This is a genomic window from Type-E symbiont of Plautia stali (assembly GCF_059731115.1).
Genome location: NZ_AP035907.1, coordinates 630,421 through 685,940, shown reverse-complemented (window position 1 = coordinate 685,940; position 55,520 = coordinate 630,421). Strand labels below are relative to the sequence as shown.

The following is a 55,520-nucleotide window of genomic DNA, read 5'->3' as shown; positions in this document are numbered from 1 at the left end:
TAAAGCCGTGATCCAGCGCCACCTGAGTGATGTTGCGCGCTTTACCTTCGGCCAGCGCTTTGCGACACGCCAGCAGGCGCTCCTGCCAGACAAAATTCATCGGCGTAGTGCCGTGTGCAGCAAACACGCGGCTGATGGTGCGCGGTGAAACATGATGGGCATTGGCAATTTGCGCCATGGTCAGGTCCGCTTCCTGCAGATTTTGCCGTAAATAACTCACCACCCGCGAGTAAAGATCCGGTTTTAGTGCGTCATCGCCTTTCTGCAAATTGACACTCACCGAGATCATATTGATCAACGTATTGGCGAACTGTTCCGCGAGAAAGGTGTTCTCACTCTCCGCGTTAAAGACAAATGCCTCTTCCAGTAATTGCTTGAGTGAGGTCATTCCGGGACGACTAAGATCCAGCGTTTTCCCCGCAAGCCGGGCAATCGCTGGCGCCTCTTTTTCAATCATCTGACGGGGCAAATGCACAATATTGATGGCCACGTTATCCATGGCGAAATCAAAGGGCGTTGCGGCATCGTAAATCACCACATCCCCTGCGCTCACCCGTGACTGGTTATCGTTTTGCCGCAATGTCCCGATGCCGGAACGAACGTAGCCGAGATAAAAATCATGATTAGGATGGCGGCGAATGCACTCGGTGGTGCGTTGCCACACCAGCGCGGTTTGGGACACATGGTGTGCGATATCGACATGGCCCAGCATGGAATAACCAAAGCTGCCGGAAAAAGTACCGGCATTAACCTGACGCGCTTCGGCATTAATCAAGCGTGAACAGACGGCATCGCGCCAGGCATCAAAGCGGTGGCGATTATCTAAGTGATCCGTGGTGAACGTTTCTTTCATGGCAACATCCCCTAAACCTGGCGAAAAGGGTGAAATCACAACAAACCAAGCAAGTTTCAGGCCATATCGACATGAAAAGGCCGCACGCGAAATGCAGTGCGGCCAAAATAAGCAGCTTTAGATAGCAGGATGTTTTTTATGCCATTCAGTGACTTGCTGATAAGCCCAGGCGCCCTGAATCATTGCGGTTTCATCGAAATGGGCCGCCACTAACTGGAAACCAATGGGTGCACCGGCGGAAGTCATGCCACATGGCAGGGTGATGGTCGGATGCCCGCTCGCGTCAAATGCACTGGTATAGCGCAATACGCCGTTAAACAGTGCCTGATCGGTACCAAAACGGGTCATGGTGTCCCAGGTTAATCCGGCATAAGCGGTGGCGGGGGCCAGAATCAAATCCACTTTGCTGAACAGGGCAGAAATATCGCCACGCAGTGCCGCACGGCTCAGCAGCAGGCGCTGATACTCCAATGCGGTGACCTGATGGCCAAGATCCAGCAGACCAGATAATCCTGGACCATATTGATCTTTCTGCGCCGGATAGGTCTCTTCATGCGCCAGGGCGGTTTCCACTGCACAAAGCGCACTCCACTCGGCGGCGGCTTTTTCCGTGTCTGGTACGGTGATATCCACGAAGGTGGCACCCAGCGATGTCAGGGTAGCTATCGCTGATTCCAGCGCGGCACGGGTTTCCGCATCCACCTTTTCCAACGCCCAGCACGCATCCAGTCCGATGCGCATTTTACTGACACCGCGCGTCATCAACGCCAGGTAGTCCGGCACCGGCTCGCTGCTGGAGGTCGGATCTTTATCATCGCGCCCGGCAATGGCTTGCAACATCGCAGCGGCATCGCCTGCAGAGCGTGCCATCGGTCCAATGTGATCGAGCGACGCCGCCAGCTCACAGGCACCGTGGCGCGTGACGCGACCCCAGGTGGGTTTGATGCCGGTCAGTCCGTTGGCATTTGACGGGAAGCGAATGGAGCCGCCGGTATCGGTGCCAATCGCGCCATAACAGAGTCCAGCCGCAGTAGCGACGCCAGAACCGCTGGAGGAGACACCGGTCCAGAGTGCGCTGCCCCAGGGGTTATTAGGGCGGGTGATTTCCGGATGGTGATCGGCAAAGGCGCTTTCAGTTTGCGTCAGCTTGCCGAGGATCACCGCACCAGCAGCGCGGAAACGATCAACCACTGTGGAGTCTTCCGCCGGATAGTGATCCTTGTGGATGATCATGCCGTGGCTGGTGGGCGCATCCTTGGTCCAGATCAGATCTTTTAACGCGATCGGCACGCCGTGCAACGGACCACGCAGTTGGCCTGCCGCGATTTCCTGATCCGCTTCTGCCGCCAGTTTTAACGCACTGTCGCGCATCACGTAGAAATAACTGTGCAGATCGCTATCCAGTGTGTCGATGCGCGTTAACAGTGATTCAGTGACCGCTACCGAGGTGATGTCGCCAGACTGAATCAGGCGTCCAATTTCCAGCAAGCTTTTGTAATGCAGATTATTCATCGCGACTTTACCTCTGTTCAAGGGGGGCTACCTGTACGGTAGACAATGTGTTGATCAACAACGTAAATCAGACGCGCGGGTTCGGCTGTGTTTAGGCAGACAGATGCTGTGCCAGAAGTGCCAGCGGCCTATCAGGAGCTGGCGTTAACCGTAGGGGAACGTTAAAGCATGGCGATATGATGCCGATAACCTTCAGGAATAGTTCACAAGAAGGATTATTTTGATGCTAAATGGGATTGGCAACGGCGTTCTACGCAACCTGATTTCTGCGGGTTCAAGCGTAATTACCACCGCAAACAGCAAGGCAGCACAAAGCCACTTACAGGCTGAAGCGTCCACGAAAGTGACCTTCAGTGAAGCAAGCGAGGCCATTGCCGCCATCTATAAAATTGTGCCAGCACAGGTACAGAGTAGCGGCACGATCACCAGCAATTTACAGGCGCAACTCAACGCGGCGTCACAATCGGGCGGCGTTGGTATGAACGGTATCGGCAGCAGTTTACTTAAGGGCCTGGTGCAAAGTGGTGACAATGTCACGCTAAGCGTGCCCGCAACCTCAGCAGCCAACGGCACCAGCAACAGTCAGAGCGCGGTGGCACTCACCGTGACCACACAATCGGGGATTGAGGTGAGTCTGCAAATGACCCGCCAGCAGGGCGGACTGGTGGTGGAGCTGAATACCAGTGGGGGTAAACTCAACAGTGATGAGGCCACAGCCATCAGCCAACTCTCCGACGGTTTGCAAAAAGCGCTGGACGGTTTGGACGCTGGGACAACTCAGCTAGATATCAGCGACCTGATGAAGTTTGATACCTCGCAGTTGAAAAGTGTCGATTTGAAGACCGATCTGCGTAATGGCGACAATGTGTCGCAGTCCCTCAACCTTCACGCAGATGATAAAGAGCGCTGGCTCGGTTTTCACAACGGGGATGTCAGTATCAAACTCGATACTGATGTGTCAAAGCTGACTCAGGCAGGCAGCGCCGAACAGCAGGCCGCCGCAATCGATCAGTGGTCTGCCAAAATGGATCAGGCCGCAACGCGTGGGCACGGCGATCGCGACATGCTGAATCTCTTCAAAGCCAGCTTCCGGGCGCTGAATACCACGCAAGGACAGGCAAGCCACAGCGTGAATACCCAGCGAGTGATCTCCATTGATGCTAATGCCGCTAAAAACGGTGCCATTAGTGGATTGGCCGATTTTTCCGCCAGCTATCAGCAGACGCCGCGCTCTGATAATCCTTATAAACCGGATGAGCAGGACACTTTCTCTTTAGAGGTCGCGCAGCAAACCCACTCGCAACAGCACACTGATACCCAGGATTTGACACAGGATACGCTGTTCAAACTCAAAGCCAGTTTCCACACCGCACTGGATTCAGACGGGGCAGCGAAACTGACGGCACTTAAGTCATCTCAAAATTACCGCTATCATCTGATTGACGATGAAGAGCGTAGCCAGACCGTGGTTTCGCAGAACAAAAAAGGTGAGCTGACAGCACAGACTACGCAGCAACTCACTCAGCATGAAACGGTGAAAAGCTATCAGCAAGCCAAGCTTATCGATAGCGTGGAGATCCCGCACAGCGAGAAAAAGGTCTCATCTCAGAATTACGCCCGCGCACTGTTTGAGTCGGAAAATTAAACACGATGCCCAGTACCGTCATCTTGGTACTGGGCATTTTATTTTGTTAATGCGTTTTTTAACCAACATTAGTGTTAATTGCTATTAAGACTTTCCCCGGCATTTATTTGCAGCACGCTTGCCGTTCTCCGCGTATACCTTATTATCCCAGGGCTTGATGATGGTATATCTGATTAGTGGCAACGGATTGCCAGATATAGCATAACTCACGCTATTTACTTGTTTTATCCCCCCTGATTAATATCCCGTTCAATTCTTTATTTATTCCATGGCCCGCTGCGAACGACAGAGCGGGCTTGTTATTCACTGCGCGGTAAAAGTGAAATAAAAAATGACGCAAAACAGTGATTCCTTAACGCCACGCACTGCGGTGATAACCACAGATGCAGAGGCCATCGCCGCCGCACAACATCTGGCAGAGCTGGCGTTGAGCGGCGCGATAGAACGCGACCAGCAGCGTATTTATCCGCGGGAACTGCTCAATCAGTTCACCCAACTGGGGCTCGGTAGTATTAGTGTGCCGCGCGAATATGGCGGTGGCGGATTGTCATTTCAGACCGTGGCGGAAGTCTTTCGGGTGATCTCAGCCAGCGATCCTTCTCTGGGACAAATTCCGCAAAATCATTTTGGTTTAATTCAATTCATTCTTGGCGAAGGCAGCGCGGCACAGCAGCAGTTTTTGTTGAGCAAAGTGGTGCAGGGTCAACGTCTGGGTAATGGCGGGCCGGAAAAAAATACCCAACACACGCGAGATGTGCAGGCCCGATTGGTGACAACGTCACAAGGTTTGCGGCTGACGGGCGAAAAGTTCTACTCCACTGGCGCACTGTTTGCGGACGTGCTTGCCACTACCGCCATTCATGGTGAGCAGCCGGTGATGGCGTTTATTCCACTGCCTGCTGTCGGGGTGGAAATTATTGATGACTGGTCAGGCATCGGACAGCGCACCACCGCCAGCGGCACGGTGAAACTGCAGCAGGTTACGGTGGAGGCGGCGCTAACCATGCCATTACCTACAGCCGATAAACCCACGCTGCGCGGTGCGGTGTCTCAGCTGATTCAGGCTGCCATTGATGCCGGGATCGCGCAGGGTGCGCTGGATGAGGCGCTGGCGTTTGTGCGCAGCAGTTCCCGTCCATGGGTCGATGCGGGAGTCAGTCGTAATGCCGACGATCCCTATATCCTCGCCGACGTTGGGCGCATCAGCACCGAGCTGAGTGCAGCCAATGCGCTGTTGGCCCGCGCCGCCCGCGTGATTGATAGCGTTGATCAGCAGTCACTCACTGCTGAAAACTGCGCGCGCGCCTCGATTGCGGTGGCAGAAGCTAAAGTGCTCACCACTGATGTTGCGCTGCGCGCCAGCGAGAAACTGCTGGAATGGGGCGGCAGTCGCGCCACGCTGCTGCGTCACGGCCTCGATCGCCACTGGCGTAATGCGCGCACCCATACGCTGCACGATCCCGTTCGCTGGAAGCATCACGCCATCGGAAACTATTACCTCAACGACGTGCTGCCTGCGCGTCATGCCTGGATTTAAGGAGTCTTCATGACGCAGGTTTCCGCCAAACAGCGTGCGGAGCGTATCAGCAGCGCGGTACAGGCGCTGGATGTCGCATACGCTCTCGCTGAGCGTTTCCGCAGCGGTGCGGCTCAGCGTGATCACCAGCGTGAGCTACCGCATGCAGAACTGCAGCGCTATTTTCAGTCGGGTCTCGGTGCCATCACCGTGCCGCGAGAACATGGCGGCATCGCCATTTCCACCGCCGAACTGGCTGAGATTTTCGTGATTCTCAGTGCAGCAGATGGCTCAATCGGCCAGGTGCCTCAAAATCATTTTTATGCGCTGGAAGTGCTGCGGATTAACGGCAGCGAGGCGCAACAGCAGCGACTGTACGCTGAAGTATTAGCCGGAGTGCATTTGGGTAATGCCTTAGCGGAGTTTAGCTCGCCTTCCGCGCACCAGCGCACCACGGCGATCGCACAACAAGCTGAGGGACTGCGCCTCAATGGCGATAAGTTTTATGCCACGGGCGCGCTGTTCGCCGATCGTATCCCCACGCTAGCGCTGGCCGATGACGGCAAAGAGCAGTTGGTGTTTGTGCCGCGCCATCAAGCGGGGGTCACGGTGATTGATGACTGGAGCGGTTTTGGGCAGCGCACCACCGGCAGCGGCAGCGTGCAGTTCCGAGACGTGGCAATTGCCGCAGAAGATGTGGTGCCATTCCAGACCGCGTTTGAGCGACCGACCACCGTTGGCCCGTTCGCGCAGATTATGCATGCCGCAGTGGATCAGGGTATCGCGCGTGAAGCGTTTAACGACCTGCTGAGCTTTGTGCGTGAACGTGCGCGGCCGTGGCCGGACAGCGGCGTGACAAAGGCCAGCGAAGATCCGCTCACGCTGGATCGTATTGGCCGGCTGGCGTCACGACTGAGTGCCGGTGATGCATTGCTGGCGGTTGCTGGAGACGCGGTAGACGCCGCGCAGCATGAATCAACGGCGGAAAACGTTGCGCGTGCCTCGATAGAGGTGGCGAAAGCGCGCGCCTGGACCACCGAAGTGTCACTGGAAGCCAGCAATCTGCTGTTTGAGCTTGGCGGATCGCGCGCCAGCTTGCGAGAGCATCATTTCGATCGCCACTGGCGCAATGCGCGCACTCACACGCTGCACGATCCGGTGCGCTGGAAATATCCGGCGATTGGCAACTATCTGCTCAACGATGTGCTGCCGCCGCGCCGGGGGACAATATGAGCCAGAAACAGATTCTGCTCAACGCGTTCAATATGAACTGCGTCGGGCACATCCATCATGGGATGTGGACGCATCCAGACGATCGTTCGGTGGATTTCAATTCGCTGACGTACTGGCTGGATCTGGCGCGGCTGCTGGAGCGTGGCCTGTTCGACGGCCTGTTTATTGCTGACATTCTCGGTGTTTACGATGTGTATCAGCAGGGCATCGGCTTGACAGCCAGCGAGTCGATCCAGTTGCCGGTCAACGATCCTTTGATGCTGATCTCCGGCATGGCAAGCGTCACGCAGCATCTCGGTTTTGGTGTCACCGCTAACCTCAGCTATGAAGCGCCGTATCCGTTTGCCCGCCGTTTCTCGACGCTCGATCACCTCACTCAGGGACGCATTGGCTGGAATATTGTCACCGGCTATCTCGACAGCGCAGCACGTGCCATGGGCCAGAGGCAGTTACAGGATCATGACCGCCGCTATGATCAGGCCGATGAGTTTCTCGATGTGGCTTATCAACTGTGGGAAGGCAGCTGGCAGGATGATGCATTACAAGCTTACAAGGCCAAAAGGCTGTACGCCGATGCCAGTAAGATCCATGCAATCAACCATCAAGGCGAGTTCTATCAGGTGCAGGGTTATCACCTGAGCAGCCCCTCACCACAACGTACTCCACTGCTGTTTCAGGCGGGTTCATCGACGCGTGGCGTCCAATTCGCCGCACGCCACGCTGAGTGCTCGTTTGTCAATGCGGCCTCACCGGCGGCGATGCGTGAGCAGTCCACACGTTTGCGCCAGGCGGCGGTGGCAGCAGGGCGCCAGGCTGACGATCTGCGCATTTTTATGGGTGTCAGCGTGATTGTCGCGCCCACTGAGCGCGAAGCGCAGGAAAAGCATCGCAGCTACCTCGAATATGCCAGCCCGGAAGCGGGTATCGCACACTTCTCCAGTTCGATTGGCCTGGATCTGGCGGCGTTTGGTCTGGATGAACCTATCCAAAGCGGCGACACGCGTGCCATTGAATCGGTGAGTAAGGCGTTCAGCGGCTGGACACGCCGTCGCTTACTGGAGCAGCACGCCATGGGCAGCCGTTATCCGCTGATTGTCGGCAATCCTTCACAGGTGGCGGATGCGTTGATTCAGTGGATCGATGAAGGCGACATCGATGGCTTTAACCTGACGCGCATCCTTAATCCGCAAAGCTACCGCGATTTTATCGATCTGGTGGTGCCGGAGTTGCAACAGCGCGGCCGCTATAAAACCGCCTATCAGCCTGGCAGCTTGCGGCAAAAAATATTCCAGCAGCAGGACCGTTTGCCCGATCGCCATCCGGCGGCGCGCTGGCGGCCGGCTAAAAACATTCGTTAATTTAACCTCAGGGATTTGATATGAAGATTGCACAGGTACTGGCGCTCAGCGCCTCGATTTTGACCTTCGGCGCGTTTGCCGCCAATGATTATAGCGGACCGCTGAAAGTGGGTACGACAGCCGCCTTCGCGCCGCCGCTGGAAACCGCCGTGGCTGAAGCCAAAAAGCAAGGGCTTGACGTGCAGCTGGTGGAGTTCACCGACTGGACGGCACCGAATGTCAGCGTGGAGAACGGCGACATTGATGTGAACCTATTCCAGCATAAACCCTTCCTTGAAAACGCCAATCAGCAGGGCGGTTTCCACCTGGTGCCCTATGCCCCGGCCATCATCAACAACATCGGTCTTTACTCGAAAAAGCACACGGCTATTGATCAGATCCCGGACGGCGGTACGGTGGCGATTGCCAACGACCCGATTAATGGCGCACGCGGGCTGCTGCTGTTGCAGAAAGCGAAATTGATCACCCTCAAGCCGGGTGCAGGCCTCAAATCCACCGTGGATGATATCGCCAGCAATCCGAAGCATCTGAAGATCATCGAAGTCGAAGCCGTTCAGCTGTCGCGTTCGCTGGATGAAGTCGACCTTGCGCAGGGTTATCCGCACTATCTTCGTTTGTCGAAAACCATCGATCCGAACAATGCGCTGCTGTTTGATGGCCTCGAACATCCTGAGTATGTGATTCAGTTCGTGGTGCGCGAAGGCCATCAGGACGATCCGCGCCTGAAAAAGTTTGTCGATATCTACCAGCACTCCCCAGTAGTACGCGCCAAACTGGATGATTTCTACGGCAAGCTGTATCAGCCGGGCTGGAGCCAGTAAGGATGGTGAGCCTGACGATTCCCGGCGAGCGTGATGCGCTGCTGACGCCTACCGTGGATGCGGCTGGCAAGGTGCACGTGCAGATTCATGCGCTGAGCAAACGCTATGCCGGACAGGCGCAGGAGGCGCTGAAAGAGATCGATTTGCAGGTTAAGCGCGGTGAGATCTTTGGCATTATCGGCCGCAGTGGCGCGGGAAAATCCACGCTGATCCGCTGCCTAAATCGTCTGGAAAAGCCCACCCAGGGAACGGTGGTGATTGATGGTATCGACCTTAGCAGTTTAACTGACCGCGAACTGGTGGCGTGGCGTCGTCGTACCGGGATGATCTTCCAGCACTTTAATCTGCTGTCGGCGAAAACGGTAAGGGAAAACATTGAGTTGCCGTTGAAAGTGGCGGGCGTGCCCGCGCAACAACGGCGGCAGAAGGTGGATGAACTGCTGGCGCTGGTGGGGCTGGAGGAGCGCCAAAACGCATGGCCTGCACAACTTTCTGGCGGACAGAAACAGCGGGTCGGCATTGCGCGCGCGCTGGTGCACGACCCAGAGTTGTTGCTGTGTGACGAAGCAACCTCGGCACTCGATCCCGAAACCACGCGTTCAATTCTGGCGCTGTTGAAGAAAATCAATCAGCAGCGGCATATCACTATTGTGCTGATCACCCATGAAATGGATGTGGTGCACGATCTCTGTCACCAGGTGGCGGTGATCGATCAGGGTGAGATCATTGAGCGCGGCCCGGTGTGGCAGGTCTACAGCGATCCACAACAGGAGACCACACGGCAGTTGCTCAATCCGCAGTTTTCGGCGCTGCCCGAAACACTTCAGCCGCTGCTGACGCCGACGCGCCAGCAGCCCGATTCACGCTTATTGGTGCGATTGCGCTATAGCGGGCAAGGCGCACAGCCTGACTTAGCGGCGATCAGTGCACGCGTGCCGGGTGCGTTAACGCTGATTTATAGCGCGGTTGAGTGGGTTGAGCGTAAGCCCACCGGGCAACTGCTGTTGCTACTGGATGCCCATCACGATGCGGCTCAGGTGTATGACTTGCTGGCAGAATCAGCGGATCAACTGGAGGTTGCAGGTTATGTCACTGAGTCTTGAACGTTTATGGACCGGGCTGCTGGATACGCTGTTGATGGTCGGCGTGTCATCGCTTTTGGCGCTGGCGATTGGCCTGCCAATGGCCGTGATTCTAGTGGTGACGGGACGCGGCGACCTGTTTCCCAGCCCGCTGTTAAATCGTGTATTGGGATGGGTAGTGAATCTGTTTCGATCGATCCCGTTTTTGATCCTGATGGTGGCGCTGATCCCGTTTACCCGCTGGATTGTGGGTACCACCTATGGCGTGTGGGCGGCAGTGGTGCCCTTGACCTTAGCGGCGACGCCCTTTTTTGCGCGCATCGCCGAAGTGAGTTTGCGTGAGGTGGATAAAGGATTGACCGAAGCGGCACAGGCGATGGGATTTCATCGCTGGCATATTGTCTGGCATGTGCTGTTGCCGGAAGCGCGTCCCGGCATTGTGAGCGGCTTTACCATCACGCTGGTGACGATGATCAATGCTTCCGCCATGGCCGGTGCGATAGGCGCCGGCGGATTAGGCGATCTGGCCTATCGCTACGGCTATCAGCGCTTTGATATGCAGGTGATGTTGACGGTCATCGTGGTGCTGGTGGCGTTGGTGACGGTGCTGCAATTTTGTGGTGATCGGCTGTCGCGGCGGTTAAATCACCGCTGAGCTGTGGAAGAGGCGTAGTAAATTGCGTCGCGGCAAGTTATTTCCACAACTGTTGCGACGCTATAAATGCAGACCATCATCGCGCTGCTGCAAACGTGCATGTTGTTATGATTTGTAGACCTTCGTGGTGTGAGCGACCTTCAGGCCGCCCACCTCAGCGAATCTGTAATTCCTCCAGCGCGGTCAATAGCGCATCGACTTTCGGCAACAGCTGCTTGCGGCGCGGCCATATCAGCGTCAGAGCCAATCCATCGGGCTGTTGCTCCGGCAAGATGATCTCCAGTTCACCGCGCGCCAGTGGCTCGCGCACCAGCCAGGATGGCATCTGCGCCACGCCTAACCCGCCACACAACGCCTGCACTTGTGCATCCACGTCGCCCAGCGCCATCCGGTGTGGCACATTGCGCCAGTGCGGATGCCCATCGGCGGTGGTAAACAACCATGGCTTACTGCTGCCATCCACACGTTCATACATGATGGCCTGATGCTGCAATAGCTCGCTTTCATTGTGAGGACGTCCATGGCGCGCCAGATAATCGGGTGCAGCGCAAAAAACCATGCGCTCGCGACCCATCTGACGGCAGCCAAGCGAGGCCGGTACGTCCGGCGATCCGCCAATGCGTACTGCGACATCGATCCCCTCATCAAACAGATCGATAAAACGATCCGAGAAGGTGAGATTAAGTTCCAGCTCGGGATGTTGCTGACAAAACGGAATCAGCACCGGCATGACGCCAAGGCGGCCATAGGTATTCGGCACCGCCACGCGCAATCGCCCCGAGGGAATAGTGCGCTGCGCCGCCAGCACCGCTTCGGCTTCGGCCAGCTCCTCCATGATGCGCAGGCAGGTTTGGTAGTAGGCGTTGCCCGCATCGGTGAGCTTCAGACTGCGCGTGGTACGTTCCAGCAAACGTGAACCAAGACGAGTCTCCAGCCGTGTGACGCTTTTACTGACTGCGGAACCGGTCAGGTGCAAACGTTCCGCCGCCGCTGCGAAACTGCCGCTCTCGACGCTGGCTACAAAGGGAACAATGTCTTTCAGGCGCTGATCGTGCATCTATTCATGAATCCAGGTTGTGAATGATGTGAATTAAAGCCAGAGATAGGAATTCAATTCTCTATTAGGCTAATGATTACTGAAACCGAGGAGAATTGAAATGCAAAAGCAGGCGTTAATTGTCGGCATCAGCGGCGTCATTGGACGAGCGCTGGCGGAAAAACTGCAAAGTGAAGGATGGCAGGTGACGGGATTGTCACGCGGACGCGGCGCGATCCCCGAAGGTTGCCGCAGTTTGACCGCAGATCTGACCGATGCTAATGCGGTCAGCACTGCACTGTCACAAGAGAAGCCTGATGCGGTGTTCTTTAGCGTCTGGGCGCGTCAGGAGAACGAAAAAGAGAACATTCGCGTGAATGGCGGCATGGTGCGCAATGTGATTGAAGCGCTGGGTGAGCGCCTGAACGGTGCGCACGTGGCGCTGGTGACCGGGCTGAAACACTATTTGGGTCCATTTGAGGCGTATGGCAAAGGTGCTGTGCCGGTGACGCCGTTCCGTGAAGAACAGGGACGCCAGCCGGTCGATAACTTCTACTATGCGCAGGAAGATGAAATCTTTGCCGGTGCCGGAAAATATGGCTATCGCTGGAGCGTGCATCGTCCCCACACCATCATCGGTTATGCAGTGGGTAATGCCATGAATATGGGGCAGACGCTGGCGGTGTATGCCACGCTGTGTCGCGAGAAGGGCTGGCCGTTTATCTTTCCTGGCTCGCCGGAACAGTGGAACGGTATTGCGGATGTGACCGACGCCGGTTTGCTGGCGGAGCAGCTGCTGTGGGCAGCGACGGCGGATGAAGCAGCCAATCAGGACTTCAACGCGGTCAACGGCGACGTATTCCGTTGGAACTGGCTGTGGCCGCGACTGGCCGCTTACTTTAACGTTGAAGCCGCCGCGTATCCTGCACAGATGATGCCGTTAGAAGGGCGCATGCAACAGGCCGCAGACGCATGGCGGGAAATTGCCGCGCGCGAACAACTGCGTGAGGCGGACATCAATAAGCTGGCTTCGTGGTGGCACACCGATGCGGATCTTGGGCGTCCAATGGAAGCGTTCACTGACATGAGCAAAAGCCGCAAAGCGGGATTCACTGGCTATAGTTCCACGCTGGATTCGTTTATTGCGCTGTTTGATCGGCTGAAAGCGGAGAAGGTGATTCCTCAGTAGTTTTATTCATTGTGATCGGTGTTCCAGGTGCGCATTAATGCGCACCTTCATGAACAACAACTCATACTATTTTGGGGCTGTAATATCCGACATGAGGTATCCGAGCCCTTTAGTCCAACAAATCTTCCCTGTCTTCCCGTTCCCGTATTTTACGCATTACAGGCCGGACGTCGTTACTCAGGTATTCCATGGTGGTGAGAAACACTATGCGTTGCTTATCAAAATTCTTGCGATAAAACATAAATCGCAGGCCGGGTGCACAGACCAGTAATTCAACACCTTCGTCCATAAGCGTTTCAATATTCGATTCTGTGGTGTCGCGCGTGAAGCGCCAGTTCAATTGGCGTTTATCGATCGCCTTCTGCACTGCGGCGATATATTTATCTTCGCGAAAATAGGCAAACAATCCGCCACCCACTCCGAATCCCGGTGTTCTGAACAATGTTGGACTGGGCATGTAGATAAATACGATGTTTTTCATCGACGATTATTCCTTAATCTTGATGGATGAACATGCTAGCAGAAGCCTAATGAAGGATTCTTTACGCTAAACTGGCGCTATCTTGTTGATATCATGTGATGATAACATGAGAATGATTCTCAACAACAGGAGGTTGTTATGTTTAAGGTCATACCCATCATTCTCACTCTGGCATTATCAGGTTGCACCACTTCATCCGCCAATAAAGCACAGCCTAAAGCCCTGCGAATGGATAAGCCTGAATATCCTTTTTATGCTGCAAAGAATCATATCGAAGGAAAGGTGCAATTTTTTTATGATGTCGATGCGCAAGGGAAGGTCAGTGAAATGCGCATTGTGCAATCCACACCCGACCATCTGTTTGATGACGCGGTTATAAGAGCGGTGAACAAGTGGCGATTTGAAAAAGGCCATCCCGCTAAAAATATTCCAATGAAAGTGGTGATGCGCGTGAGTCCTCCGCCCAATATCAGTGATTCGATGTTGTGATGGGTGAGTGATCCTGGAGTGCCTAAGGTGTGGTGAGAAAAGCATACAGATTTCGAACCGTGTCTGCCCTGAAATGAAGTGACAGCCATCCTGCGATGGCTGTTTGTATGCCGCATCTAAACCTGGGTCAATCCACCATCAACGCAGATCTCAGCGCCCGCAATGTAACTGCTTTCATCACTGGCAAGGAACAACGCAGCATTCGCCACCTCTTCCGGTTGTGCCATTCTGCCGAGCGGTATGGCGCTGGTGAGTCCATTTCGAACCTGTTCTGAAGCTGCTGCCATCATTTCGGTATCCACAGGGCCGGGTGCGACCACATTGACGCGGATACCGCGTGCGGCGAGTTCACGGGTCCAGGTGCGGGCAAAGGAGCGCAGAGCGGCTTTGCTGGCAGAGTAAACACCATAGCCTTCCGTGCCAATCACATCCGCAATCGAGCCAATCAGAACCACGCTCGCACCCGGTTTCAGCAGGGGCAACGCGGCTTGTAAGGCAAAGAGCGGCGAGCGCACGTTAAGTCCGAAAATCTGCTCGTAGTGAGACTCACTGATCTCGTCTAACCGGGCGTATTCCGACATACCCGCATTGATCACCAACACATCCAAATGGCCTGACGTGCTTTTGATGGTGTCCATAATATCGGCCAGCTCTTCGTTCTGACTAACATCGGCGCGTAATGGCTTCGCGATGCCGGATATCTTGCGGCTGGCAGTAGCTAATTCTTCTTCACGACGGGAGGTAAACCAGGTGGTTGCTCCTTCGCTGGCGAAACGCTGGCTGATCGCCAAACCGATACCTTTTGCGCCGCCCAGTACCACGGCAACTTTGTTTTCTAATCTGCTCATCTGCAATGCTCCTTTAAGAGTGGAACCCAGATGATATAAAAACTATACTTGATATCAATTACGCACTTAGTTTATATCAGATATATACGGGTATATCGCCATGAATGAGAAAACTGACAAACCTTTGATTGATATCGGTAAAACCCGACCTGTTTTGGAAAACATCACCAATAAATGGTCGATATTAATTCTCACCGTGCTTTGCACACAGCCCTCAAGGTTCAATGAGATTCGCCGCAGACTGGATGGGATTACCCATAAAGCACTGGCGGATGCGCTCAAACGTCTGGAGCGCAATGGTCTTGTGAACCGTAAAGTGCTACCAACTTCGCCGGTGAGCGTGGAATACAGCATCACACCTTTAGCGCAGACGCTGCAGCAACCCTTTATGGCCCTGGCGAGTTGGGCGATGGAGTACGGCCCGGTGATGGAACAGGCTCAAGCCGCTTACGACCTCACAAAACTGGAAGCGAACAAATTAGTGGAAGAGGTCTAAGGATTGGGTTTTTATTTTAGGAAACGAGATAGATTGGCAGCGCATTAGTTTATATACGCTGCGCTGCCGTTTAATTTCTGTATTAACTCTTATTAGAGAGTGTCCTAGTATTGCCTCAACCCAATCTTACCCAGCGGCGACCAAGTAGCACTGTCAGAACAATAATCACCGCAATCGCGGCCAGATGCATGACAAAATCCATGGCGTGCAGATGCACCGGATGGCAAAACGCCAGCATGGTGACGGCCATGCAGGATATGCCCAGTCCGGCCATCGCCAGGCTGCGAACCGGATGGAGTGCACGTGTCTTGCGTAAATTGGCAATCATCAGCACCATCATCGGTGTGCTCACCACTAACAGGAAGGTAAAACAGCGCGTGCTGTCATTATCATGTGCCTCAACTTCGGCGTGCGGGATACTGCTCAGGCTCAGGCCCAGCCACAATAAACCCAGCGGCAACAGCACTTTCCAACTGACACTGCGGCGACCAGGGATGCTCATGTTGAACGCATTACGAATCGCGAACAAGCCGAGCACAAACGCCAGCGCCAACTGGATGAGCGCGCGCATCGCACCGGGTTGTGACCAGTCGGTGAGGGTGCGCTGCACCAGAAAACTGGCGGCGATGCCGCAGGGTAGTGCCAGCAGCAGCCACATCAAGACACGCCAATAAGTCGGCCGCATCGGTTGAACGGGCTGCATGTCGCGGCTGAGTTTTTCGATTAACAGGTCATGATTATTCATGGTGTGCTCCAAAGCGACGCAGATTACTCAGCGCGCGATGCAACAGCGATTTCACCGCTGCCACACTTAAATTGTTATGTTCTGCCGCTTCACTCAGGCTCATTTCGCGTAGATGGACGTGTTCAACAATCTCACGTTGACGCGAGGGAAGCTGGCGCAAATAACTGGCCAGCTCCTCTTGCGTCTCTAGCGGTGGTGTTTCTGGCGCAATGGCGGCTTCAGTTAACGTTTCTTCATGAACTTCCCATTGCTGATGTCGTCCGCGCCGCCGCAGGGCATCGACTGCGCGAGCGGAGATGATGGCCATCAGCCAGGGTAAGAACGGGTAGGCAGGATCATAGGTGTGACGCACCCGATGCACTGTTAACAGCACATCCTGAATCACATCTTCCACTAATGCCTGGTCGGTGAGTTGTTGGCGTATTTGCCCGCGTATCACCGGCACTAGCGCTTTGAGCAGTCGGGTGTAGGCGAGTTGATCGCCCGCCTGCGCCTGTTCCATTAGCGCGGGCCAACTTTCGCGCGCGCTATCACTTGCTTGCATAATCCGCCTTGAAACAATTACGCCTTGGTGCTGGCCGCTTCCAGCGCATTCACCACAATGCTCGGTGTCAGCACTTGCGGTAGCACTTTTGGCGGCCCGCCATCGGCGGGGTAAACCAGATACATCGGCAGTCCGCCCTGACCAAACTCGCTCATGGCGTCATCGACATCGGGATTAAACTTGGTGGAGTCCGCCACCATATACACCGTACCGGTTTTTGCCAACGCGTCTTTCACTGCCTGCGTCGAAAGGGAGGTTTTTTCATTCACCTGACAGGTAATACACCATGAGGCGGTGAAATCGACAAAGATGGCTTTACCGTGTCCACGTTGAGAGGCGACGGCTTGCGGTGTCCACTTCTCTTTAGTGAGCTGGCTGGCTACCTGGTCACCTGCCAGCGCTGCGCCCGGTTGAATTAACTGCGGCAGTGGGGCCAGCACGGCGATAACCAATACGGCGGTCACGGCGAACAGCACTTTATGGCCTTTACCGGCAAAGCGGCGATGTTGCGCCATCCCATATAGCCAGCCCGCGAATGCTACCACCACTGAGGCTGCTAACAGTGTAGCCAATGCCGCGCTGCCTGCCTGTTGCGCGAGCACCCACACCAGCCAGGCATAAGCGCCAAACATTGGGAAGGCTAAACCGCGCTTCAGTACATCCATCCATGCGCCTGGACGAGGCAAGAATCTCGCCAGCTGAGGGAAAAGAGAAATCAGTGTGAAAGGCGCTGCGAAACCGAGTGCCAGGGCGAAGAATATCACCAGCGCCACAGCAGGGGGTTGCACCAGGGCATAGCCGATCGCACTAGCCATAAACGGTGCCGCACAAGGGGTGGCAACCAAAATCGCCAATACGCCAGTGAGTGCAGAACGTAAGAAGGCGCCGCGATTGATTTCAACGGATCCAACACGTTGTACCGACAGGCCCACTTCAAATACGCCAAGTAGATTGAGCGCAGCGGCGAGGATCACCAATGATAGCAGGGCGATCACCAGGGGGGACTGTAACTGGAATCCCCAGCCTACAGCAGCACCGCCTGCACGCGCGGCCAGCAAAATACCCGCTAGCGCCATCATGGTAACGATCACGCCCAGTAAAAAGCCTAAACCTTCACGACGCGCGTTGGCGGCATTGTCAGTGTGGCGCAACAGGCCGAGCGCTTTCAGGGAGATGACAGGAAAGACGCAGGGCATTAAGTTCAGAATGATGCCGCCAATAAAGGCGGCCAGCATGGCGGTTAACATCGCTGGCCTCTTTGCTTAGTTAGTTTGCGGATGTGCAGCGTCGTACTGCTTCACGGCGGCGAGGGCTTTCTCAATGTGCGTATCCGGGTTTCTATCAGTGTAACTCAGCAGGATGTCGCCATTAGGCGCAATCACATAAGAGGTACGATCGGAAAGGGTTTTGCCTTTCATCTGCATGGTGGTTTGATACTGAGCGGCCACTTTAGCACCTGGGTCGGCGGCAACAGCGAATTTGTCACGGCACTCCAGTTTAGAGAAATCGCTCACCTGATCGGTATTGCCTGCAGTCACACCAATAACTGTGGCGTGCATTTTGGTGAAGTTGTCGGTGGCTTCGGCGAAGTCATGCGCTTCAATCGTACAGCCCGCACTGAATGCGGCCGGGAAGAAGTAAAGCACCACTGGCCCTTTTTGCAGCGCTTTTTGCAGCGAGAAGGTCAATGGTTTGCCGGCTAATGCACCTTGCAGTTCAAAATTTGGTGCTTTTGCGCCAACCGGCAGCGCGGCGCTGGCGTTAAAAGCGGTGGCAGAGAGGCCCAATGCGGCGGTGATGCTCAGAGTACAAACGAGGGTTTTAAACGATTTCATTATCTGCTCCTGCGATGTAAGGGAGGTCCGGTTTTAGTGACTCAATACATCAGTTCGCTGGAGGGGGCGGAAAGGTTTCGGTGCAAGTAAAAAAAAGTTAAATTAGCGACGCAATGTGACTCATGGAAAAAGAGGCTAAGAGAGATGAATCGGAATTATTTCAGTAAAATCATTTTGTTAATTGGGTTATCTTGCTCTGCCACCGCGCTGGCGGCACCTGTCATTGATAGCGATGTGGCTTCCCTGATCAATCAACGCCTGTCCTATATGAAGGATGTGGCCGGTTATAAAGCCGCCAATCATCTTGCGATTGAAGATCTGCCGCAAGAAGAAAAAGTGCTGGCCAGTGCTGTGCAGCAAGCCGAAAAGCTGGGCTTAGCGGGCGAGTCTGTGAAACCCTTTGTGCAGGCTCAGATGGATGCAGCAAAAGCGATTCAATATCGCTATCGCGCAGATTGGCTCTCCACACCTGAACAAGGTTGGCAGCCTTTGCCGCTGGATCAGGTCAGAAGCAAAATTAATGTGCTGAGCGCCAGCATTCTGAGTGGGATCCGTGCGCAGTTAGCCGAGGGAAAACCCTTCATCGATAAAGCCGCCTTTCTGCACACGCTTGATCAAGCGAATCTGGAACAGGGTGATAAAACGCGGCTGTGGGAAGCCCTGCAGAAAATTAGTCTGAAGAAGTAACGGTCATTCATAAGAGGCGTAACAAGATTACGCCTCCCTAATATGTCGTTTACCTCTAAGACTGCAATATTATCCACGATATCCCCACGTGGGGATAAAGCATCCATTATCCTCAGGTGGGGATAAAATTCAGATGACCAACGATCCACCCCGCCACCTTTTCCTTATAACCCCAACTGAACTCCCTATGTCCTGCTCAAGAATCCCCTCTGCTATAACTGCTGCGAGTTGATAACGCGTAGGAAAAGTTTTTCATGGATATTCGTAAAATTAAGAAACTGATCGAACTGGTTGAAGAGTCCGGCATCTCCGAGCTGGAAATCTCTGAAGGTGAAGAGTCAGTTCGTATCAGCCGTTCACCTGCAAACGCTGGCTACCCGGTCATGCAACAGGCTTATGCTGCGCCAGTGATGCAGCAGCCTGCGCTGGCGACCGCCGTTGCACCTGCAGCCGCTGCGCCGGCTGAAGCCGCTAAGCCGGAAATCACCGGCCACATCGTGCGTTCTCCGATGGTCGGCACTTTCTACCGTACCCCAAGCCCGGATGCGAAAGCCTTCGTGGAAGTGGGCCAGAAAGTCAACGCGGGCGATACCCTGTGCATCGTTGAAGCGATGAAAATGATGAACCAGATCGAAGCCGATAAATCCGGCGTTGTGAAGGCGATCCTGGTGGAAAGCGGCCAACCGGTTGAATTTGACGAGCCGCTCGTCGTCATCGAATAACGAGGCGAAGCATGCTGGATAAAATTGTCATTGCTAACCGCGGTGAGATCGCTCTGCGTATTCTCCGCGCGTGTAAAGAATTAGGCATCAAGACCGTTGCGGTTCACTCAACCGCTGACCGCGACCTGAAGCACGTGCTGCTGGCGGACGAAACCGTCTGCATCGGCCCGGCACAGTCGGTCAAAAGTTACCTGAACATCCCTGCACTGATCTCTGCCGCCGAAATCACCGGCGCCGTGGCGATCCACCCGGGCTACGGCTTCCTCTCTGAGAATGCCGATTTCGCCGAGCAGGTTGAGCGCTCTGGTTTTATCTTCATCGGCCCGAAAGCTGACACCATCCGCCTGATGGGCGACAAAGTGTCTGCGATCACCGCGATGAAGAAAACCGGCGTTCCGACCGTGCCAGGTTCTGATGGCTCGCTGACCGATGACATGGATAAAAACCGTGCCATCGCTAAGAGCATCGGTTATCCGGTGATCATCAAAGCCTCCGGCGGCGGCGGCGGTCGTGGTATGCGCGTGGTGCGCAACGAAAAAGATCTGGAACAATCCATCGGCATGACGAAAGCGGAAGCCAAAGCGGCTTTCAACAACGACATGGTCTACATGGAGAAATTCCTCGAGAACCCGCGCCACATCGAGATTCAGGTGATGGCCGACGGCCAAGGCAACGCCATCTATCTGGCGGAGCGTGACTGCTCGATGCAGCGTCGTCACCAGAAAGTCGTTGAAGAAGCACCAGCACCGGGCATCACGCCGGAACTGCGTCGCTTTATCGGCGAGCGCTGTGCCAAAGCCTGTATCGATATCGGCTACCGCGGTGCGGGTACCTTCGAGTTCCTGTACGAAAACGGTGAGTTCTACTTCATCGAGATGAACACCCGTATTCAGGTGGAGCATCCGGTGACCGAGATGATCACCGGCGTGGATCTGATCAAAGAGCAACTGCGTATTGCTGCCGGTCAGCCGCTGTCGATCAAACAGGAAGACGTGATTGTTCGCGGTCATGCGGTAGAGTGCCGTATCAACGCCGAAGATCCGAACACCTTCCTGCCGAGCCCGGGCAAGATCACCCGTTTCCACGCGCCAGGCGGTTTTGGCGTGCGCTGGGAATCGCACATCTATGCCGGTTACAGCGTGCCGCCGTACTACGATTCCATGATCGGCAAACTGATCACCTACGGTGACACCCGTGAAGTGGCGATCGCGCGCATGAAAAATGCGCTGGCGGAACTGATTATCGACGGCATCAAGACCAACGTCGAGCTACAGATGAAAATCATGTCCGACGAACATTTCCAGCAGGGTGGCACCAACATCCACTATCTGGAGAAAAAACTCGGCCTGCACGGCTGAACCAATCCTCTCGCCGCCATTCTGCCGTTGGTGGCATTTTCTATCCTGACAGTAAAATCTGGAGGTCAGTTTGTCTGAACTTTCCTATGTGACAGGCGACTGTCACTCAGCCTGGTCAACGTATTTGACGCAGGTTGAACGCGTGTTGCCACTGCTGGGCGATCTCAGCCGTTGGGCCGATACGTTGACGCATCCGAAGCGGGCATTAATTGTTGATATCCCTCTGGAAATGGATGATGGCTCAGTGCGTCATTTTGAGGGTTATCGCGTGCAGCACAATTTGTCGCGTGGGCCGGGTAAGGGTGGGGTGCGTTTTCATCCTGATGTGACGTTGCAGGAAGTGATGGCGCTCTCAGCATGGATGACGGTGAAGTGCGCCGCACTGAATTTGCCGTTTGGCGGAGCAAAAGGCGGCGTGCGTGTCGATCCCACCACCTTATCCCATAAAGAGCTGGAGCGTTTAACCCGGCGCTATACCAGCGAGATCGGCAATATGATTGGTCCGCAACAGGATATTCCCGCCCCTGATGTTGGAACCAACGCGCAGGTGATGGCGTGGATGATGGATACCTGGTCGATGAACGTTGGCGCCACTACCACCGGCGTAGTGACCGGCAAACCGGTGCATCTGGGCGGGTCACTGGGGCGCGTCAAAGCCACCGGGCGCGGGGTTTTCGTCACCGGTTGCAGCGCTGCGACTAAGCTGGGCATTGGTGTGCCAGGTAGCCGCGTGGCGGTGCAGGGTTTTGGTAACGTTGGCAGCGTCAGCGCCGAACTGTTCCATGCGATTGGGGCAAAAGTGGTGGCGGTACAGGATCACAAAGCCACATTGTATTTGTCCAGCGGAGTGGATATCCCGGCGTTACAGACGTGGCAGCAGGCTCACGGTAGTATTGCGGGCTTCCCGGGAGCTGACACCATAGCTGATGAACATTTTTGGACGCAGCCTTACGACATTCTGGTGCCTGCTGCGCTCGAAGGGCAGATCACTGCTGAACGTGCCAACCAACTGAAGTGCAGCCTGATTATTGAGGGGGCAAATGGCCCAACGCTACCGGAGGCGGATGATATCTTGCAGCAACGCGGCATGGCTGTGGTGCCAGATGTGATTGCGAATGCGGGCGGCGTGACGGTGAGTTACTTCGAATGGGTGCAGGATTTCTCCAGCTTCTTCTGGAGCGAAGAGGAGATCAATCAACGGCTGGACAGCATTATGCAGCACGCGATTGAAGCCGTCTGGCAGAAAGCTGAGGCGCTCAACGTCACGCTGCGAACGGCAGCTTACGCCGTTGCCTGCGAGCGAATTCTGCTGGCAAGGAAGGATCGCGGGTTGTATCCGTAAACTCATTAGTTTGAGAGAAGCCTCGCAAATGCGGGGTTTTTTATTGCCTGAAGTTTGTTCCGTACACTTAGGTGTGTATAATATTTTATACACAAATGGAGTGGTGTGGAGCGCACGGAAATGGATGAAAAGGATTTAGACTGGCGTGGTACAACTCTGGAGGACATCAAAATGTTCCCCAATGAGGTGAAAAAGGACGTTGGATTTGAACTTCACAAAATTCAAAATGGACATAATCCCACTCACTACAAGGCTGTAAATCGCTGGGGAGCAGGTGTTATTGAGATCAAAATAAAAGGCGATGATGGCGAATATCGCGTCGTTTATGTGGCAAAATTTGTTGAAGCCATTTATGTCATACATGCCTTCCAAAAGAAAACACAACAAACCAGCCCCAAAGATGTGAATATAATCATCGAGCGTTATAAAGCAGTTATCGAAGAACGGAGAAAACTAACATGACCGATAAAATCGATACCCAGTCGCGGCATATCACCAAAGCGGGCAGCAATATTTTTGCTGATCTCGGATTCGAACCGGCTGAAGCGGACTCCCTTCTGACACAATCTCGTGAAGAAATTAACCGAGCCGACGAATTAAAGAAGCAGCTAATGACTGAAATTTCTGAATGGATGACGGCAAGTGGCCATAAGCAGATTGAAGCGGCAAAGATCCTGCACGTTTCCAGACCCCGAGTTTCAGATGTGGTTAATCTAAAAACAGAAAAATTTACCATTGATTCGTTAGTGGGTATGGTTGCGGCGATGGGCAAAAAGGTCCAGTTGGTGATCGAGTAATTCACGCGCTGCAAACTTGACTGCGAGTAGTCGAAAAAGGCCAGCATTGCTGGCCTTTCAATATATTAGAACTGATACACCAGACCCAATGCTACCTGGTCATCATTCGGCAGACCGAGTTTGTTGTTATCGTCGAGCAGGTTGATCTTGTAGGCCACAAAGGTCTACATGTTTTTATTGAAGTAGTAGGTTAATCCTGGCTCAAGGAATTTAAGTAAAGCTTCATTGCCCATGAGCCTTTAAGTAGGCTCATTATCAAGAAAACCGCAGGTGCCCATTAAAGCATCTTGGCATAGGCCTCAAGCTGATCGGCAACCATGCCCCAGCCGCTATGAAAGCCCATTTTTTCATGTTCGGCACGCGCTTCAGCGTTGCGATGCCTGGCAATGGCAACATAGCGGGTCGCATGAGGATTGAGCGGTTCCAGTAGCAATATTGCGGTCATGAAAGGATGCTCAGCAGGTTTCCATCCCTCAGTATAGGTATCGGTAAAAACCAGCTTCCGACCAGGTATCAGCTCCAGAAATACCCCTTCGTTGCGCATTTCATTCCCATCCACCTCAAAAACCGTGTTGAACCGACCACCAGGATGCAGATCGATATCGCAACTGACTAACTTATTAGGCTTAGGCACAAAAAAGTGTTTGAGATGTTCTGGTGTGGTCCAGCAGCGCCAAATCACATCGGCCGGTACTTGCAGGGAACGCTCAAGCTGTAAATCGGTATCGGCATCTAAAATCATCATGTTTTCCTGCTCGCAGAATGTCATTTCAAAAGTGTAGTTGCGAGGCAGAAAACGGGTTAGCTGACTGGGCGGATTCCCTGACAGAACAAGCTAAGCGTGTGCTGTACAATCAGCTCCGTATCAAACTCCGGCTCATTGGCGAAGCGTGTGAAGGGCACGAGTATCATGCTCAGGATGGAGGTCATCAGCAAATCGGGATTCAACGCTGCATTCAATAAACCCTGCTGTTGCCAGCGCACAATTAACGCCCTGACTTTGTCGCGTCCCGCATGTCCATAACGTTCTTTGATGTGTTGACCTAAGCCGTGCGAACCGCTGGTGACTTCTTGCATCCATAATGGGGCGAACCAGTCGTTGTTCAGAACGATATCAGCGATTTCACGGATGAATCCACTGAATGTGGTGACAGGGTCACTTATCTCCCCATCAAAATGTGCTTCCAGCCGCTGGCGTAACGGTAAAAAGCGCTCCTCAACCACCACATCTAACAACGATTCGCGCGACTGAAAGTAATAGTTGAGCATCGCCGGACTCACGCCAGCCTTACGAGCGATTGCATTCAGCGAGGTTTCAGCGATGCCGCTTTCGGCATAAAGTGCCAGCGTGATATCCAATAAATGCTCGCGCTGTTGTGCAGAGATGGCACCGCCACGCGGACGCCCAGGACGGCGAGGTTTGGCAATGGTTGCCTTATCATCAGCAGCGACTTTTTGTGCGGTCATCTTTACGCGCTCACTTGTTTCATGTCAGACTTCGATCAATATTAATTGTGTATTTAATTAATTTCAATTGGTGTCTGTTATGAAACCTGAAACATTAGCGCCGCGATCGGGCAGCGGGGAAGAGAGTCCACCTTCCGTCCGCTTGCTGATGGGCGCACTGATGCTGGTAATGCTGCTCTCTGCACTCGACCAGACCATCGTCTCAACCGCGTTGCCCACTATTGTGGGTGAATTGGGCGGGCTGGATCGCCTGTCATGGATCGTGACGGCCTATATGCTGGCGTCCACCATCGTCGTGCCGCTGTATGGCAAATTTGGTGACCTGTTTGGCCGTAAAACGGTGCTGCAGATCTCCGTTGTCTTGTTCCTGATTGGCTCAGCTTTGTGTGGACTGGCACAAAATATGGAGCAACTGATCTTTACTCGCGCCCTGCAAGGTCTGGGCGGCGGTGGGCTAATGGTGGTTAGCATGGCAGCGGTGGCGGATGTCATCCCGCCTGCCGATCGCGGCAAATACCAAGGGTTGTTTGGCGGGGTATTTGGTTTGGCGACGGTGGTGGGCCCGTTACTCGGTGGCTTTATCGTGCAGCACGCCTCCTGGCGCTGGATTTTCTACATCAACTTGCCGCTAGGCCTCTTCGCCCTAGTGATTATCAACGCAGTATTTAAAGCGGATAACAAACGTAAGCCGCACGAGATCGATTATCCCGGTGCCGTATGTCTCAGTCTGGCGCTGGTGGGGATTACGCTTTTCACCAGCGAAGGTGGCACGCTGCGTGCGTGGAGCGATCCCGTGCTGTGGTGCATTTTGGCATTTGGTTTGGTGGGCGTAATTGGCTTTATTTATGAAGAGCGTCGTGCGTGGGAACCGATTATTCCGCTGGGCTTGTTCCGCAATCGCAGCTTTTCGCTCTCCAGTTTGATGGCCTTTATTGTCGGGATGTCGTTGTTTGGCAGCGTGACTTTCCTGCCGCTCTATTTACAGGTGGTGAAAGGCTCAACCCCGACCGAAGCTGGGTTGCAGTTGCTGCCGCTGATGGGTGGACTGCTGGTGACATCGATTATCAGCGGACGCATTATCAGTCGTACCGGTCGCTATCGTCTGTTCCCGATTGGCGGAACACTGCTGGCAACCGTCGGGATGGCTCTTATGACGACGCTCACCCTGCAATCTGCGCTGTGGCAGATTTATCTCTACGCCTGCGTGCTCGGAATGGGCATGGGGATGGTGATGCAGGTGTTAGTCCTGGCCGTTCAGAACAGTGTGACACCCGACCGTATTGGCGTCGCCACATCCTCTGTCACGTTGTTCCGTTCGGTGGGCGGTTCAATCGGGGTGGCGCTGTTTGGCGCGATGTTTAGTCACGTCTTGAAATCGGGTTTGACTGAATTGGTGGAAAAGGGCGATGTATTGCCCGCCACGCTGGACCCGAATGCAGTGCACCATTTGCCGTATGATGTGCAACAAGCGTATTTGCAGGTATTTAGCACAGCGGTACATGCGGCATTCCAGATGGCGGCGGTGGTGATGGCGCTGGCCTTTATTTTGTCATTATTCCTGCCGGAGTCGCCGTTACGCAGTCAATCCAAACAATAAAATGATGCCGGCTTGCCACCATCGGCAGCCAGATGCTGATGGTGGGATGAAATAGCAGCAGAGTTGGGCGAATTAATAACCTCCAAAGCGAAAATTGGCGAAGGAATATATAATTTTTATCCCAAATACATGATGTTACCTTTGCGTAAACTTAAGTAAAAAAGAAGAGGATTAAAAGAATTCAGCGGCGAGCTATTTATTTTTGCAACTTTTTTGCGGTATAAATCTCTAACCACTGTCTCCCTCAGCGAAAACGTCATCCCATGATCAACTCTGCGGCCAGAAAATTTATCGCCTGTCTGTTTGTTATTACCCTGGCAGGTTGCTCTTCCAAAACTTCTCATCCACCTGCGGAAGAGAGTGTCGATGCTTCAACCGATGGTGGTAAGCAACCCGATTTGATTCCGGTGATCGCGGCATTACACGACCAGATGCACTCATGGGAAGGCACCAAATATCAGTGGGGCGGCACGCAATTAAACGGTGTGGATTGCTCCGGTTTTGTCTGGCGAACCTTAAAAGATCGTTTCAATATTCCAATGGATCGTGTCACAACGCGCGAATTAATTGCCATGGGGCAGCCGGTTGATAAGGCGCACCTGCAACCCGGTGATTTAGTGTTCTTTCGTATCAAACACGAGTTACACGTTGGCTTTTATGACACCGATCATCAATTCCTCCACGCTTCGGTTAGCCAGGGCGTGATGCGCTCCTCACTGAATAATCCGTATTGGAAATCGGTATATCTGGAGGCGCGGCGTCTGCCACGTGAACAGAATTCGCAGATCAGCTTTAATTATAAAAATAAAGTGTGATGCAGAAAGTATCCCCGGCCTGGCGCCGGGGATTTTTTTATCAGAATTGATATGACACGCTAACCGAGAAGTTGCGCGGCTCACCGTAAACATAGTTGTTCATATAGGTGTAGTACTCACGGTCGAATAAGTTATCGACGTTAGCTTGCACCGCAACCTGTTTGGTGACCTGATAACGGGCAAACAGGTTTGCCAGTGGATAGCTTCCCTGATACACGCGCTGGGTGCTGCCATCTGGCGCGCTCACATCTTCAAATACGCGGTTCTGCCAGTTAATACCCCCGCCGATAGTCAGGTCGGGCAGCATTGGAACCTGATAACGGGTGAACAGCTTAAACTGGGTTTGCGGTTGATCAGGGTTATAACGACCATCCGAATCACGCGCTACATAGCGCGTTGCGCCGAAGGTTAATTGCAGGTTATCGGTAAGCGCACCGTTCAGTTCAAACTCGGCGCCTTTGCTGCGTGCGCCCTTAGTGGCGGTGTAGGCCTGCTCGCTGCTGTTATTAACGTAGACGCCATCCTCTGCTGTCCCGACATTTTCTTGCTGAATGCGGAATACCGCAAAGGTTGCGGTCAAACGACCGTCATACCAGGCCGATTTTAACCCCGTTTCGTAGCTTTTTCCGGTAACCGGAGAAAGGTAGTGGCCTGAGCTATTGCGGTAGGTTTGAGGCTGGAAAATCGACGTGTAGCTGGCGTACGCAGACCAGGTATCATTGATGTCATACACCAGACCGGCATACGGCGTGGTGTTGTGCTGGGTCATATCGCCGCTGCTGCCGTTGGTGCTCCATTCGGTGTAGCGAGCACCAATAATCAGTGATAGCGGATCGGCCAATGAAATACGCGCGGCGGTATAAGCAGACTTCTGGCGAATGACATCATTGGCATTCAGATACCAACCTTGCCACTGCGGCTCAGCAAGATTGCCGTTCCAGTTGTTGTTAAATGGCCCCATATCAGCGGCGGTAATATCATATTCATCCAGGTCAGTGACGCCATCCTGGCTGTAAGTCTGGTTGTGCTGGCGGCTGTAACTCAGGCCTGCCATCAACTGGTGCTGACGGCCAAGTAACTCAAACGGGCCGCTGGCGTAACCATCAACGGAGGTCAGTTCACGTTTACCACGGTCCAGGCTGCCGTAGCCGGTTACGCCTTCGCCGGTACTCTCGTCAGGGAATGCGCTATACAGGTTAAGCAACTTATCGCTAAAGGTATTTTTGGCATAGGTACCATTCACATGGAAGCTCCAGCCGTTATCGAAGTTATGCACCAGATCGGCGTAAACCTTCTGTATTTCGGTGTGATAGTAAGTCCAATCGGCGGCGGAGTTCAGGCTGCGGTTGTAGTGCGTAAGAGAACCGTTGCTATAGAAATCTGGTAAGCCACCCCAGGTAGGATCGCGCGTATCGGCCTTTTCGTAGTCATAACCTAATGAAAGGATAGTATTAGCGGTGATATCCGCATCGACCACGCCATAAAGGAACTTCTTATTTTTATGATAGCGATCGAGCCAACTGTCCTGATCCTGATAACCCGTTACCACGCGCCCGCGGAGCGAACCTTCACTGTTCAACGGCCCGGCGATATCAGCGACATAGCGTTGTTTATTCCAACTGCCATAGCTGGCGCTGACCGAGCCAGTAAAATCTTTACTGTCGGCGTGTTTACGCACCATATTGACCGAAGCGGAGGGGCTGCCAGCCCCAGTCATCAGGCCTGTCGCGCCGCGTACCACTTCAATACGATCATAAATGGCGGTATCAGATGCCGCGTCACCGTAGTTCCAGTTATCACCCGTAGAAGTGGGGATACCATCAAAGGTGAAGTTAGTGATTTTGAAGCCGCGGGAATAGTATTCAGAACGTTCAGAATCCACCAAATTGCTGGTGATACCAGTGGTGTTATTCAACACGTCGGTGACAGTTTGTAGCTGCTGATCCTGCATACGCTGCTGCGTCACCACGCTCACTGATTGCGGCACATCGCGCGGGGTGAGTAGCAGCTTGGTGCCCGCTCGCGTGGTTTTCACCGCATAGTCCTGCTTGTCAGTGTCATCACTACTGTCACTGGTGGTGGCATTGACCACCAGATCCTGCTGAGTCGTATCGGCAGCCTGCGCCAATGTGGGGTTGAGAAGGGCGTGTACTGCCATAGCCAACAATGAAACGCTGAACGTTTTGCGGATACCTGATTCCCTGCCGATCAAAGACATAATCGTTTCCGTGGTAAATGATGGTTATAAGAAGCCATTACGCTTCGGTTGTTATGCTGGTGGTTGCGTCGTGCTACCCAAAAGGGCAGAACAAACGAATGCACTATCTAATTACGAACGCCAATGATAATCATTTGCTTTATAGAATCTCGCAAGGATTCAATCTGAAGTGTAATAATATGTAAATTCGAGGAAATTCAGTTAACTGGATGGATTTATAACCCGCTAGTTGCGGACGTTTTCACATTTATCAGGCAAGATTTTACTCGTTTTAGCCCTACACAGCGCCCGATTTGGCTGAACGCTCATTTCATTAAGTCGATGGAATGAGCACATAAACCTACGCGAATATTTGATTACTTTACGTTAATGCGTATGATTCTCATTCTTCTTATATTTTCCGCCCGCTACAATGTGGTCGGAGCCGTTCATCCATTGATGGAGTTCAGCATGAAATCGTTGTTTAGCCCGCGTAAAGCCACTGTTGCTATGGCGATCGCCGCAGCATTTAGCCTGACGGCTTGCCAGGCACCTGCCAAAAAAGCCGAGGCACCAGCCGCTGAGACTGTAAAACCGGTTGATACCGCAGTGTTGAAACGCGACCTGGGCGATGGCCTGTACGAAATGGCCTACTCTCCAGCATCGAAAGCACTGTTTGTCGCCAGCGCACAGGCATTCAAAGATGTTAACGGCGGTATGATCTATCGTCTTGATCCTGTGACGCTTGAGACCAAGGGTGAGACACACACCGATCTGAAAAACTTTGGTACGGCGATCGATGAGCAGGGCAGCGTGTTCTACACCACCAACTCACTGGATGGCGCTATTTCCAAAGTGGACGCGCAAAGCGGTAAAGTGCTGCAGCGTTTAGTGTTCCCGGGCAAAATCAGCAAAGAAGGCTACCCAGCGGGTGCGCGTGAAGTGCTGTGGCATGGCAATGAGTTGTATGTCGGTCGAGTGGCCGATCCAGGTTATATCTCCGTGGTCGATACTAAGACCTTCAAACTGAAAACCGAGATTAAAAATGCGGGCAAATGGGTAACGGGCATTATTTACTCTCCAGTTACTGAACGTATTTATGCGGCCAACGGCTCTGGCGAGATCCTGGTGATTAATCCGCGCACCCACAGAATCGAGAAGCGCTGGACAGCCGGTGACGGTAAAGAGTATCTGTTCCTGAACATGGCAGAAGATCCATCCACTGGCCGCCTGTTTGTGACTGACGATTCTAAAGGCAAAGCCACATTGGTCTTTGACGAGCGCACCGGTAAAGTGATCAAGCGTATCGAGGGTGATTCTCTGGGTATTAAATTCGATGCGAAGCGCAATGAGATCTTCATCAGCCAGCGCGAATCGAAGAGAGTACTGCAGTTGGATGCCACCACTTACGCAGTGAAGAACAGTTGGTCATTCGAACAGAATCCCAACAGCCTGCTGATTGGACCGGATAACAATACCCTGTATGTGACCTTGAAGGCCGAGTTCAATAAAGACTCTTCAACTAAAGGCACCGATGGTATTGCGCGTATTACACTGAAATAAGATTGCGCTATGAAAAGATGCCCTCGAAAGAGGGCATTTTGCTTTTGGAAGAACGAAAAATTAACGATTGAGTTGCCCGGTCAGCCAGAATTTTTTATAGCGTGCAGGTGGAATGCCGACAAGATTATGAAAGATGCGATGGAAGTTATTGACGTTATCGTAACCCACGGCGTTAGCCACCTCAGTGACACCCAGATTGGTGCTCAATAGCAAATTTTGCGCCTCGCCAATTCGGCGACGTGTCTGATATTGTTTGGGTGAATAACCTGAATAATCTTTAAATACGTGCGCCAGATAAAATTGATTCATATTCAATGCAGCGGTGATCGAACTCAGAGCGATATCTTCTTTATAGTGATTATCAATGTAATCTTTGATGCGTTGTCCCAGTAGGGTGTTATTGCTCTCCTGCTCTTGTTTGTTTTCAATCCAGATATTGCGGCACAGTAATAACAGCACGCTCAGTAAGTTATCGCCGATTTCGGCACTAAAGAGCCGTTTGCTGTTAACGTGCGCCCACATCTGATCAAACAACTGGCAAATTTCATCATAAAACTCACCGCTGGGCATCACGGCAGGTTGGGCGCGCGTGGTGAGAATATTGAGAGGCAAGCCATCAACCTTAAGTTGTTCGACGCCGCAACTGAAGATCAATAAATCGTCTGACGCATCAGGGCTTTCGTCATGAAGCACATTCGCGTTAAACAACATGATATCGCCTTGCTTGACGTTATAGCCTCGGCCATCGATGTTGTAGATGCCACTGCCTGAGCGTATGAACATCACTTCAAAGCGGTCATCATGCTTGTGCATGACGCGAGGAATGGCCTCTTCTTTACCTTCTGCTTTGCACATAAACGCCAGGCGCGGACGCAAACTGTTGTCGAAGCCACGGGCGGAGGGATGTTCATTTATGCAAAAGGTAATCATGGTAGCTCCTGTTGGTATAGCGCTATTCTTGCATTAGTTTTCAGCCTCGTAATCATCATTTTTGCTTTTTACTGATATTTAATCCATTGACAGGTAAGGCGTTGATGATTTTAGGAGAGTGCCAGGTGTTGATTTTTGTTTTTTAAACATTGGCTAAAATATAAATTTGATCGTCGTCACACTTTTATTTTGATCAAAATATACCCACACATTAAATACCAGGAAAGCATGATGTTGTGTTGAGCGGCATGAACTTGCAATCAATAGGGATAAGTTGAGGGCTAAAGTGAAAATATCATCAAAATTGCTGTATACGAACAGGTAGAAATACAAAATTGACGAAACCACAGGCGATAAGCGCCATTAAATGCGTGCCATAGTCGCTAAGAAATATTTTAACAAAAATGTGAAAATATGGCTTTTTTAATCTGTCTTCATTCTTGCTATGTCAACGCACAATATTTGCAATGTGACTTTAATCACTGGTTTTCGTGCTTTTTGTGAGGAATATATGATCTTTCGCACGCTGTTAAATCGTGTGGGCGAGAGCAACTGGTGTTTGGAATTCACTTTGATATAACGTTGTTGTAACGAGAAGGGGACTGGCAGCGTGTTCAGCGTTGCCAGGAAAATAACAATAATGATGTTGTGCATTAAATAAATGTTCTGATTCAGGCTGCGTAAAATTCCTCAGCGACGACTGACCAAAAATACGGCTTGCAACGGTTTTACCTTACAACCAGATGGAACAGCTATGTATAATAAAACGAACCTGCAAAATCCTCAGCGCATGCGGTTAATCACCATTGTTTCAACGATTGGTGGTTTATGCTTTGGTTACGATACCGGTGTTATTTCCGGTGCGCTGATATTCATGAAGTATGACCTGAATCTGACACCTGCGCAGGAAGGTTTTATTACCTCATTCCTGTTATTCGGTGCGGCACTTGGATCATTATTTGGCGGATATTTATCGGATAAACAGGGGAGGCGTAAAAACCTGCTATGGGTTGCAGCTATCTTTATGTTTGGCGCTTTAGGCACTGCATTCGCCTGGGATGTGCCCTCAATGATTGTGGCCCGCTTTATTCTGGGCTTAGCGGTGGGCTGTGCCTCCGTGACAGTACCTATTTATATTTCCGAATTAGCGCGGGCAGATCAGCGTGAACGATTGGTGACGGTCAACGAATTAATGATCGTGACCGGGCAATTCCTGGCGTATTCCGTTAACGCTGCGATTGTAAACCTGTATCCAGAGATGCAGCACAACTGGCGCATTATGCTGGCGATTCCCGCACTGCCGGGTGCGCTTTTGTGGTTCGGGATGTTAATGATGCCTGAATCACCACGCTTCTTTATTCGCCGTGGCGAAACGGATAAGGCCGTGAAGGTGCTGAAAACATTGCGTCTTCCGGAGGAAGTAGACCGCGAAGTGAAAGAGATTCAGCAGATCGTTAAGGCTGATCAGGTGAAGTTTAATCTGTTCGCTGAGCTAAAAAATCGCTGGGTGATTCAACTGGTTTTGATTGGTTTAATGATTGTGCTGGCCACTCGAGTGACTGGAGTCAACACCATCATGTACTACGCGCCAACCGTCCTGAAAGCAACCGGGCTCGGTGATGCGGCAGCGGTTACCGGTGCGGTGGCGAACGGCATTATCTCCGTATTGGCGACGCTGCTGGGCATGGCGTTGATTGGCAAGCATTCACGCCGAAAAATGTTTTTCACCGGTCAGGCTGGGGTAACCGTTAGCCTGGTGTTGATTGGCCTGGCGTTTAAATTCTTCTTCCACACTGAAACCGTCAACGGAGTGGATACGCTGCATGCCAATTTCGCCAACGCACCTTATGTCATTCTTGGCTTGATGTTGGTATTCCTGGTGTTTATGCAGGGTTGGATTGCGCCGGTATTCTGGCTGATGTTAGCGGAAATCTATCCATTAAGAATGCGTGGTGTCGGCATGGGCTTTGCGGTATTTGGCCTGTGGATCTTCGACTTTATGATCCAATCCATCTTCCCTTATTTGCTTAGCCATTACGGTGGCGGCATGACTTTCGGTTTCTTCGGCGCGACCAACGTCATCATGCTTATTCTGCTGGTGAAATATTTACCAGAAACGCGTGGCCTGACTCTGGAACAGATTGAAAAGAAATTTCGTTTTTAACCTGAGGATGAATAAATGACAGTCAAAATCGGCTTAATTGGTCTGGGCATGATCGGCCGGGACCATCTGAAACGTTTCCACCATGTTATTTCCGGCGCGCAAGTCACTGCTGTTTGCGATATTAACCACACAACAGCCGATGCCGTGGCGAACGAATTTGGTGCCACCGCGTTTTATGATGCAGAAGAGATGATCAATTCCGAATTGGTCGATGCAGTCTTTATCTGCTCTATTGGTCCGGTACACAAAGCGCAAATTTTGGCGGCCTTTAATGCGGGCAAGCCCGTATTCTGCGAAAAACCGCTGACACCAACGGCTGATGAATCGAAAGAAATTATTGATGCAGAGGTCAAAGCGGGTAAGCGCCTTTTACAATTGGGCTTTATGCGTCGTTTTGACCCGGGTTATCAGGCGCTGAAGCAGTCGATCGAGGGGGGCGCGTTGGGCGACATCATGTTGATTCACTGTGCTCACCGCAACCCGTCAGTACCAGAGAGCTACACGCTCGAGATGGCGGTTAACGACTCCGCCACTCACGAAATCGACATCATTCGCTATTTGCTGAACGAAAACATCACGTCTGTGCGTGTAGACAAGCCGCGTAAGAAAACCCGCCGCGCATTGCCGCACTTGCAGGATCCGCTGATTGTGATCTTCGAAACCGAATCCGGTGTTCGTATTGACGATGAACTGTTTGTGAACTGCCACTACGGCTACGACATCCGCTGTGAAGTGATTGGTGAAAATGCCATTGCCGCCTTGACGGAGCAACAGTTCATCAGTACCCGCTCACTGAACGGCAATGCACAACACATTGCGCAATCTTGCATGGAACGTTTTGCAACGGCTTACGATCGCGAAGTTCAGCATTTTGTTGACAGCGTGCGTGATGGTCGCGAAATGAGCGGCCCTTCCTCCTGGGATGGCTACGTCGTCGCGCTGGTCTGTGATGCCGGTCTGGCCTCGCTGAAAGATGGCGAGAAACATGACGTGGTGATTCCAGAGCAGCCCGCGCTTTATCGCTAATAACCTAACTTCTCGCGAAAAGTGAGGAATGACGATGTTGAAACTGACGGAAGATGCGCTGCATTTGCAATGTCGGGCAGCGAATAAAAACCAAGCCATTGAGATAGCGGCAAAGGCGTTAGAGCAGTCCGGTTATGTAAAACCTGGCTTTATCAATGGCATGTTAGCGCGTGAAAAAAGCGTTTCTACCTATATTGCGGCGGGTATTGCTTTCCCTCATTGTGCGAAAGAGAACCTCGACCAGGTGATTAAAACCGGGTATCAGGTTTTTCAATTTCCAAATGGTGTGAGTTGGGGCGCTGGAAAGGTGGTGTTTGTCGTCGTTGCTGTTGCGGCAACTGAAAATGAACATATTCCACTGTTAGCTGATATTGCCAATTTGCTCGGCGATGAAGTGAAAACCACGTTATTAGCCAATGCAAAAACCAAACAAGAATTTATCGAACAATTTGAGAAAGCGTGATTTACGCACCAGATGAAGGATTAAACAATGAAGCTTGCATTATGTACTGACGTTCTGGCGGATTTACCTTTCGCGGCGATGCTGGATAAAGTTAAAAGCTACGGTATTGAGGGCGTAGAAATGACGGCGGGTGGATGGTCACCCTGCCCGCACGTGAAAACAGAGGAACTTCTGGCCTCGCCAGAAAAACTGGAGAAGTTCAAGCAAGAGCTGGCTGAACGTGAAATGCGCATCGTGGCGCTCAACTGCTCGGGGAACCCGTTAGCACCGGGTGAATTGGGTGAGACACACACGAAAAGTAGCTATCGCGCGGTTGAGTTGGCAGGCAAGTTGGGCGTGAAAAAGATCGTGATGATGAGTGGCCTGCCAGGTGGGGGGCCAGAAGATCGCGTGCCGAACTGGATTACCTCTACCATCTCATGGCCAGATTATATGCCGGGTGTGATCGATTATCAGTGGCATGAGGTGGCCATTCCGTGGTGGAAGAAATTTGTCCAGCACGCTAAACAGCATGGCGTCGAACAAATCGCGATTGAAGAGTTCCCATGCCAATTGGTGTACAACCCCTCGACATTGCTGCGCCTGCGTCACGAGGTGGGTGACATGATCGGCATGAACCTCGATCCTTCGCACCTGATTGCGATGGGTGCGGACCCGATTGCTGCTGCACGTAGGCTGGAAGGGGCAGTTTTCCACGTCCACGGCAAGGACGCGCGCATTGAGCGTGGTTTGGCCGATGTTGACGGTTTGATGGAATATCAACCGGTGACGAACACGAAAACCCGGACCTGGAACTACGTTGCTGTCGGTTGCGGTCAGGATCTGAAGTGGTGGAAAGAGTTCTTTTCTGTGCTGCGCATGACGGGCTACAACGGTGATGTGTCGCTGGAGATGGAAGATCTCACCATGAGCGTGGAGGCTGGTCTGCAGACTTCCATTGATGCGCTGAACGCAACGCTGAGTCAGTAGGTTTGTATTAAATTAAGGCCGCTGTCTCATAGAGATGGCGGTTTTTTTAAGTTCGCTCTTACACTCCAATCCGGTCTCAATCGCATTTTGTTAAAGATTTACTGCGACTTACATCACTCAAAATGATTACATCACCATTTTTCCTGCCCAATCCCACTCATTTTTGATTCGAAAACATCATTACGTATGGATTTTGTTTAGGATCTATTTATTATATTAAAAACCCGTGCGTTTCTAAGGTATCTGATTAACGTTGCGTTGCGTGATTGTTAATCGGCGGGTGTTTTACGTTATATCAATCAATTAGATATTTTTTCCTCCGTTTTGCGGGGGATTTTGAGCGTGTCACTAACCAGGGATACACCATGAGTACTTCGCAAGACCTGCCACTTGGTGAGGTCCAGTTGTCACGTCGGAGAGTGTTACTTTCCGGCGTCGTGATCGTGGCTGGCGGCCTGATCACCTCGGCGCTTCCGCGCCTGGCGTTTGCAGACTCGTCGAAAAACTTCATTCCTTTCATGCAGATATCTCGTCTTCTGGTCAACCATAAGTTAGATGATGCGGTGGGGCAGCGCATGCTGGCGTTGTTAGAACTTGAACAGCCCGATTTGATGGCAAATCTCAATCATTTGCTGGCGATTGCTAAAGCTAACAAGGCGCAGATCGTTGAAGATTTCTTCCCGGCAATTCCGCAAGGCGAATTGCAGGCGTTGGCGCACAAGATCATCTTTGGCTGGTACACCGGCTGCCTCGAACCCAAGCGTTCGGCAAAAGCGTTCGCTTATGAACAGGCGCTGACCTGGCACACCACGATGGACACCATCACGATTCCGTCTTACGGCATCAGTGGGCCAAATAACTGGCAGCGCACCAACACACCGGTTCTTCCCGTACCGCAATTCTGACCAATAAAAGAAGATAAAATATGGCAGCTCCTTCTCAGTCACCCGTGGTGATCGTTGGCACCGGCGTGGTCGGTGTGGTGATCGCTGAGCAACTGCTTGATGCCGGCATTCCGGTATTGATGCTGGAAGCCGGCCCGCGCGTTTCGCGTGCCGAAATCGTTGAAAATTATCGCAATCTACCCCTGGCGGCCAAAGGCAACCCGATTGAGTGCTACCCGTCACGCGATTGGGCTCCGCATCCGGAACCGGCAGGGGCGGGCAAAGGGTATCTGCAATTAAGCGGCGAAGACTCTTATGCGCAAAGCTATGTGCGCTATGCGGGCGGGTCGACCTGGCACTGGGCGGGCACATGTTGGCGCTTAACGCCTGCGGATATGCAATTGCATTCTCGCTACGGCGTTGGCCGTGACTGGGCGTTTGATTATGAGACGCTGGAACCTTATTACGCCCGTGCTGAATATAAACTCGGCATTTGTGGACCGGACGATCCGGCACTGCAATGGCCTCCACTGCGTTCGAAACCTTATCCGATGCCCGCGCTGCCGTTTGGACCGGGTGAAGCACGCTTTACCGAAGTGGTGCGCGAGAAGCTGGGGTTGCACAACATCCCTACCGCGCAGGCACGTAACAGCGGCATGTCCTATGACGATCGCCCGGCATGCTGCGCCAATAACAACTGCGTGCCGGTTTGTCCGGTGGGCGCGAAGTATGATGGTGCGACGGCACTTTCCCGCCTCGAAGCCAAAGGTGCCACTATCCTTGATAACGCGGTGGTGTGGCGTATTGAAACCAATGCCGGCAACAAAATCGAAGCGGTGCACTACTACGATCAGCACAAGCAAACCCATCGTGTCAGCGGCATGCTGTTCATCATTGCGTGTAACGGGCTGGAAACACCAAAATTGCTGCTGATGTCTGCTGATTCGCGCAACCCGAACGGCATTGCGAATAGCTCCGATCAAGTCGGCCGCAACATGATGGACCATCCACAAATCACCATGACCTTAACGCTGGATGAACCTTATTGGGCGGGCGTAGGACCGGTGGTGAATAGCGGCATTATGGAAACCTCGCAAGGCGATTTCCGTTCTGAGCATGCGGGTGCTTACTTCCGCTTCAACAACTTTGCGCGCAACCGCTTCGTCACTTTTGGCGCACTGGAGAAAGGGCTGGTGGGTAAAGCACTGGATGAAGAGATCCGCCGCATGACCGCCTGCACCGCCGATATCGTGCTGGCGCATGAGATCCTGCCTGATGCCAATAACCGCCTGACGCTGAGCGATAAAAAGGATTGGCTTGGTCTGCCGAAACCGGCCATTCACTACAATGTGGGCGACTATGTTCGCCGTTCGTACCAGAACTACTCCAAACCGATCGCTGACAAGATTGCCGAAGCAATGGGCGCGATCGATAAGAAGTTCTCGAAACAATTCAACCAGAGCAAGCACATCATGGGTGGCACCATCATGGGTAATGACCCGGCTAATTCGGTGGTGGACAACGAGTGTCGCGCTCACGATCACCGCAATCTGTTCCTGCCGGGCGGCGGGGCGATGGCAAGTACCGCCTGCGGTAACAGCACCTTGACGATGGTGGCGCTCGCCTTTAAAGCCGCTGATGCCATCGTTAAACAGGCTCTGGAGGCGTAATCATGTTGAAAATAAAACAGATTGCGCTGGTTCTGGCACTGGCGAGCGGTGCCGCTCATGCCGCTGATGATGCCTTGGTCAAAAAAGGCGAATATTTAGCGGTAGCCTCAGATTGTACTGCCTGTCATACCGCTGAACACGGTAAACCCTTCGCCGGTGGCAAAGCGATTGAATCACCGGTGGGTGAAATCATCGCCACCAACATCACGCCGTCGAAGGTCGCAGGGATTGGCAACTACAGTGAGCAGCAATTTGCTGATGCGTTGCGTAAAGGTGTGCGTGCCGATGGCGCCAATCTTTATCCGGCGATGCCTTACACCGCGTACGCCACCTTAACGGATGAAGATGTGCATGCGCTGTACGCCTACTTCATGTCAGGCGTGCAGCCGGTGGATAACACGACGGAAGAGACCCATCTGCCGTTCCCGTTGAATCTGCGTTTTTCGATGATGTTCTGGAACGCGCTGTTCCTGAAAGCTCCGGGTTACACAGCGGATGCGTCACACTCTGACAGCTGGAATCGCGGACGCTATCTGGTGGATGGCGCAGCGCACTGTAGCACTTGCCACACCCCTCGCGGTTTTCTGATGCAGGAGAAAGAGGGTGATGCCTTTACTGGTGCGCAGGTCGGCCCGTGGTTCGCGCCCAATATCACCGCCAACGCGGTGAGTGGGATTGGCCAGTGGTCACAGCAGGATCTTATCACTTACCTGAAAACCGGTCGTCTGGCGGGGAAAGCGCAGGCTGCTGGTAGCATGGCGGAGGCGATTACCCACAGCTTCCAGCACTTATCGGATGCCGATTTGGCCGCCATTGCCGAATACATGGGCAGCGTGACGGATAAAGATGCACCTGCGAGCGGCGCTTCGCGCTTCGAACAGGGTAAAGCGGCTCAAAATCTGGTGGCGTTCCGTGGTGATGCATTCAACGCGCCCACCAGCGATGAAGGTGCTCGCCTGTTCTCCGGCAATTGCGCGTCGTGTCACGGCAGCAGCGGCCAGGGAACCAAAGACGCGTTTTATCCGAGCCTATTCCATAATAGTGCTACAGCAGAGCGTAATCCGTCTAACCTGATTGCTACCATTCTTTACGGCGTTCAGCGTCATACCGCCGAAGGTGATGTGTTTATGCCGCCGTTTGGTTCGCAGCCGAACGCACTGAATCAGCTTGATGATCAGCAAGTTGCCACGCTGTCGAACTGGATCTTGCATCACTACGGCAATGTTGACGCAACCGTCTCACCTGATCAGGTGGCGGAAATCCGTCGTGGCGGACCGTCATCACCCCTGGTAATGCTGGCGCAGGTCGGGGTAGGCGTCGGTGCCTTGGTGGTGATTGCACTGCTGATGTGGTGGCTGATGCGCCGCAGACATAAAAAATAGATTCGATTTTATTCTGTCGCCTGTGATGGCAGGCGACGTTTTTACTGGAAGACACTATGAAGCACTACTCACGCCGCCGCGTGTTGAAGATGGTCGGGCTGGTGACGATTGCCAGCGCCGCAGGCCAGCTTTTGCCGTTGCCGCGCCTTAACGCCGCCCAGTCACCGGCCAACGTGGCTGGGCTGGATGATTTTATGCAGGTTTCACAACTGCTGACGCAACAAGAATCCCTGAACGCCACCGTTGGGCGTGCGCTGCTTTTGGCCCTGAGTCAGACGCAGAAAGGTTTTCTCCCTGCGCTGGCACAGTTGAAGGCGTTACTGCAAAACCAGCCAGAACTGCTGCAGCAAGATCACCTGGCGTTTGTCTCGGATGCGGACAGCGAAAAGCTGGCAAAAGCGATACTTGGCGGCTGGTACAACGGTGTGGTCGGCAAAGGCAATCACGCGCTGTATGTCACCTACGTGAACACGCTCGCCAATCTGCTGGTGGATGACAAATTAGTGCCGCCGAGTTTCTCCTACGGCAAATGTGGTAGCTGGGCGCAACAGCCCTGATTCAGAAGAGTAATGTCGTTATGAAAAACAATAATTCCGCCGATGTGGTTGTTATCGGCGCGGGCGTTAACGGCTCGCTGCTGGCGACCCGTCTGGCAAAAGCAGGTAAATCAGTACTGTTACTGGAGTCCGGCCCGAAAGTAGCACGCGATCAGCTGGTTGAGCGTTTCCGTGCATCGGCTTTCAAATCTGACTTTATGTCGCCGTATCCGTTCTCGCCCAAGGCACCGCATCCGCGCTATACACCGGAACCGAATGATTACCTGCATCAGGCCGGGCCGCATCCGTTTGCTGCGCAGTACATTCGAATGTTTGGTGGCACCAGCTGGCACTGGGCGGCGCAGTTGTGGCGCTTTGTTCCCAACGACTTCCGTCAGCACAGCCAGTATGGCGTCGGCAAAGATTGGCCAATTGGCTATGACGACCTGGAAGAGTACTACTATCAGGCGGAAGTGATCGCGGGGGTCGGCGGATCGCCGGACAATGGTTCGCCGCGCAGCAAACCTTATCCGATGGAGCGCGTGCCGGCGTCCTGGTTGCAGCAACGCGTGACCGCACGCCTGGCACCCGACTTCACCGTGCTCGATGACAGCACGGGTCGCAACAGCAACAGTTACGATGGCCGTCCGGCCTGCTGCGGCAATAACAACTGCATGCCGCTTTGCCCAATCGACGCCCAGTATCACGGCGGGATTGCCGCACAGCAGGCTGAAAACAGCGGCGTGAAAGTGATCACCGAAGCGGTGGTGTATCAGCTGGAGCACGATGCCAAGGGCAATATCGTGGCAGCCAATTACTATGACTGGAACAAAGTCAGCCATCGTGTCACGGCTGAAACCTTTGTACTGGCCGCCAACGCGATTGAAACCCCAAAACTGCTGCTGATGTCTGTCAGCGATAAATTCCCGAACGGTATCGCCAACGCGCACGATAATGTGGGTCGCAACCTGTGCGATCACCCGGCGATAGGCGTGACGTTTGACGTCGATGAAGAGATTTGGCCAGGACGTGGCCCGGTGAGTCCTTGTTCGATTGGTCAGTTCCGTGACGGCGATTTCCGCAGCGAACATTCACCGTTCCGTATCGATATCTCTAACGCTTCACAGGTTGCCTCAGTGACTAAAGAAGCGCTGGCGGAAGGACTGTTTGGCAAGAAGTTGCAGGAAGCGATTCGCTTCCGCGCCGCGCGTCGCCTTAGCATCAAAAATGCGCTTGAGCAGTTACCCGATCCGAACAACCGCGTGACCTTGAGCAGCAACAAGGACGAGCTGGGTTTACCCACGCCATCGCTGTATTGGGACGTGAACGACTATGTCACCAAAGGCACCGAAAAAACGCGTGAATGCTATGACGCGATTGCAGCCAAACTCGGCGCAACCAACATTAAGCACAGCAAAACTGGCAAGTTCTCTAATCGTCAGCACATCACCGGCACGCTCTCTATGGGCCTCGACCCGGCGACCAGTGTGACCGATGCGTGGGGGCGTGCACATGATCATCATAATCTGTTTATGGTTGGCACGGGTGTGATGCCGACGGTGGGCACCTGTAACGTCACGCTCACGGCAATGGCGTTGGCTCTTCGTACCGCCGACAAAATCCTGCAGGAAACGCAACATGGCTAAGCACTGGAAAGCCCTGCTTGCAGCAGGCACGTTGGCGTTGGCTGTTTCACAATCGCATGCAGCGGATGAGCAACTGATTAAGCGCGGGGAGTATCTGGCGATTGCCGGTGACTGCGGCGCGTGTCACACCGAAGAGGGTAAAGCCCCTTTCAGTGGCGGCCACGCGATTGCCAGCCCGTTGGGCACGATCTTCAGTACCAATATCACCCCCTCTAAAGCGGCGGGGATCGGCCAATACAGCGAGCAGCAGTTTGCCGATGCGTTGCGTAAAGGGGTTCGCGGTGATGGCAGTCAGCTTTATCCGGCGATGCCGTATACCGCTTACGCGAAGCTCACCGATGAGGATGTCGCTGCATTGTATGCCTACTTTATGCAGGGTGTGCAGCCGGTAGATATTCAGCCTGAGAAAACGGCATTGCCGTTCCCCTTCAATCTGCGTTTCAGCATGGCAGCCTGGAATCTGTTGTTTATGGACAGCAAGCCCTTCCAGCCGGACGAGAAGCAGTCAGAAGAATGGAATCGCGGTGCCTATTTGGTACAGGGGTTAACCCACTGCAGCACGTGCCACACACCACGTAATTTCCTGATGGCGGAACAGCAGGACAAAAACTTGCAGGGTGCGTCACTCGGTACCTGGTTTGCACCTGATATCACGGCGGCAGCCTTGCAGGGCAAACCGCATTGGACACGTGAAATGTTGGCGCAGTATCTTGCAACTGGCCACGCCAGCAACGGCGCAACGGCGGGCGGTCCGATGCTGGAAGCGATCGATAAGAGCTTCTCGCGTATGACAGCAGAAGATCGCCAGGCTATTGCGACTTATTTGTTTCCACAGGATAGCGCCACTGCTGAACCTGCGCAGGCCAATCGCTGGACGCTGGTAAGAGGTGACGATACGCCGCAGGCGGTATTAAGCGAAGGCGCACAGATCTATCGCAATAACTGTGCATCCTGCCATAACCTGACAGGCGAGGGGCTGAATGGACTGCCGGCATTACAAAATCATCCGGTGTTGAATAAGCCCAATGCGGACAATGTGGCGATGGCAGTACTGCAAGGCGTTTGGCCTGAAAAAGGGCAAGGGATGATTGGCTTTGCCGGTCAACTCAACGACCACCAAATCGCTGCGCTGACTAACTATGTGATGCAAGATATCGGGCACAGCAAGGTGCAGATCAGCGAGGAGCGAGTGAAATCACTGCGTGCTGGTGGTGATGCTTCGCCGCTGATGCTGGTGTCGCGCATCGGCATGGCCGCTGCCGGGTTCATCGTGTTGCTGGGGCTGTTCTGGTTAGGTTTCAGAAGAAAGAACAAACGCTAACGGCTTTGTCCTATGACAAATAGTCAGCTGTTGTTAAGATGCGCTTTTACGTTATCTAACAGGAGCTGGCTATGTTTTCAGGTCTTAGTGCCTTTCCGCTGACCCCGGTCAATGCGACAGGCATTGATGAAAAATCCTTTCTCTCGCTTCTCGCGCGTCTAACAACGGCAAAAGTCGATTCACTGGGCGTGCTGGGTTCAACCGGTAGCTACGCCTATTTCACCCGCGAGCAGCGCAAGCGCGTGGCGACGCTGGCCGTACAGCATGCGGATGGCATTCCGGTGATGGTTAGCATTGGCGCAACCAGCACAAATGAGGTGCTGCGACTGGCGGAAGATGCGCAGCATGCAGGCGTAAGCGCTTTATTATTACCTGCTGTTTCCTACCAAAAGCTCACTGAAGAAGAAGTGTTTGGCTTCTATGCCGAGGTGGCGCGGAATGTTTCGCTGCCCATCTGCGTTTATGATAATCCCGGCACGACCCACACCGAGTTCTCAAATGATCTTTACGCACGGATAGCCGCGCTTCCCAATATCGCTTCCATCAAAATACCGGGTGTGCCTGCCGACATGCATTCCGCAGCCCAGCGGGTGAGCGCATTACGTGCGCAACTCCCCGCAGAGATAAGCATTGGTGTCAGTGGTGATGCATCGGCCGGCAACGGTTTAATGGCGGGATGCGATGTCTGGTATTCCGTATCTGGCGGCTTATTTCCCAACACAGCATTAGCGCTGACACGAGCCGCTCAGGCGGGCGATTTCGCTGCTGTCGTTGAGCAATCCCAGCGACTGGAGCCGCTTTGGACGCTGTTCCGTCAACATGGCGGCAGTATTCGCGTGATAGCGGCCGCAGCGGCACTGCTTGGGCTGGCGGAGGAAAACAACTTGCCGCGCCCGCTACGTGCTTTATCCAGTGAGCATCAACGGGAAGTACTCCAGGTGATGAGATCGCTGGAGTTGGCCTAGCTCAGTTAACTATTAGTGCGATCATAGTTTTCGCACTAATAGTTAAGAATGATATAGTTTACATAGTTATTATTGTTTCCATCGAAGGCACACAGCCTTCTCATCAAACAAACCAAGGAATATGACCATGAAAACTATCAAAGCTATGTCAATCGCCGCTGTTGCCGCTCTTTCTCTGATGTCTGCTGCCAGCTTCGCACAAACAGTGACTGCAACTTCTCTGACTCTGGATGGAGCAGAAGCGAAAATTGCTGCTCAGGCTCATCAGCAGAATGAACAATACAAAATCATTGAAGCCAGCAACGGCAATGTCGTGCACATGACCGCAGAATTGTACAAATAAGTATCGGATGGTTGCACAGGGAAGTGCCGGGAAAGGCCGCCTTACGGGGCGGCTTTTTCCGTCTTAACACTCTCTGCAAAAGGGGCAGCCCATGAAACAGAATCATCAAGATATTAATCAGCAAGCCAGCGCATTTGTCGATGCATTAAGGGCGCAACGCCAGGCTCATATGCCGATTATGCGATTCCATCAGTGGCCGCACTTTATCTCCACGGTTAAATCGCTGATGGCAAAATCCTGAATGCGGCGTCGATGATGTTAAAGCTCTATACAGACGCTGTTTGGCGGATAACGTTTTCGCCATTCAGACGGTGATAAATCAAAATGTTGTTTGAAAGCGCGCGAGAAATGGAGTTGATCGTTGTAACCCACCGAACAGGCAATCACTTTGATGGGCAATGATGCATCTTGCAGTAAAGTTTTCGCCATGTTCATACGCGTGCGCAATAAATACTGTTTAGGTCCTACCCCCAACGATTTTTGAAACATTCGACTCAAATAACTGCGGTCAATCCGGCAATGGTTCGCAATATCACGGACCCCGATGGGGTTTTGATAGTTGCGTTCGATAAAGGCCATGGCATGATCCAGCTGCTTGTTATCATTGCTGGTGGAGACAGCGCTGTTTTTCCCGCCACTAATTAATGCATCGAATAATAAACAGGTTAATCCAGCCAGTTTGATCGGACGATCGGCATCTTCAGCAATTAATAATTTCCATACCTCCTCCAGTTCCTGATGACCTCGTGGTAATGCTGCCGTCCAAACGGGGGTCTCTCGGTTAAGCCCGCAAAGCTCAAAGGTGCGCTGCGCTACCAATCCATCTACCTCTAGCCACATATACTCCCAGGGTATTTTCTTATCGGCCGAATAGGTGGTTATCTGATGCGGGAAGATTAAAAAAGCTTCCCCGGCTGAAATATCCCAACGTCCCTGTTCAGAAAGTAAACTCCCTTTGCCAGCCATAACATAGTGCAATAAATAATGTTGGCGTACCGCGGGGCCGAAAGTATGAGCGGGCACACACGCCTCGTGACCAAACTGATAAATATTCAAACCAAAATGCAATATATGTTCAGGTAGTAAATATTTTTCCATATGTAATCATCAACAGAAGGGGATGCTTGAACTTTCTATCACACATTTTCAGCGGCTAGCACGCCGATTTACCTGATAAAAGGCAATGTGAGATATTCATCACACTTCCTTAACGGCAATACCATTCTGCTATAAGGATGTCACATTTATACATATCGCTTCGCCTGGCCGTTGTTTATGTTTTAACGACACAGTCGTGCTGGAATATAAGGTGAAAAAATGAAAATAACGTTCATTGGAGCGGGGAGCACTGTTTTTGCCAAAAATGTGCTCGGTGATGTGCTGGCTACTGCTGATATCTCTGATGCTGAGATTGCGCTGTATGATATTGATGCGCAGCGACTCGATGAGTCTTACAAAATGCTGACAAACATTAATGCCAATATTAACCAAAACCGCGCACGCATTCATCAATATGCGGGGGTTGAATTACGACGTGAGGCATTGAAGCAAGCAGACTTCGTTATCAATGCCATTCAGGTGGGTGGGTATCAGCCCAGCACCGTGATTGATTTTGATATTCCTAAAAAATACGGTTTACGTCAGACCATTGCGGATACTTTGGGCGTCGGGGGGCTTTTCCGCGCGCTACGCACCTTACCCGTGATGTTTAATCTGGCGAGGGACATGGAAGAGGTTTGCCCAAATGCGTGGCTGCTCAATTATACCAATCCCATGGCATCATTGACGGGCGCAATGCTCAGATATACCAGCATCAAAACGGTGGGCTTATGCCACAGCGTACAAGTTTGCGCTGAAACGTTGTTAAAGAGCGTTGATATGCCAACTGACAATGTGGTGTTCAATATTGCCGGTATCAATCATATGGCATGGTTATTAGATATTCGACGCAATGGTGAGGACCTCTATCCTGAGATTCGGCGTCGTTCATTGGCGTTGACAGAGCAACATGATGATAGGGTGCGACATGAGATCATGCATAAATTCGGCTATTACGTCACTGAGTCCTCCGAGCACAATGCGGAATACATGCCTTACTGGATCAAGCGAAATTATCCGGAATTAATTGAGCAGTTTAATATTCCGCTCGATGAGTATCCGCGTCGCTGCATTGAGCAGATTGAACGCTGGCATATGCAACGTGAGCAATTAACCCACAATGAAAATCTCACCCATACCCGCAGCCTGGAATATGCGTCTTATATCATTGAAAGCATGATGCTTGATAAACCCTATAAGATTGGCGGTAACGTGCTTAACAACGGCTTAATCACTAATTTACCCCGCGAGGCCTGTGTAGAAGTGCCTTGTCTGGTGGATGCTCAAGGCATTACTCCCTGCTACGTCGGTGATCTTCCGCCACAGTGCGCGGCGCTGAATCGCACCAATATCAATACGCAACTCCTGACCATTGAAGCGGCGGTCACCGGTAAGAAAGAGCACATTTATCATGCGGCTCTGCTCGATCCGCATACCTCTGCGGAGCTTTCCATCGACGATACGATACGTCTGTGTGACGAACTGATTGCGGCACATGGCGATTGGTTGCCTTCATATCACTGATATTCATAGAATTTCTGCTAAATTACCTGTGCGTGGAGGCAACTGCTTCATGGCTGTCGGTTGCCACCCGTTCAAGGAGGAGAGTCAATCATGAGTGTGTCGCTAAAGACCAAAATCAGCTATGGCCTGGGTGCATTCGGCAAAGATTTCGCTATCGGGATCATCTACATGTATCTGATGTTTTACTACACCGATGTGGCCGGTATTTCGATGGGCATGGTCGCCACGTTATTTCTGGTGGCACGATTTCTCGATGCGTTAGCCGATCCTGTTATGGGATGGATCGTCGAACGCACCCGGTCCCGTTGGGGCAAATTTAAACCCTGGATTTTGCTTGGTACGTTAGTGAACTCAGTGATGTTGATTGCCGTGTTTCATGCTCATCATTTTCAGGGTACCGGGCAAATTGTGTGGATCTGGATAACCTATCTGCTGTGGGGATTTACCTACACCATCATGGATGTGCCATTCTGGTCACTGGTACCTTGCATTACGCTGGATAAACGTGAGCGAGAAGCATTGATTCCCTGGCCGCGATTTTTTGCCAGTTGTGCAGGCTATCTCACGGGGGTGATTGGATTACCCGCTATCCGCTGGCTAGGTGGCGGCAACCAAGGTGAGGGTTTTCTCTATTTCACTTACATCATCGTGTTTTTCTTCATCCTTTCTACGTTGGTGACGCTGCTGAATGTGCATGAGAGGTACTCCTCATCGCAAACAACAGCAAAAAGCGAACAACACAGTCTCGGCACCGTGCTCAGTATGATCACCCGCAACCGACCATTATTTGTATTGTTAATCATGGCATTGGCGTGGAACCTGGCTTATAGCATCATTACAGCATTCGCCGTGTATTACTTTAAATATGTATTTGGACGCGAGGACCTTTTCCCGTGGTATATGGCGTTTGCCGGTGTGGCTAATCTCATCACCATTGTATTGTTCCCACGCTTAGTTCGCATTTTCTCCCGTCGGGTATTGTGGCTCAGCGCGTCGGTGCTGCCGGTGCTCAGCTGCTTTATGCTGTTCGCGATTGCTGTTTGGGCGCCGCAAGGGGCAGTGCTTATCTCACTGTCTGGTGTATTGGTGAATATTGGCAATGCACTCTTCTGGGTAATGCTGGTGATTATGGTGGCGGACACCGTGGACTACGGTGACTACGCGCTCGGTGTCCGTATTGAGAGCATTGCCTATTCTGTCCAAACCATGGTGGTGAAAGCAGGTGCTGCTTTTGCCGGGCTGTTTATCGGTATGGTGCTTAGCCTGATTGGCTATGTGCCAAATGTGCAGCAAAGTGCATCAACCCTCTTAGGTATGCAGGCGATTATGGTAGGCGCGCCATTACTCTTTTTCGCCATCACCGTGGGCGTTTATCTGCGCTATTACGCGTTGGATGGGCATTTATTGGATCAGGTGCAGCAGTGGTTACAAAATAAGTATGGTGCGCAACATGTAGCTGAGGTCACGCCTTAAGCAGAAGGCTCCTTGCCTGCGCAGCAGATCCGGAGTTCGATCTGATCCATGACCTTGAGTACTATTAGTGTGATCATGGTGATCGCACTAATAGTCAATGGTGAAATGGTAACTTGTGTTATTATTATTTCCATCGAAGGCACACAGCCTTCATAAACAACTTAAAGGAATAAGACCATGAAAACTATCAAAACACTGACCATCGCCGTTGCTGCCGCTCTTTCACTGATGTCTGCTGCCAGCTTTGCCCAGAGCATCTCCGTTGAGTCATCAACTCTTGACGGTGCCGAAGCGAAAGTTGCCGCGGTAGCACAGCAGCAGGGCGCACAGTATAAAATCACTGAAGCGAACACCAACAACCGTGTGCACATGACTGCAGAACTGTATAAATAAGTTCAGTTTCCGCTTCAGCGTTAAGGCCGCCTCCGGGCGGCTTTGCTGTTTCTGAAACCTGGAACACTAACTTGATTGTGACGATGAGAGTTTCCGGGTTTTAACCGATGCAGCTTAAGAAAAGGCTATACTAAATAACGTTCAAATTTTTTGAACGTTATCAGCAAATCCTTCAGCTTTTACTCCACGAGAAGCAGGTCTATTATTTCTCACATCGAGGCGATACGCCTTAAAACTGAAAAACACTCTGAGGAAATGACCATGAAATCCATCAAAACTTTCGTTGCAGTTACTGCTCTTACCCTGGTTTCATTCGCGAGTTTCGCACAAAGTATCTCTGTTGATGCTTCGACTCTGGACAGTGCGGAAGCAAAAATCGCCGCCGTTGCTCAACAACAGGGCGCTCAGTACAAAATTACTGAAGCCAACACCAACAACCGCGTGCACATGACGGCTCAGTTGTATAAATAAGCTCGCCACCCACGATATTAAGGCCGCCTACGGGCGGCTTTGTCATTTGTGCTAACCGACCAGCAGCGACTCGATTTCAGTTTTTGCCTGCAATAAAGCCGCGAGAAGCTGTGGAAACTGCTCATCAAAGCGTAATGATGGCACTGCAATGGCCAGCGCATAACGTTCTCCCGGCCCGGTATTCAGGGCGACACTGATACCGCATACACCCCGCGCATGCTCTTCGCGATCTACCGCATAGCCTTGCTCACGAACCTGCTGAATGGCTTTTAATAGAAGCTGAGGATCTCGCAAAGTATTTAGGGTGCGCACATCGTTCAACTGCGGAAGTAATGCCGAGATGACATCATCCGTTTGTTCAGACAATAACGCTTTACCATGCGCAGCGCAGTGCGTGGGAAAGGCAGTGCTGATGGGTGAGACCACGCGCAACTCCTGATCGGAAGCATATTGGCTGACCAGAACCGTATGGCTGCCGCGCCAGACGCATAAATCGACCGTTTCTCGCGTACGACGTCCAAGCGTCTCCATCGCCGCTTGAGAGAGCGCAATAATATCGGTATGTGCCGAAGCGGCAAGTCTTGCTAGCGCCGGACCCAGCTTGATGCCTTCACTGCCCTGTAGCAGCAATTGCTGAGAAATCAACGAAGTGACAAGTCTATGTACAGTGGTGCGCGGTAGCGCTGTCAGTTTTGACAGCTCGGACATGCTTAATCCTGCTGGTCGATTTTCTAACGCCCGCAATATAGTCGCGGCACGTGCAATAACCTGCGAACCGTTAGCCTCTGTATCTGCAGCCATCACTCTTCCGCTTTATCAATTTAGATGGCCGCCACTATAGCACGGTAGCCATTGACAATATGCGCCGGTGTCGTAACACTCATGTCCGTTAAATGGTTAATCATCCCATTATTCGGATAAACTAAAATCATGACATCAATTAAACCCGCAGGTGCAGTCACGCTCCTGGCTGTCAGTTGCCTGACCATTATGGTGGGATGCGTCATTGTGCCGGGATTGAGTGACATCGCCGCGCAATTAAGGGTTGCTTATCTGGCAAGTTGGTTGGTGACGCTGCCTGCGTTAGGCGTGATATTGGCGGGGCCATTAGCAGGTCGAGCGATAGACCGTTTTGGTGCCTATCCTATGCTACTGATTGGGCTTTTCTGCTATGGCGGACTGGGCGTGGCAGGTGTTTGGTTGCCGGGCGCAGTGTCACAAATCATCGACCGCATCCTACTGGGGGGCGCAACAGCGGTGGTGATGTCTGCCGGGACCAGCTTAATTGCCAGTTTCTATCAGGCTGAAGCCCGATTAAAGATGATCGCGCGACAAGGCATGGCAATCGAGTTGGGTGGCGTAGTGTTTCTCTTTGTGGGAGGGATTCTGGCTTCCGCAAGCTGGCGTTATCCGTATGGGCTGTATCTGTTCTCTTGGCTGCTGCTGGTGTTGGTGCTCATTTGTGTCCCGCGCCCTCAGCAGCAGATGAGAGCGGAAGCAATAGAAGAGGGCGTAGCGGACAGCGATCGCCGGTTGCGGCCGGTATGGCTGGCGGCGTTCTGTTCCATGATCTGTTTTTTCACCGCCGTTATTATGCTGCCGCAACGGTTTGCTTTGATGGGTGTGAATGCCGCACATATTGGCTATTTTCTCTCATTTGTCTCGCTGGTGGCGGTGCTGGCAGCAGCACTGATGCCGCATGTTGCGCTGCAATTCGGCCACTATTCCATGCTGATCATGGCGTTCATTTGCTACCTGTTGGCACATCTTGAATTTGCAGCGGCCCCCGATGTCATGTTGTGCCTGCCAGGCGGCATCTTATTAGGCATGGGGTTTGGGCTGTCAGTGCCTTTGGTGAATCACTTGACAGTTGAAATAAGCCAACCTCAGGAACGTGGGCGCCAATTGGCACGTTTATCAATGGCCATATTTGGCGGACAATTTATGGCGGCGTTCATGACATACCTCCCAGGTCACTTATCGATGGCCTTTTTTGCCGCCGCCACATTAGCTGCCATCAACATCATTGCGATGTGTAAGGACTCGGTAAGATGTAATTAGCACGATCATGGTGATCGCACTAATAGTTAATTATGAAATGGTAACTTGGGGTATTATTATTTCCATCGAAGGCACACAGCCTTCACAAACAACTCAAAGGAATAAGACCATGAAAACTATCAAAACACTGACCATCGCCGCTGCTGCCGCTCTTTCACTGATGTCTGCTGCCAGCTTTGCCCAGAGCATCTCCGTTGAGTCATCAACTCTTGACGGTGCCGAAGCGAAAGTTGCCGCGGTAGCACAGCAGCAGGGCGCACAGTATAAAATCACTGAAGCGAACACCAACAACCGTGTGCACATGACTGCAGAACTGTATAAATAAGTTCAGTTTCCGCTTCAGCGTTAAGGCCGCCTTCGGGCGGCTTTGCTGTTTCTGGAATCTGGAGTCTGTTATTGGGTGCTGTGATCTGGCCGGAAATGTCCCTGCCTTGTCTCACACCTCAGCTCACTGGCCTGTAGCATGTTGCGTCATCACTCAGCAAAACAGGCATCTCATGAAAATCATCGTCGGCAAAAACTTTTCCCCAGCGCGTGCGTGGGAGGCTCTCGATATTGCCAATTTTGATGGCACCAGCGTGCGATTGCACTGGACTGATCAGCCTTATCGCTGGCACATCAATGACGGTGAAGAAGTCTTCGTGGTGTTAAATGGCGTGGTCGAGATGCATTACCGCGAGCGGAAGGAAGTGCATAAAGTGATGCTCAACGTGGGTGACATTTTCTTCGCCAGCGTGGGTACCGAACATGTCGCACATCCCCAAGGTGCGGCACGCGTGTTGGTGATTGAAAAAGAAGATTCAGTTTAGCCCTCGACAAACTCGCGAAGGCGTACAAAAAAACAGCACTGCGCGGGAGCTGGCACTGCAGGCGGGAAAAGCTGATTTATCCACAGGTTAGCGAGCGCTCTTTTCACCTGAAATGTGGATAAGATGGCACTCTACCGATCAATGACGTTATTGTAATGTGGGTTATGGTTAGTTCGATCATGATGATCGCACTAATGGTTAATGGTGAAATGGTAACTTAGGTTATTATTATTTCCATCGAAGGCACACAGCCTTCACAAACAACCCAAAGGAATAAGACCATGAAAACCATCAAAACACTGACTATCGCCGCTGCCGCCGCTCTTTCACTGATGTCTGCTGCCAGCTTTGCCCAGAGCATCTCCGTTGAGTCATCAACACTTGACGGTGCCGAAGCGAAAGTTGCCGCAGTCGCACAACAGCAGGGCGCTCAGTATAAAATCACTGAAGCGAACACCAACAACCGTGTGCACATGACGGCAGAACTGTACAAATAAGTTCAGTTTCCGCTTCAGCGTTAAGGCCGCCTACGGGCGGCTTTGCTAATTAAGGCCTAATAAAACGTATTAGCTGATTGCGTTGACAAAACGCTGCGTTATTTGCTGAGGACGGGTAATCGCGCCACCGACCACCACAGCATGCGCGCCCAGTTTTAAACACTGCGCCGCCATCTCAGGTGTTTCCACATTGCCTTCTGCAATCACTGGCGCCTTCACTGCTGTTAATACTTCACGCAGAAAATGAAAATCATTTGCCGCCAGATACTTTCCGCGCGTTTCCGCCGTGTAGCCATGAAGCGTAGTACCTACGCAGTCGAAGCCGAGTTCATCCGCCAGCAACGCCTCATCAACTGTCGCGATATCTGCCATCAGCAATAACTGCGGATAGCGTTGACGAATCGCCGCCACCAACTGCGGCAACTGCAGTTCGCCAGGCCTCTGATGTTGCGTGGCGTCCAGCGCGATCATCGCTGGATTCGCCGCCATCAATTCATCGACCTCTTTGAGCGTGGCAGTGATATATACATCACTGCCTGAATAATCTCGTTTGATAATGGCGATAATGGGCAAATCCACGGTTTGCATAATCTGCTCTACATCGATCAGACTGTTGGCGCGGATTGCCGACGCGCCACCTTGCTTCGCGGCTAATGCCATACGCGACATGATATAGGCGCTGTGCAGGGGTTCATTTTCCAGTGCCTGACAAGACACCACCAGTTTCCCTTTAATTTGCTCCAGCATGTTTGCTTTCATAGCGCGAGTAACTCCTCAACTTCATTTTTGATAATGGTGACGTGCGGGCCATAGATCACCTGTACGCCGTTGCCACGCTGGATAACCGCGCGAGCGCCCGTGGCCTTCAATGCGGCTTCATTAAGTTTAGAACTGTCGTTTAGTGTGATACGCAAACGTGTGGCGCAGCAGTCAAGTTCGGCAATATTGTCTTTACCGCCCAGCGCTTCAATCACCTGCAAAGGGCGTTCGCCAGCGGCAACTGGCAAGGTTTCGATGCTGACATCTTCACGGCCTGGCGTTTTGAAATTGAATCGAGTGATCAGCAGGCGGAAGGTAAAGTAATACAGCAGGAACCATGGCACGCCGACCAAGGGCACATACATCCAGTGGGTTTTCGCTTCACCCTGCAATACACCGAACAGAATGAAATCGATTAAACCGCCGGAGAAGGTCTGTCCAATGGTGATGTGCAGGATGTGGGCGATCATAAAGGCCAGGCCATCGAACAGCGCGTGAATCACATATAACACTGGCGCCACAAACAGGAACGAGAACTCAATCGGTTCGGTGATCCCAGTCAGAAATGAGGTGAGGGCGGCGGATAATAACAAACCGGCCACACGTTTGCGGTTCTCGGGTTTGGCAGTGTGATACATCGCCAGACAAGCCCCGATCAGGCCAAACATCATGGTGATAAAGCGGCCCGACATAAAGCGCGCCGTCCCCAGATAAAACTGCTGCGTATTGGGATCGGCCAACTGAGCGAAGAAAATGCGCTGAGTGCCTTCAACCAGATGACCATTGACCATTTCACTGCCGCCCAAAGCGGTAGTCCAGAAAGGCAGATAGAAGATGTGATGCAGACCAAACGGGCCGAGCATGCGCAACACAAAGCCGTATATGAAAGTGCCGAAATACCCCGTGGCATCGACCAGTCCACCCATACCGAATATCAATTTCTGAAAATGCGGCCAGACGATGGTCATTGCCGCGCCAACGATAATCGCCACAAACGAGCTAATAATCGGGACGAAACGTGAGCCACCAAAGAAGCCGAGAAATTGTGGCAGGGCAATTTTGTTATAGCGGTTGTGCAGTAACGCGGTGACCAGCCCGATCACAACACCACCAAACACGCCGGTTTCCAGCGTTTGAATGCCGAGCGCCATGCCTTGACCCACGGCACTGAGATTACTGCTGGCCAGCACGCCGGTGAGCGTCAAGAGGGCATTGATGGTGGCATTCATCACCAGATAGGCGAGCAGAGATGC

Annotated in this window: 57 protein-coding genes and 1 pseudogene (2 of these 58 only partly in view); 40 read left to right on the top strand and 18 right to left on the bottom strand. The window is 52.5% G+C overall.

The window, feature by feature from the left end; genetic code table 11:
- Positions 1-853: the 5' portion of a helix-turn-helix domain-containing protein gene (locus tag AC6I8L_RS23210; protein WP_058960254.1), read on the bottom strand. Its footprint begins 83 nt before the window's first position; 853 of the gene's 936 nt are visible here — the first part of the coding sequence; its start codon is at positions 851-853; its stop codon lies off the left edge, out of view.
- A gap of 117 nt (positions 854-970) precedes the next feature.
- Positions 971-2,365: an amidase gene (locus AC6I8L_RS23205; RefSeq protein ID WP_058960253.1), complete on the bottom strand. Its 1,395-nt coding sequence runs from the start codon at positions 2,363-2,365 to the stop codon at positions 971-973.
- 223 nt (positions 2,366-2,588) lie between these two features.
- On the opposite strand from AC6I8L_RS23205, the gene AC6I8L_RS23200 reads away from it, so the two are divergent.
- From AC6I8L_RS23200 to AC6I8L_RS23170, 7 genes are all read left to right on the top strand, one after another.
- The gene (locus AC6I8L_RS23200) at positions 2,589-4,010 is read left to right on the top strand and encodes a hypothetical protein (RefSeq protein WP_058960252.1); all 1,422 of its coding nucleotides are present in this window, start codon (positions 2,589-2,591) and stop codon (positions 4,008-4,010) included.
- Positions 4,011-4,341: 331 nt separating this feature from the next.
- Positions 4,342-5,547 (top strand): SfnB family sulfur acquisition oxidoreductase, encoded by a 1,206-nt coding sequence (locus AC6I8L_RS23195; protein ID WP_058960251.1) that lies wholly within the window; start codon positions 4,342-4,344, stop codon positions 5,545-5,547.
- Between the two features lie 9 nt (positions 5,548-5,556).
- Positions 5,557-6,759 (top strand): SfnB family sulfur acquisition oxidoreductase, encoded by a 1,203-nt coding sequence (locus AC6I8L_RS23190; protein ID WP_058960250.1) that lies wholly within the window; start codon positions 5,557-5,559, stop codon positions 6,757-6,759.
- Positions 6,756-8,117: an LLM class flavin-dependent oxidoreductase gene (locus AC6I8L_RS23185; protein ID WP_058960249.1), complete on the top strand. Its 1,362-nt coding sequence runs from the start codon at positions 6,756-6,758 to the stop codon at positions 8,115-8,117. The genes AC6I8L_RS23190 and AC6I8L_RS23185 overlap by 4 nt, the downstream gene beginning before the upstream one ends.
- Positions 8,118-8,137: 20 nt before the next feature.
- Positions 8,138-8,938: a MetQ/NlpA family ABC transporter substrate-binding protein gene (locus tag AC6I8L_RS23180; RefSeq protein WP_058960248.1), complete on the top strand. Its 801-nt coding sequence runs from the start codon at positions 8,138-8,140 to the stop codon at positions 8,936-8,938.
- 2 nt (positions 8,939-8,940) lie between these two features.
- Complete coding sequence (locus AC6I8L_RS23175; RefSeq protein WP_479400231.1) at positions 8,941-10,041, top strand: methionine ABC transporter ATP-binding protein; 1,101 nt, start codon at positions 8,941-8,943, stop codon at positions 10,039-10,041.
- Positions 10,025-10,675: a methionine ABC transporter permease gene (locus AC6I8L_RS23170; RefSeq protein ID WP_058960246.1), complete on the top strand. Its 651-nt coding sequence runs from the start codon at positions 10,025-10,027 to the stop codon at positions 10,673-10,675. The genes AC6I8L_RS23175 and AC6I8L_RS23170 overlap by 17 nt, the downstream gene beginning before the upstream one ends.
- Before the next feature lie 154 nt (positions 10,676-10,829).
- On the opposite strand, the gene AC6I8L_RS23165 is transcribed toward AC6I8L_RS23170, so the two are convergent.
- Positions 10,830-11,732, bottom strand: coding sequence for a LysR family transcriptional regulator (locus AC6I8L_RS23165; RefSeq protein WP_058960245.1), 903 nt, complete (start codon positions 11,730-11,732; stop codon positions 10,830-10,832).
- A 100-nt stretch (positions 11,733-11,832) separates the two neighbouring features.
- Here AC6I8L_RS23165 and AC6I8L_RS23160 point away from each other — a divergent pair, with 100 nt between their 5' ends.
- Positions 11,833-12,900, top strand: a complete 1,068-nt coding sequence (locus tag AC6I8L_RS23160) for an SDR family oxidoreductase (protein WP_058960244.1) — start codon at positions 11,833-11,835, stop codon at positions 12,898-12,900.
- Positions 12,901-13,009: 109 nt separating this feature from the next.
- Here the strand turns inward: AC6I8L_RS23160 and AC6I8L_RS23155 are convergent, their stop codons facing one another.
- A complete protein-coding gene (locus AC6I8L_RS23155; protein ID WP_058960243.1) occupies positions 13,010-13,381 on the bottom strand; it encodes a hypothetical protein in 372 nt (123 codons plus the stop codon).
- A 138-nt stretch (positions 13,382-13,519) separates the two neighbouring features.
- Here AC6I8L_RS23155 and AC6I8L_RS23150 point away from each other — a divergent pair, with 138 nt between their 5' ends.
- Positions 13,520-13,870 carry a TonB family protein gene (locus AC6I8L_RS23150; RefSeq protein WP_058960242.1) on the top strand — a complete coding sequence of 117 codons (351 nt, stop codon included), beginning with the start codon at positions 13,520-13,522 and terminating at the stop codon, positions 13,868-13,870.
- A gap of 116 nt (positions 13,871-13,986) precedes the next feature.
- Here the strand turns inward: AC6I8L_RS23150 and AC6I8L_RS23145 are convergent, their stop codons facing one another.
- Positions 13,987-14,718: an SDR family NAD(P)-dependent oxidoreductase gene (locus tag AC6I8L_RS23145; protein ID WP_058960241.1), complete on the bottom strand. Its 732-nt coding sequence runs from the start codon at positions 14,716-14,718 to the stop codon at positions 13,987-13,989.
- 100 nt (positions 14,719-14,818) lie between these two features.
- Between AC6I8L_RS23145 and AC6I8L_RS23140 the strand changes: the two genes are divergently transcribed.
- The gene (locus tag AC6I8L_RS23140) at positions 14,819-15,214 is read left to right on the top strand and encodes a winged helix-turn-helix transcriptional regulator (protein WP_058960240.1); all 396 of its coding nucleotides are present in this window, start codon (positions 14,819-14,821) and stop codon (positions 15,212-15,214) included.
- A gap of 115 nt (positions 15,215-15,329) precedes the next feature.
- On the opposite strand, the gene AC6I8L_RS23135 is transcribed toward AC6I8L_RS23140, so the two are convergent.
- Genes AC6I8L_RS23135 through AC6I8L_RS23120 form a run of 4 tightly spaced genes read right to left on the bottom strand, consistent with a single transcriptional unit; the run spans position 15,330 to position 18,338 of the window.
- Positions 15,330-15,959 carry an NrsF family protein gene (locus AC6I8L_RS23135; protein ID WP_058960239.1) on the bottom strand — a complete coding sequence of 210 codons (630 nt, stop codon included), beginning with the start codon at positions 15,957-15,959 and terminating at the stop codon, positions 15,330-15,332.
- Positions 15,952-16,503 carry a sigma-70 family RNA polymerase sigma factor gene (locus tag AC6I8L_RS23130; protein WP_058960238.1) on the bottom strand — a complete coding sequence of 184 codons (552 nt, stop codon included), beginning with the start codon at positions 16,501-16,503 and terminating at the stop codon, positions 15,952-15,954. The genes AC6I8L_RS23135 and AC6I8L_RS23130 overlap by 8 nt, the downstream gene beginning before the upstream one ends.
- A gap of 17 nt (positions 16,504-16,520) precedes the next feature.
- Entirely contained in the window at positions 16,521-17,750 is a 1,230-nt protein-coding gene (locus AC6I8L_RS23125; RefSeq protein ID WP_058960237.1) for a protein-disulfide reductase DsbD family protein, read from the bottom strand.
- 15 nt (positions 17,751-17,765) lie between these two features.
- Positions 17,766-18,338 carry a peroxiredoxin gene (locus AC6I8L_RS23120; protein WP_058960236.1) on the bottom strand — a complete coding sequence of 191 codons (573 nt, stop codon included), beginning with the start codon at positions 18,336-18,338 and terminating at the stop codon, positions 17,766-17,768.
- 144 nt (positions 18,339-18,482) lie between these two features.
- On the opposite strand from AC6I8L_RS23120, the gene AC6I8L_RS23115 reads away from it, so the two are divergent.
- The 6 genes from AC6I8L_RS23115 (at position 18,483) to AC6I8L_RS23090 (ending at position 23,244) form a co-directional block, all read left to right on the top strand.
- The gene (locus tag AC6I8L_RS23115; protein ID WP_058960235.1) at positions 18,483-19,025 is read left to right on the top strand and encodes a chorismate mutase; all 543 of its coding nucleotides are present in this window, start codon (positions 18,483-18,485) and stop codon (positions 19,023-19,025) included.
- Positions 19,026-19,279: 254 nt separating this feature from the next.
- Positions 19,280-19,747, top strand: a complete 468-nt coding sequence (accB, locus tag AC6I8L_RS23110; protein ID WP_034830260.1) for an acetyl-CoA carboxylase biotin carboxyl carrier protein — start codon at positions 19,280-19,282, stop codon at positions 19,745-19,747.
- A gap of 11 nt (positions 19,748-19,758) precedes the next feature.
- On the top strand, positions 19,759-21,105 hold the full coding sequence (accC, locus tag AC6I8L_RS23105; protein ID WP_498014557.1) for an acetyl-CoA carboxylase biotin carboxylase subunit: 1,347 nt from the start codon (positions 19,759-19,761) through the stop codon (positions 21,103-21,105).
- A 70-nt stretch (positions 21,106-21,175) separates the two neighbouring features.
- On the top strand, positions 21,176-22,447 hold the full coding sequence (locus tag AC6I8L_RS23100; RefSeq protein WP_058961006.1) for a Glu/Leu/Phe/Val family dehydrogenase: 1,272 nt from the start codon (positions 21,176-21,178) through the stop codon (positions 22,445-22,447).
- A 120-nt stretch (positions 22,448-22,567) separates the two neighbouring features.
- Positions 22,568-22,909 (top strand): type II toxin-antitoxin system RelE/ParE family toxin, encoded by a 342-nt coding sequence (locus AC6I8L_RS23095; RefSeq protein ID WP_058961005.1) that lies wholly within the window; start codon positions 22,568-22,570, stop codon positions 22,907-22,909.
- A complete protein-coding gene (locus AC6I8L_RS23090) occupies positions 22,906-23,244 on the top strand; it encodes a helix-turn-helix domain-containing protein (RefSeq protein ID WP_034829921.1) in 339 nt (112 codons plus the stop codon). Before AC6I8L_RS23095 ends, AC6I8L_RS23090 begins: the two co-directional genes overlap by 4 nt.
- A 65-nt stretch (positions 23,245-23,309) precedes the next feature.
- On the opposite strand, the pseudogene AC6I8L_RS23085 reads toward AC6I8L_RS23090, so the two are convergent.
- The 3 genes and pseudogenes from AC6I8L_RS23085 to AC6I8L_RS23075 form a co-directional block, all read right to left on the bottom strand.
- A pseudogene (locus AC6I8L_RS23085) lies at positions 23,310-23,477 on the bottom strand (porin); the annotation flags it as partial.
- Between the two features lie 44 nt (positions 23,478-23,521).
- Positions 23,522-23,986, bottom strand: coding sequence for an SRPBCC family protein (locus AC6I8L_RS23080; RefSeq protein ID WP_058961004.1), 465 nt, complete (start codon positions 23,984-23,986; stop codon positions 23,522-23,524).
- 59 nt (positions 23,987-24,045) lie between these two features.
- Entirely contained in the window at positions 24,046-24,711 is a 666-nt protein-coding gene (locus AC6I8L_RS23075; protein ID WP_058961003.1) for a TetR/AcrR family transcriptional regulator, read from the bottom strand.
- Positions 24,712-24,790: 79 nt separating this feature from the next.
- Between AC6I8L_RS23075 and AC6I8L_RS23070 the strand changes: the two genes are divergently transcribed.
- Together AC6I8L_RS23070 and AC6I8L_RS23065 are read left to right on the top strand one after the other, a co-directional pair.
- Positions 24,791-26,308, top strand: coding sequence for an MDR family MFS transporter (locus AC6I8L_RS23070; RefSeq protein WP_058961002.1), 1,518 nt, complete (start codon positions 24,791-24,793; stop codon positions 26,306-26,308).
- Positions 26,309-26,571: 263 nt separating this feature from the next.
- Positions 26,572-27,123, top strand: coding sequence for a C40 family peptidase (locus AC6I8L_RS23065; RefSeq protein ID WP_058961001.1), 552 nt, complete (start codon positions 26,572-26,574; stop codon positions 27,121-27,123).
- A gap of 40 nt (positions 27,124-27,163) precedes the next feature.
- Here the strand turns inward: AC6I8L_RS23065 and fhuE are convergent, their stop codons facing one another.
- A complete protein-coding gene (gene fhuE / locus AC6I8L_RS23060) occupies positions 27,164-29,341 on the bottom strand; it encodes a ferric-rhodotorulic acid/ferric-coprogen receptor FhuE (RefSeq protein WP_058961000.1) in 2,178 nt (725 codons plus the stop codon).
- Positions 29,342-29,791: 450 nt separating this feature from the next.
- Here fhuE and AC6I8L_RS23055 point away from each other — a divergent pair, with 450 nt between their 5' ends.
- Complete coding sequence (locus tag AC6I8L_RS23055) at positions 29,792-30,883, top strand: YncE family protein (RefSeq protein WP_058960999.1); 1,092 nt, start codon at positions 29,792-29,794, stop codon at positions 30,881-30,883.
- Between the two features lie 60 nt (positions 30,884-30,943).
- Here AC6I8L_RS23055 and AC6I8L_RS23050 read toward each other — a convergent pair whose 3' ends face one another.
- Positions 30,944-31,813, bottom strand: coding sequence for an AraC family transcriptional regulator (locus tag AC6I8L_RS23050; RefSeq protein ID WP_058960998.1), 870 nt, complete (start codon positions 31,811-31,813; stop codon positions 30,944-30,946).
- Positions 31,814-32,567: 754 nt separating this feature from the next.
- Between AC6I8L_RS23050 and AC6I8L_RS23045 the strand changes: the two genes are divergently transcribed.
- The 13 genes from AC6I8L_RS23045 to AC6I8L_RS22985 all read left to right on the top strand — a co-directional run bounded on the left by AC6I8L_RS23045 (position 32,568) and on the right by AC6I8L_RS22985 (position 45,423).
- Complete coding sequence (locus tag AC6I8L_RS23045) at positions 32,568-33,977, top strand: sugar porter family MFS transporter (protein ID WP_045816579.1); 1,410 nt, start codon at positions 32,568-32,570, stop codon at positions 33,975-33,977.
- 15 nt (positions 33,978-33,992) lie between these two features.
- Positions 33,993-35,003, top strand: a complete 1,011-nt coding sequence (locus AC6I8L_RS23040; RefSeq protein WP_034829912.1) for a Gfo/Idh/MocA family protein — start codon at positions 33,993-33,995, stop codon at positions 35,001-35,003.
- A 34-nt stretch (positions 35,004-35,037) separates the two neighbouring features.
- Positions 35,038-35,466: a PTS mannitol transporter subunit IIA gene (locus AC6I8L_RS23035; RefSeq protein ID WP_058960996.1), complete on the top strand. Its 429-nt coding sequence runs from the start codon at positions 35,038-35,040 to the stop codon at positions 35,464-35,466.
- 27 nt (positions 35,467-35,493) lie between these two features.
- Entirely contained in the window at positions 35,494-36,435 is a 942-nt protein-coding gene (locus AC6I8L_RS23030) for a sugar phosphate isomerase/epimerase family protein (RefSeq protein ID WP_058960995.1), read from the top strand.
- A 365-nt stretch (positions 36,436-36,800) separates the two neighbouring features.
- Entirely contained in the window at positions 36,801-37,340 is a 540-nt protein-coding gene (locus AC6I8L_RS23025) for a sugar dehydrogenase complex small subunit (protein WP_058960994.1), read from the top strand.
- Positions 37,341-37,360: 20 nt separating this feature from the next.
- On the top strand, positions 37,361-38,989 hold the full coding sequence (locus AC6I8L_RS23020; protein ID WP_058960993.1) for a GMC family oxidoreductase: 1,629 nt from the start codon (positions 37,361-37,363) through the stop codon (positions 38,987-38,989).
- Between the two features lie 2 nt (positions 38,990-38,991).
- The gene (locus AC6I8L_RS23015) at positions 38,992-40,371 is read left to right on the top strand and encodes a c-type cytochrome (RefSeq protein WP_058960992.1); all 1,380 of its coding nucleotides are present in this window, start codon (positions 38,992-38,994) and stop codon (positions 40,369-40,371) included.
- 56 nt (positions 40,372-40,427) lie between these two features.
- Positions 40,428-40,928 carry a sugar dehydrogenase complex small subunit gene (locus tag AC6I8L_RS23010; protein ID WP_058960991.1) on the top strand — a complete coding sequence of 167 codons (501 nt, stop codon included), beginning with the start codon at positions 40,428-40,430 and terminating at the stop codon, positions 40,926-40,928.
- A gap of 20 nt (positions 40,929-40,948) precedes the next feature.
- Entirely contained in the window at positions 40,949-42,553 is a 1,605-nt protein-coding gene (locus tag AC6I8L_RS23005) for a GMC family oxidoreductase (RefSeq protein ID WP_058960990.1), read from the top strand.
- Positions 42,546-43,874: a cytochrome c gene (locus AC6I8L_RS23000; protein ID WP_058960989.1), complete on the top strand. Its 1,329-nt coding sequence runs from the start codon at positions 42,546-42,548 to the stop codon at positions 43,872-43,874. Before AC6I8L_RS23005 ends, AC6I8L_RS23000 begins: the two co-directional genes overlap by 8 nt.
- 71 nt (positions 43,875-43,945) lie before the next feature.
- Entirely contained in the window at positions 43,946-44,839 is an 894-nt protein-coding gene (locus AC6I8L_RS22995) for a dihydrodipicolinate synthase family protein (RefSeq protein ID WP_058960988.1), read from the top strand.
- Between the two features lie 127 nt (positions 44,840-44,966).
- Complete coding sequence (locus tag AC6I8L_RS22990; RefSeq protein ID WP_058960987.1) at positions 44,967-45,182, top strand: YdgH/BhsA/McbA-like domain containing protein; 216 nt, start codon at positions 44,967-44,969, stop codon at positions 45,180-45,182.
- A 91-nt stretch (positions 45,183-45,273) separates the two neighbouring features.
- Positions 45,274-45,423, top strand: a complete 150-nt coding sequence (locus tag AC6I8L_RS22985; RefSeq protein ID WP_167347122.1) for a hypothetical protein — start codon at positions 45,274-45,276, stop codon at positions 45,421-45,423.
- 17 nt (positions 45,424-45,440) lie between these two features.
- On the opposite strand, the gene AC6I8L_RS22980 is transcribed toward AC6I8L_RS22985, so the two are convergent.
- Positions 45,441-46,280, bottom strand: a complete 840-nt coding sequence (locus AC6I8L_RS22980; protein ID WP_058960986.1) for an AraC family transcriptional regulator — start codon at positions 46,278-46,280, stop codon at positions 45,441-45,443.
- A gap of 219 nt (positions 46,281-46,499) precedes the next feature.
- Here AC6I8L_RS22980 and AC6I8L_RS22975 point away from each other — a divergent pair, with 219 nt between their 5' ends.
- The 4 genes from AC6I8L_RS22975 (at position 46,500) to AC6I8L_RS22960 (ending at position 50,141) form a co-directional block, all read left to right on the top strand.
- Complete coding sequence (locus AC6I8L_RS22975; protein ID WP_058960985.1) at positions 46,500-47,804, top strand: alpha-glucosidase/alpha-galactosidase; 1,305 nt, start codon at positions 46,500-46,502, stop codon at positions 47,802-47,804.
- Positions 47,805-47,894: 90 nt separating this feature from the next.
- A complete protein-coding gene (melB, locus tag AC6I8L_RS22970) occupies positions 47,895-49,277 on the top strand; it encodes a melibiose:sodium transporter MelB (RefSeq protein WP_058960984.1) in 1,383 nt (460 codons plus the stop codon).
- Between the two features lie 177 nt (positions 49,278-49,454).
- Entirely contained in the window at positions 49,455-49,670 is a 216-nt protein-coding gene (locus tag AC6I8L_RS22965; RefSeq protein WP_058960983.1) for a YdgH/BhsA/McbA-like domain containing protein, read from the top strand.
- 261 nt (positions 49,671-49,931) lie between these two features.
- On the top strand, positions 49,932-50,141 hold the full coding sequence (locus AC6I8L_RS22960; RefSeq protein ID WP_058960982.1) for a YdgH/BhsA/McbA-like domain containing protein: 210 nt from the start codon (positions 49,932-49,934) through the stop codon (positions 50,139-50,141).
- A gap of 51 nt (positions 50,142-50,192) precedes the next feature.
- Here the strand turns inward: AC6I8L_RS22960 and AC6I8L_RS22955 are convergent, their stop codons facing one another.
- Entirely contained in the window at positions 50,193-50,942 is a 750-nt protein-coding gene (locus AC6I8L_RS22955) for an IclR family transcriptional regulator (protein ID WP_058960981.1), read from the bottom strand.
- A gap of 129 nt (positions 50,943-51,071) precedes the next feature.
- Between AC6I8L_RS22955 and AC6I8L_RS22950 the strand changes: the two genes are divergently transcribed.
- The 4 genes from AC6I8L_RS22950 (at position 51,072) to AC6I8L_RS22935 (ending at position 53,508) form a co-directional block, all read left to right on the top strand.
- Positions 51,072-52,202, top strand: a complete 1,131-nt coding sequence (locus AC6I8L_RS22950) for an MFS transporter (protein WP_058960980.1) — start codon at positions 51,072-51,074, stop codon at positions 52,200-52,202.
- Positions 52,203-52,311: 109 nt separating this feature from the next.
- Positions 52,312-52,527 carry a YdgH/BhsA/McbA-like domain containing protein gene (locus AC6I8L_RS22945; protein ID WP_034829885.1) on the top strand — a complete coding sequence of 72 codons (216 nt, stop codon included), beginning with the start codon at positions 52,312-52,314 and terminating at the stop codon, positions 52,525-52,527.
- A 172-nt stretch (positions 52,528-52,699) separates the two neighbouring features.
- Positions 52,700-53,011 (top strand): cupin domain-containing protein, encoded by a 312-nt coding sequence (locus AC6I8L_RS22940; protein ID WP_058960979.1) that lies wholly within the window; start codon positions 52,700-52,702, stop codon positions 53,009-53,011.
- Positions 53,012-53,292: 281 nt separating this feature from the next.
- Positions 53,293-53,508 carry a YdgH/BhsA/McbA-like domain containing protein gene (locus tag AC6I8L_RS22935; protein ID WP_034829885.1) on the top strand — a complete coding sequence of 72 codons (216 nt, stop codon included), beginning with the start codon at positions 53,293-53,295 and terminating at the stop codon, positions 53,506-53,508.
- Between the two features lie 69 nt (positions 53,509-53,577).
- Here the strand turns inward: AC6I8L_RS22935 and AC6I8L_RS22930 are convergent, their stop codons facing one another.
- Positions 53,578-54,267: an N-acetylmannosamine-6-phosphate 2-epimerase gene (locus AC6I8L_RS22930; protein ID WP_058960978.1), complete on the bottom strand. Its 690-nt coding sequence runs from the start codon at positions 54,265-54,267 to the stop codon at positions 53,578-53,580.
- On the bottom strand, positions 54,264-55,520 hold the 3' portion of the coding sequence (locus AC6I8L_RS22925) for a maltose/glucose-specific PTS transporter subunit IIC (RefSeq protein WP_058960977.1). It continues 300 nt past the right edge of the window; 1,257 of the gene's 1,557 nt are visible here — the last part of the coding sequence; its start codon lies beyond the right edge, outside the window — the gene reads right to left on this strand; the stop codon is at positions 54,264-54,266. The genes AC6I8L_RS22930 and AC6I8L_RS22925 overlap by 4 nt, the downstream gene beginning before the upstream one ends.

Excerpts from the sequence above, each read along its gene's own strand:
- melB (WP_058960984.1), top strand. The coding sequence starts at position 47,895 with ATGAGTGTGTCGCTAAAGACCAAAATCAGCTATGGCCTGGGTGCATTC.
- AC6I8L_RS23015 (WP_058960992.1), top strand. The coding sequence starts at position 38,992 with ATGTTGAAAATAAAACAGATTGCGCTGGTTCTGGCACTGGCGAGCGGT.
- AC6I8L_RS22945 (WP_034829885.1), top strand. The coding sequence starts at position 52,312 with ATGAAAACTATCAAAACACTGACCATCGCCGCTGCTGCCGCTCTTTCA.
- AC6I8L_RS23010 (WP_058960991.1), top strand. The coding sequence starts at position 40,428 with ATGAAGCACTACTCACGCCGCCGCGTGTTGAAGATGGTCGGGCTGGTG.
- fhuE (WP_058961000.1), bottom strand. The coding sequence starts at position 29,341 with ATGTCTTTGATCGGCAGGGAATCAGGTATCCGCAAAACGTTCAGCGTT.
- AC6I8L_RS23115 (WP_058960235.1), top strand. The coding sequence starts at position 18,483 with ATGAATCGGAATTATTTCAGTAAAATCATTTTGTTAATTGGGTTATCT.
- AC6I8L_RS23070 (WP_058961002.1), top strand. The coding sequence starts at position 24,791 with ATGAAACCTGAAACATTAGCGCCGCGATCGGGCAGCGGGGAAGAGAGT.
- AC6I8L_RS23160 (WP_058960244.1), top strand. The coding sequence starts at position 11,833 with ATGCAAAAGCAGGCGTTAATTGTCGGCATCAGCGGCGTCATTGGACGA.
- AC6I8L_RS22990 (WP_058960987.1), top strand. The coding sequence starts at position 44,967 with ATGAAAACTATCAAAGCTATGTCAATCGCCGCTGTTGCCGCTCTTTCT.
- AC6I8L_RS23040 (WP_034829912.1), top strand. The coding sequence starts at position 33,993 with ATGACAGTCAAAATCGGCTTAATTGGTCTGGGCATGATCGGCCGGGAC.
- AC6I8L_RS23000 (WP_058960989.1), top strand. The coding sequence starts at position 42,546 with ATGGCTAAGCACTGGAAAGCCCTGCTTGCAGCAGGCACGTTGGCGTTG.
- AC6I8L_RS22950 (WP_058960980.1), top strand. The coding sequence starts at position 51,072 with ATGACATCAATTAAACCCGCAGGTGCAGTCACGCTCCTGGCTGTCAGT.
- AC6I8L_RS23200 (WP_058960252.1), top strand. The coding sequence starts at position 2,589 with ATGCTAAATGGGATTGGCAACGGCGTTCTACGCAACCTGATTTCTGCG.
- AC6I8L_RS23150 (WP_058960242.1), top strand. The coding sequence starts at position 13,520 with ATGTTTAAGGTCATACCCATCATTCTCACTCTGGCATTATCAGGTTGC.
- AC6I8L_RS23050 (WP_058960998.1), bottom strand. The coding sequence starts at position 31,813 with ATGATTACCTTTTGCATAAATGAACATCCCTCCGCCCGTGGCTTCGAC.
- AC6I8L_RS23175 (WP_479400231.1), top strand. The coding sequence starts at position 8,941 with ATGGTGAGCCTGACGATTCCCGGCGAGCGTGATGCGCTGCTGACGCCT.
- AC6I8L_RS23075 (WP_058961003.1), bottom strand. The coding sequence starts at position 24,711 with ATGACCGCACAAAAAGTCGCTGCTGATGATAAGGCAACCATTGCCAAA.
- AC6I8L_RS23095 (WP_058961005.1), top strand. The coding sequence starts at position 22,568 with ATGGATGAAAAGGATTTAGACTGGCGTGGTACAACTCTGGAGGACATC.
- AC6I8L_RS23005 (WP_058960990.1), top strand. The coding sequence starts at position 40,949 with ATGAAAAACAATAATTCCGCCGATGTGGTTGTTATCGGCGCGGGCGTT.
- AC6I8L_RS22985 (WP_167347122.1), top strand. The coding sequence starts at position 45,274 with ATGAAACAGAATCATCAAGATATTAATCAGCAAGCCAGCGCATTTGTC.
- accC (WP_498014557.1), top strand. The coding sequence starts at position 19,759 with ATGCTGGATAAAATTGTCATTGCTAACCGCGGTGAGATCGCTCTGCGT.
- AC6I8L_RS23125 (WP_058960237.1), bottom strand. The coding sequence starts at position 17,750 with ATGTTAACCGCCATGCTGGCCGCCTTTATTGGCGGCATCATTCTGAAC.
- AC6I8L_RS23080 (WP_058961004.1), bottom strand. The coding sequence starts at position 23,986 with ATGATTTTAGATGCCGATACCGATTTACAGCTTGAGCGTTCCCTGCAA.
- AC6I8L_RS22995 (WP_058960988.1), top strand. The coding sequence starts at position 43,946 with ATGTTTTCAGGTCTTAGTGCCTTTCCGCTGACCCCGGTCAATGCGACA.
- AC6I8L_RS23045 (WP_045816579.1), top strand. The coding sequence starts at position 32,568 with ATGTATAATAAAACGAACCTGCAAAATCCTCAGCGCATGCGGTTAATC.
- AC6I8L_RS22940 (WP_058960979.1), top strand. The coding sequence starts at position 52,700 with ATGAAAATCATCGTCGGCAAAAACTTTTCCCCAGCGCGTGCGTGGGAG.
- accB (WP_034830260.1), top strand. The coding sequence starts at position 19,280 with ATGGATATTCGTAAAATTAAGAAACTGATCGAACTGGTTGAAGAGTCC.
- AC6I8L_RS23140 (WP_058960240.1), top strand. The coding sequence starts at position 14,819 with ATGAATGAGAAAACTGACAAACCTTTGATTGATATCGGTAAAACCCGA.
- AC6I8L_RS23120 (WP_058960236.1), bottom strand. The coding sequence starts at position 18,338 with ATGAAATCGTTTAAAACCCTCGTTTGTACTCTGAGCATCACCGCCGCA.
- AC6I8L_RS23165 (WP_058960245.1), bottom strand. The coding sequence starts at position 11,732 with ATGCACGATCAGCGCCTGAAAGACATTGTTCCCTTTGTAGCCAGCGTC.
- AC6I8L_RS23065 (WP_058961001.1), top strand. The coding sequence starts at position 26,572 with ATGATCAACTCTGCGGCCAGAAAATTTATCGCCTGTCTGTTTGTTATT.
- AC6I8L_RS22960 (WP_058960982.1), top strand. The coding sequence starts at position 49,932 with ATGAAATCCATCAAAACTTTCGTTGCAGTTACTGCTCTTACCCTGGTT.
- AC6I8L_RS23135 (WP_058960239.1), bottom strand. The coding sequence starts at position 15,959 with ATGAATAATCATGACCTGTTAATCGAAAAACTCAGCCGCGACATGCAG.
- AC6I8L_RS23035 (WP_058960996.1), top strand. The coding sequence starts at position 35,038 with ATGTTGAAACTGACGGAAGATGCGCTGCATTTGCAATGTCGGGCAGCG.
- AC6I8L_RS22955 (WP_058960981.1), bottom strand. The coding sequence starts at position 50,942 with ATGGCTGCAGATACAGAGGCTAACGGTTCGCAGGTTATTGCACGTGCC.
- AC6I8L_RS22930 (WP_058960978.1), bottom strand. The coding sequence starts at position 54,267 with ATGAAAGCAAACATGCTGGAGCAAATTAAAGGGAAACTGGTGGTGTCT.
- AC6I8L_RS23020 (WP_058960993.1), top strand. The coding sequence starts at position 37,361 with ATGGCAGCTCCTTCTCAGTCACCCGTGGTGATCGTTGGCACCGGCGTG.
- AC6I8L_RS23130 (WP_058960238.1), bottom strand. The coding sequence starts at position 16,503 with ATGCAAGCAAGTGATAGCGCGCGCGAAAGTTGGCCCGCGCTAATGGAA.
- AC6I8L_RS23055 (WP_058960999.1), top strand. The coding sequence starts at position 29,792 with ATGAAATCGTTGTTTAGCCCGCGTAAAGCCACTGTTGCTATGGCGATC.
- AC6I8L_RS23025 (WP_058960994.1), top strand. The coding sequence starts at position 36,801 with ATGAGTACTTCGCAAGACCTGCCACTTGGTGAGGTCCAGTTGTCACGT.
- AC6I8L_RS23030 (WP_058960995.1), top strand. The coding sequence starts at position 35,494 with ATGAAGCTTGCATTATGTACTGACGTTCTGGCGGATTTACCTTTCGCG.
- AC6I8L_RS23155 (WP_058960243.1), bottom strand. The coding sequence starts at position 13,381 with ATGAAAAACATCGTATTTATCTACATGCCCAGTCCAACATTGTTCAGA.
- AC6I8L_RS23205 (WP_058960253.1), bottom strand. The coding sequence starts at position 2,365 with ATGAATAATCTGCATTACAAAAGCTTGCTGGAAATTGGACGCCTGATT.
- AC6I8L_RS23145 (WP_058960241.1), bottom strand. The coding sequence starts at position 14,718 with ATGAGCAGATTAGAAAACAAAGTTGCCGTGGTACTGGGCGGCGCAAAA.
- AC6I8L_RS22975 (WP_058960985.1), top strand. The coding sequence starts at position 46,500 with ATGAAAATAACGTTCATTGGAGCGGGGAGCACTGTTTTTGCCAAAAAT.
- AC6I8L_RS22935 (WP_034829885.1), top strand. The coding sequence starts at position 53,293 with ATGAAAACCATCAAAACACTGACTATCGCCGCTGCCGCCGCTCTTTCA.
- AC6I8L_RS22980 (WP_058960986.1), bottom strand. The coding sequence starts at position 46,280 with ATGGAAAAATATTTACTACCTGAACATATATTGCATTTTGGTTTGAAT.
- AC6I8L_RS23180 (WP_058960248.1), top strand. The coding sequence starts at position 8,138 with ATGAAGATTGCACAGGTACTGGCGCTCAGCGCCTCGATTTTGACCTTC.
- AC6I8L_RS23195 (WP_058960251.1), top strand. The coding sequence starts at position 4,342 with ATGACGCAAAACAGTGATTCCTTAACGCCACGCACTGCGGTGATAACC.
- AC6I8L_RS22965 (WP_058960983.1), top strand. The coding sequence starts at position 49,455 with ATGAAAACTATCAAAACACTGACCATCGCCGTTGCTGCCGCTCTTTCA.
- AC6I8L_RS23090 (WP_034829921.1), top strand. The coding sequence starts at position 22,906 with ATGACCGATAAAATCGATACCCAGTCGCGGCATATCACCAAAGCGGGC.
- AC6I8L_RS23185 (WP_058960249.1), top strand. The coding sequence starts at position 6,756 with ATGAGCCAGAAACAGATTCTGCTCAACGCGTTCAATATGAACTGCGTC.
- AC6I8L_RS23190 (WP_058960250.1), top strand. The coding sequence starts at position 5,557 with ATGACGCAGGTTTCCGCCAAACAGCGTGCGGAGCGTATCAGCAGCGCG.
- AC6I8L_RS23170 (WP_058960246.1), top strand. The coding sequence starts at position 10,025 with ATGTCACTGAGTCTTGAACGTTTATGGACCGGGCTGCTGGATACGCTG.